Below are 57,671 nucleotides of genomic sequence, written 5' to 3'. Positions count from 1 at the left end.
CCGATGACCAGGCTGAACACGGCCGCATCCCGGCGGGGGAGTGTGCCCAGCGATGCCAGTCCGTTGATCAGCAGCGCCGCTCCCGAGAGAAGGAGGCAGATGCGCAGGACGAACTCGACGGCGATGCCGCTGCCCGGCTTGTCCGGAACGGGCTGCTCGCCGTCGGCGAGGGCGCCAACATGCCGTCTACCCGTGCGGCGGTGGCTGTGTTCCAGGATGCCGGCGTGCTGTTCGCGCCGGGCAAGGCCGCCAACGCAGGCGGCGTCAGGCGCTGCGCCGCCAGTCGCTGGGGGATTCTCCGAATGCTTCGCGGAAGGTGCGGCTGAAATGGGCGGCGTCCAGGAATCCCCAGCGCGCCGCGACGGCTCCCACCGAGGTGCCCGAGTGCAGGGGGTCCCGCAGGTCGCGGCGGATATGCTCCAGCCGTTTGCTCCTGATCCAGCTGGCCACGGTGGAGCCTGATTCGTGGAACACGTTGTGCAGGTGCCGGGTGGAGATGAAGTGCGCAGCCGCAATGCTGGCCGGCGACAGGTCCGGATCCGCCAGGTTGGCCTCGATGTACTCGCGGATCGACGTTGCCAGCACAGCCTGGGGTTTCATCCGGTCCGGTGCCATGGCCAGTTCCGAGTGCAGCATGGTGGAGACGAGATCGAGGGCGTTCGTGGCCAGCCGCGAGCCGCTGGGGCCGCTGAGGACCTCCAGGTTCTCGGCGAGCTGGGCAATGAACGGCCCCACAATGCCCGTCAGGCCGTGGCCGCCGGCCAGGCGGACCGCGGAAAGCTGCCCCACGTAGTCGGGCGGCAGCGACAGCGCGTCGTGCGGGAACATGACCACCATCATCCGTGCCTGTTCCTCAAAGGCGAGCGTGTACGGCCGGTTGGTGTCGTAGATGGCCAGATCGCCGGGGCGAAGTACGGCCTCGCGGTTGTCCTGGATGAGGAGGCCGGTGCCCTCCAGCTGGAGATTGAGCTTGAAATAGCGCTGGTCCGACTGCGCCAGGAGGGCGCGTGTGCGGTGGACGCTGTGCCCCGACGCCGAAACCTCCACAATGCACATGCGGTCGAGCACCCTGGACCGCATCCGGCCGCGGAAGGAGTCGGGGCGGTCCGTCTCCGCGGCCAGCGGCACAAAGGACTGGGCTACCAGGTGCCTCCAGTGGTCAAACGAGGCGGCCACGCTGGAGGTGAGGTCCTGGCGCGCGGGACGGGCTGTTGGTGCAGGCATGGATGTTCCTGACGACGGATGGCCATCTGAAGTGGGTCCCCAATACTGTGTCCTGGAACACAGTCATTTCAGGTTAGCGCCGAAGTTCCGCAGTGTCATCTTTTTTCAACACATGTCGAAAAAAGATTTCCGGCCGGCTTCCTGATCATTTGTTCTTACCCCTGGCAGCCACGGCCCACCTGTCCACGAGCTCGCCGCGGCTGGTGACTGCGACGTCGTCAACCAGGTTAATAGTGAGGCACACGTGGTTGGGGATGACGCGCAGCCGCTGCCCGATGGCCGGCATGGTCCCGCGCTCGGGCCACTCGACGGTGGCATGGTGCTCCGACAGCGCGGTGATCCGGGCGTCGGGCTGGTCGAGCAGGCGTCCGAAGCCGCTTGCCCACGCCGGCCGATCGCTGCCGAGAACCTTGCTGCCGGCGTCGATGATGAAACGTGCGGGACCGTCCGCCGGGGTTTCATGCTGGCTGACCACCGTGGCCGCCACCGTCAGTGCGATGTCTTCGATGGCGCACCGCCCCAGTTCCAGCTGCTGGGCGTCGCCAAAGACATACACGCCCGGACGCACCTCGGTGGCAACCGAATTCTCGGTCAGCATTGCCGTCGGGGTGGACCCGCCGCTTCGGCGCGTGATGTCGAACCCTGCCGCGGCCAGGACTTCGGACGCCTGCTGCAGGGCGTGCTGCTCCTGGCGGGCCGCCTCGACCGGCATGCCCGGCGCATAGCTGTGGCCCGGGAAGGTGAAGACTCCCGCCACCGTCAGCCCGGCGCGCGCCGCTGCTTCGGCCACCGGCACCACTGCCTCCGGACTGACGCCGCTCCGGTGATGGCCGCTGTCGACCTCCACGAGAACACTCACGTTCCCTGCCGCCGTCCCGAGCCCGGTTCCCAGCATGGCCGCCCCTTCCGCGGAATCCACTCCGACGGCGATGCGTGCGCTTTCCGACAGGCGCCGAAGCCGGCCGGCCTTTTGAGGAGAAACCCAGAGCGGATAGGCGATGAACAGGTCATCGACACCCGCAGCGGCGAACACTTCCGCTTCGCCGATGGTTGCCACGGTCAGGCCCGAGGCTCCCGCCGCCATCTGGCGGGCGGCGATCTCTGTGATCTTGTGCGTTTTGGCGTGGGGGCGCAGGCTGAGGCCTTTCGCCCGGACGGCCGAGGCCATGCGGTCGATGTTCCGCTCGAGAATGTCGAGGTCAACCATGACTTCCGGCGTGTCGATTTCCTGGGGGATGGTCACAGCCGGCGTCTCCTGGTTGGTTATCCCGGCAATCGCGGTCCGGGGGGGTGGGATCTTGAGGTCTCAAGGCTAGCGGGTCAGCAGCGCCAGGAAGCCCTCCAGTTGCTCACTCAGCCCGAGGTCGTCCTGGCCCTCCGGTGCCAGAGCGGCGGATATCTGGGCGCCGAGCAGCATGTTCAGCAAGTGGCCCGCGAGGGCGGCGTCGTCGACGCCGGTGGTGACGTCGCCGCTTTCCCGCGCCTCCGCGAGGTGTCCCAGCAGCGCCGCATGCCACTGGTCCATGGATTCCCTGTGGATGGCGGCTTTTTCGGGGTCGTTGACGGCCTTCTGCCAAAAGGGGATCACTATCCGGGCTTCGTTGATGCGCTCCTCGTCCAGTGGCAGCACCTCCACGCAGAACGCCCGCAGTGCGGCGATCCCTGACAAGCCGTCGGTTACCGCCTCGATCCGCTCGTTGGTCCGGTTGAAGACGTGGCCGAAGGCGAACGTCAGCAGGGTGTCCTTGGTGGGGAAATACGGCTTCAGGGCGCCGTTCGCAAAGCCGGCCTCGAGGGCGATCTCCCGCATGGTGGCGCCTTCGATGCCCAGCCGGGCGATGATCCGCCAGGTCGCATCCACCAGCTCCAGGCGCCGCTCGTCATGGTCAACAATCTTTGGCACGCTGCCGCTCCCCGGGAAATATTTGGCGTCTGGCTATTGTGAGCCATCTTACGGACGGTTATTCTCTACAACTATAGAAAATAAAAATCCCGACCGGACACGGTCCCGGACAAAGGTCGCCCATGACACTCGCACCAGCTGACGCAGCCACCCAGTACCGCCTGGCAACGGGCGCTGAAATCACCGGCGTGCAGGCCATCCTGCGCGCCGGGGGACTTCTCGGCCCGGAGAAGCGGATCGCGTACCTCGGCCTGCTCGATCCGGCCCGGGACGCCGCTCCGGACTCCGAGGACCGGCGTTTCCGCGTGTTTATCCACGATGTGTCCGGCGGGCGGCCCCTTGATGTCACCGTGTCCGCCACGGGCGGCACGGTGACCTCCGCCGTCGAACTCGACACCGCCGTGACGGGTGAACTCCCTGTTCTCGAGGAGGAGTTCGAGGTGGTTGAGGAGCTGCTGGCCTCCGACGAACGGTGGCTCAAGGCCCTCGCCGACCGGAACCTGGACGTCAGCAAGGTCCGCGTTGCCCCGTTGTCCGCCGGCGTCTTCGAATACCCGGAGGAGAGGGGCCGCCGCATCCTCCGCGGGCTGGCCTTCGTGCAGGACTTTCCCGAGGACAGCGCCTGGGCGCATCCTGTGGACGGCCTGGTGGCCTACGTCGACGTCGTCGGGAAGGAAGTCACCCAGGTGCTGGACGCCGGCGCCTTCGCGGTTCCCGGCGAGCACGGCAACTACACCGATCCGGAGCTCACCGGCCCGCTCCGCACCACGCAGAAGCCCATCAGCATCACCCAGCCCGAAGGGCCCAGCTTCACGGTCACCGGCGGCAACCACGTTGAGTGGGAAAAGTGGAGCCTGGACGTTGGCTTCGATGTCCGCGAGGGCGTGGTGCTGCACAACATCGCCTTCCATGACGGCGGGCGGAAGCGCCCCATCATCAACCGCGCCTCCATCGCCGAAATGGTGGTTCCGTACGGCGACCCGTCACCCGTCAGGTCCTGGCAGAACTACTTCGACACGGGGGAGTACCTCGTGGGCCAGTACGCCAACTCGCTCGAACTGGGCTGCGACTGCCTCGGCGAGATCACCTACCTCAGCCCGGTGATCAGCGACGCGTTCGGCAACCCGCGCCAAATCCGCAACGGCATCTGCATGCACGAGGAGGACTGGGGCATCCTGGCCAAACACAGCGATCTCTGGTCCGGCGTCACGTACACGCGCCGGAACCGCCGGCTGGTGATCTCCTTCTTCACGACCATCGGCAACTACGACTACGGCTTCTACTGGTACCTGTACCTCGACGGCACCATCGAGTTCGAGGCCAAGGCTACCGGCGTCGTGTTCACCAGCGCCTACCCCGAGGACGGCTCGGACAATATTTCGCAGCTGGCCCCCGGGCTGGGGGCGCCCTTCCACCAGCACCTGTTCAGTGCGCGGCTGGACATGGCCATCGACGGCTTCACCAACCGCGTCGAGGAAGAGGACGTCGTCCGGCAGCCGATGGGCGCGGGCAACGAACGCGGCAACGCCTTCTCGCGGCGGCGCACCCTGCTGGCCCGGGAATCCGACGGCGTCTGTGAGGCCGACGCACGCAACGGCCGCACCTGGGTCATCTCCAACCCGGACTCGCGCAACCGCCTCGGCGCACCCGTGGGCTACAAGCTCCACGCCCAGGGCCAGCCCACGCTCCTCGCCGACCCGGATTCCTCCATCGCCCGCCGCGCGGCGTTCGCCACGAAGGACCTCTGGGTCACCCGTTTCGCGGAAGGCGAGCGCTACCCCACCGGGGACTTCGTGAACCAGCACGCGGGGGGAGCGGGCCTGCCGGCCTACGTCGCCCAGGACCGGGACATCGACGGGCAGGACATTGTCGTCTGGCACACCTTCGGCCTCACCCACTTCCCTCGGACCGAAGACTGGCCAATCATGCCGGTGGACACCGTCGGCTTCAAGCTACGTCCCGAGGGATTCTTTGACCGCAGCCCCGTGCTGGACGTGCCGGCGGGATCGCAGCCGGCCACCGGCGGACACTGCCACGGCTAGGCCCGCGCCGTGACAGCCCTGCGGGGATGGGACCGCGCCGCCGGCCCCATCCTCCGCCCTCGCGTCGTTGTCCACTACCGCGTTGTCGCGGCTGCGACGGCGGCATCCTGCCTGGTGCACCTCTGGCTCGTTGCGAGCAACCACCATGGGCTGTGGCTGAACCTGCTGATCCTCGCCATGGTGGGAGTCTGCCTGCCCTGCGCTGTCCACATTTGGCGCGACGGCAGGGTGGACGCCCTTCGCCAGGTGATGGCATGCGGGCTGGCGATGACCGTGCTGCACGCCGCCTTGCTCTTGGGTGGTACTGCCGCCGGCAGCGGGGCGTCCGGCCACATCCACGGGACTGCTGCCCTGCGGGCAGCAGGAGTAGCCGGATCCGCGGCCGATGGACTGCTGGCCATCGTCGCCCTGGAAATTACGACGGCGTTGCTCGCCGCCACGCTGCTGGCCCGGCTCCGGCGCCCGTGATGCTGCGGTGGTTGAGCGAGGCCGGCCACCGGTGCGTCAGCGGACCGGGTTGCCCAGTTCGCGCAGCGGCGTCTTGTGGGTTTCGCGGGCCCAGAGTGCGCCGGCGACCGCCAGCACTGAGGACGCGGCCCACTGAGGACGCGGCCACGATCCAGGCTGCCGGACCCCAGTTGGCCTTGGTGGCACCCACCAGGGCCGTTCCCAGCAGCGGGGTGAAGCCGGCGCACAGGATGCCGACCTGCAGCCCGATGGCCATGCCGGAGTAGCGCACCTTGACGTTGAACAGCTCGGAGAACCACGCCGGGTCCTCCTGGAACAGCTGGGCGGCGTGGACACCGTGCTTGGGGCCGTGGGCGGCGGGGGCCTGATGGCCGGGATCGCGGCCGCCGTCGAAGGCCTGGCCAATGTGGTTGGCGTGGAGCCCGCCAGCGCTCCCACGCTGCACGCTGCCCTCGAGGCGGGCGCCCCGGCGGACGTGGCCGTCTCGGGGATTGCCGCGGATCCACTCGGGGCGCGGCGGATCGGACAGATCGGCTCTAAGGTGGCGGTTCGAACCGGCGTGAAGAGCGTGCTGGTGTCCGACGACGAGATCATCGCCGCGCGCTCGCTGCTGTGGCCCGAGTACCGCTTGGTGGTGGAGCACGGTGCCGCGGCCGCCTATGCCGCGCTGACCTCGGGGGCGTACGTTCCGGCGGACGGCGAACGCGTAGCCGTTATCCTGTGCGGCGCCAATACGGACCCCTCCACGGTTTGACTGTCCCACCGGTTCATCCGCGATAGGAGCTAGCTGAGCTCAAGGAGAAGGTACGTCAACCAGCCGGCGGCGACACCACCGGCCGGTAAGGAGGTCCGGTCCCACGCGGTATCCAATGCTGTACGTGCAATGCCGGTGGCCCTTACCGCAGGCCTGGCCATGACCAAGATAGTGCCGGGACCGGCGCATGGCGCCGTGGGTGCAGTGATTCGAACTGATACTCAATGTGATCCCCCCTGAGAATCGTGCGGGCAACCTGTGATTCTTTCCTTCTCACGGATGCCGGGTTCCCGCCTGGATGGTTATGCCTCAAGGATGAACCGACAAAATCAGGGACTCCGTTACGTTGGCGCAATTTTGGCTCAAGTTCCGGGGGTCTTCTCCGGCGGGTCTACGGGGCCAGCCGGCGGAACTCGGAACCGAAGTGCAGCAACGGGTCCTGGGCCTCTGACGGCGCAGCGTCGCTGCCCATCGCCACCACCTCTCCGACGACGAGCAGATGCGTGGCGGCCGGATGAACCGATACCGTCCGCAGCTCAAAGTATGCGAGCGACCCGTCGATGATCGCCGCTCCGGTGGCCGGGCCGCGCCGGAACGGAACCTGCGCAAGCATCCCGTGCAGCGGGATGCCGGGGCTGGCCAGCCAGTTCGCGGTGCCCTGGTGCTTGGCAGGAAGCAGGCTCAGCGCCCACGTGCCTGCCTCTGCGACCGCCTCCCCGATGCGCGATTCCGCATAGAGGCTGACCAGCAGCGTCGGCGGGTCATAGGAAACTGAGAGGAATGCGCTGACGGTCGCGGCGTAATCCCGGTTGCGCAGCACCGTGGAAACCACGGCCACTCCGGCGGCGATGTCGCTGCTGAGCCTGCGGTACAGATCGATGTCAGCGTCCGACGGCGGCCCCTCGCCAAGGCGGTGCGCGTCAAGCTTCCCCGGTGTCTCCATGCAGCCCATCGTGTCACGCGCCGCCGGAACCGCGCCCACTACGACTGTGACGTAGCTAACGCAATGGTGACCCTGCAGGTGTAAGCAAATGTCCCGCCGTCGTTAACCTTTCGTTCACCTTGGACCCCAACACTCGTTACCTGCGGCCCATACCTTCATTGAAGGTACAAAAAGTACGCATCCCCCTGTCCGGACGTCTCCGGTTCGGATCGCATCAGAAAACCCTGGAAGGGGTACACCCAGTGAAGGCACTCCGCTTCGGCCGCCACGCGGCTATCGCTGTCATCGCCGTTGGCGCGCTCGCGCTCACCGCGTGCGGTTCAGACAACGCCACGAACTCTCCCGCAGGCACCCAGTCCGCTGCCGGCACCAAGGTCACCGGAACCCTGACCGGCATCGGCTCCTCTGCGCAGGGCGCAGCCATGGACGTCTGGAAGACCAACTTCGCCGCCGCAAACCAGGGCGCCACCGTGCAGTACTCCCCGGACGGTTCCGGCGCAGGCCGCAAGGCCATCATCGACGGCTCGGCACAGTTCGCCGGATCCGACGCCTACCTGAAGGACGAGGAACTCGCGGCCTCCAAGGCCAAGTGCGGTCCCGAAGGCGCCATCGACATCCCGGTCTACATCTCCCCGATCGCTATCGCGTTCAACGTTCCGGATGTCATGGACCTCAAGCTGGACGCCACCACGGCCGCCAAGCTCTTCCGCGGCGAGATCGCCAAGTGGAACGACCCCGCCATTGTCGCCCTGAACCCGGATGCCAAGCTTCCGGACCTCAAGGTCACCCCGGTCAGCCGCTCTGACGACTCCGGCACCACCAAGAACTTCACCGAATACCTGTCCGCCGCAGCGCCTGACGTCTGGAAGGACAAGGCCGACGGCATCTGGCCCGCTTCGCTGAAGGGCGAAAACGCCAAGGGCACGTCCGGCGTCGTCAAGACCGTCACCGACACCCCGGGTGCCGTGACCTACGCCGATGATTCCGCCGTCGGCGGCAAGCTGGGCACCGCCCAGATCAAGGTCGGCTCCGAGTTCGTCAAGATCTCCCCCGAGGCCGCCTCCAAGGCTGTTGACGCCGGCAAGGCCGTCGAAGGCCGCGCCACCAGCGACGGTGCCATCAAGCTGGACCGCACCACCACCGAATCCGGCGCCTACCCCGTCGTCCTGGTTTCCTACCACCTGGTCTGCACCACCTACCCCAAGCAGGAAACCGTTGACCTGGTCAAGGCCTTCGAGAAGTACGTAGTCTCCGAGGAAGGCCAGAAGGCTGCCGCTGAGTCCGCCAAGTCGGCTCCGCTGTCCGCAGCCCTGGCTGAGAAGGCTGCCAAGGCCATCGAGTCCATCAAGGTCAAGTCGTAAGGTTTGAACTGAACGCTGAAGTTCCCCGCCCAGCCGCAAGGCAGGGCGGGGAACTTAGGCGTGTCAGGCGCGGTTTCACCATGTTCAACACCTCCGCAACACCAACACCGAAGGGCCAGGTATGACCACCACCTCCCTGACAAGTTCCCGAGGCGCAGGCCGCGCCGGGGATAAAGTCTTCTCCGGAGCCACCCTGGCAGCAGGGTGCCTGATACTTGCCGTGCTGTTCGGCGTTGCGCTCTTCCTCGTCATCCAGGCAATTCCTGCCTTCACGGCCCCGGCCGCCGACATCCAGGGCGGCAAGGGCTTCTTCGCCTACATCTGGCCGATCGTCGTAGGCACGCTAATCGCCGCCGTCATCGCGCTGGTCATCGCCACCCCGGTCGCCATCGGAGTCGCACTCTTCATCTCGCACTACGCGCCGCGCAAGCTGGCCTCCGGCCTCGGCTACGTTGTCGATCTGCTGGCCGCCATCCCGTCCGTCATCTACGGCGCCTGGGGCGCAGCGTTCCTGGCCAAGGAAATCGCGCCGGCCTACGACTGGCTCGCAGCCAACTTGGGCTGGCTGCCCATCTTCCACGGTCCTGCGTCGGCCACGGGCAAGACCATCCTGACCGCAGGCATCGTGCTGTCCGTCATGGTGCTCCCGATCATCACGTCGCTCTCCCGCGAGATCTTCCTTCAGACCCCCAAGCTGCACGAGGAAGCCGCCCTGGCCCTCGGCGCCACGCGCTGGGAAATGATCAAGATGGCCGTCCTGCCCTTCGCCCGCCCGGGCATCGTCAGCGCCGTCATGCTGGGCCTCGGCCGCGCGCTCGGCGAGACCATGGCCGTTGCACTGGTACTTTCCTCCGGCGCCCTCACCGCCAGCCTGATCCAGTCGGGCAACCAGACCATCGCCGCCGAGATCGCCCTGAACTTCCCTGAGGCGAGCGGCCTGAAGGTCAGCACACTGATCGCCGCCGGCCTGATCCTGTTCGTGATCACCCTGGCCGTGAACATGGTTGCACGCTGGATCATCAGCCGGCACAAAGAATTCTCGGGAGCCAACTAAATGACCTCCACCCTTACCCCGGCCCGCAAGAGGTCGGCACTGACCAAGGGCCAGCTGCCCAAGTTCGCCCCGTACGCGGTCCTCGCCGTAGCGCTGGTCCTCGGCGCGGCCATCCTCGCGCTGATCGGCTTCAATGCCTTCGGCTGGGGAATCGTCTCCGCCATCCTCTTCGCCGCCGGACTGGTGGGCTGGAGCGCCGCCGTCGAAGGAGCACGCAAGGCCAAGGACAAGCTGGCCACCTGCCTGGTGGTGGGATCCTTCCTCATCGCGCTCCTGCCGCTCATCTCCGTCATCTGGACCGTCCTGGTCAACGGCATCCCGGGCATCATCACGCCGGGGTTCCTGGGCACGTCCATGAACGGCGTCACCGGCGTCTTTGACAACAGGGCCGCCGAAGGAGGCGGACCGGTCCTCGGCGGCATTTACCACGCGCTCCTCGGCACGGTCCAGATCACCCTCCTGGCTACGGTCATCTCCGTGCCGGTCGGCCTGCTCACCGCGATCTACCTCGTCGAATACGGCAACGACCGCCCGCTGGCCCGCGCCATCACGTTCTTCGTGGACGTCATGACCGGCATCCCGTCCATCGTGGCCGGCCTCTTTGCCGCCGCCTTCTTCTTCGCGGTGGTGGGGCCCGGCACCAAAACCGGCGCCGTCGCCGCCGTCGCGCTTTCCGTGCTGATGATCCCGGTGGTGGTCCGCTCCAGCGAGGAAATGCTGAAGATCGTCCCCAACGAACTCCGCGAGGCGGCCTACGCCCTGGGCGTCCGCAAATGGCGGACCATCCTCAAGGTGGTCATTCCGACGGCGATCTCCGGCATCGCGTCCGGTGTCACCCTGGCGATCGCCCGCGTGATCGGCGAAACCGCACCCATCCTGGTGACCGCCGGGTTCGCCACCAGCATCAACAACAACGTGTTCGGCGGCTGGATGGCCTCCCTGCCCACGTTCATTTACACCCAGATTCTGAACCCGACCTCGCCGTCCAACCCGGACCCGTCCTCGCAGCGGGCCTGGGGCGCCGCCCTGGTCCTCATCATCCTGGTGATGCTCCTGAACCTCGGGGCCCGCCTGATCGCCAGGATTTTCGCCCCCAAGACCGGGCGCTAGGCAGGTCACCGGCCGTTCCGGAACGAACAGCCGGGATCTAGACTCAATCCATACCAGCAAGTTAAAGGAACCTCATGTCCAAGCGCATCGACGTCAAAGACCTGAACGTGTACTACGGCAGCTTCCTGGCTGTCGAAGACGTCAGCATCAACATCGAAGCCAAGTCCGTCACGGCGTTCATCGGCCCCTCCGGCTGCGGCAAGTCCACCTTCCTGCGGACGCTCAACCGCATGCACGAGGTCCTTCCGGGCGCCCGCGTCGAGGGCGAAGTGCTTCTCGACGGCGACAACCTATACGGCCCCGGCGTTGACCCCGTCACGGTCCGCTCCCAGATCGGCATGGTCTTCCAGCGGCCCAACCCGTTCCCCACCATGTCCATCCGGGACAACGTGCTGGCCGGTGTGAAGCTGAACAACCAGAAGATGTCCAAGGGCGAGGCCGATGCCCTCGTGGAGCGGTCCCTCCAGGGCGCCAACCTGTGGAACGAGGTCAAGGACCGCCTCGAGAAGCCGGGCTCCGGCCTCTCCGGTGGCCAGCAGCAGCGACTCTGCATCGCCCGCGCCATCGCCGTGGAACCGCAGGTAATCCTCATGGACGAGCCGTGTTCGGCACTGGACCCGATCTCCACCCTGGCCGTTGAGGACCTCATCAACGAGCTCAAGGACCAGTACACGGTGGTGATCGTGACCCACAACATGCAGCAGGCCGCCCGCGTTTCGGACAAGACGGCATTCTTCAACATCGCCGGCACCGGCAAGCCGGGCAAGCTGATCGAATTTGCCGAGACCAGCACCATCTTCAACAACCCGAGCCAGAAGGCCACGGAAGACTACGTCTCCGGCCGCTTCGGATAGTCCCCGCCGCCGCCCTAGCCTCGCAAGCTCGAGGCGATGAGTCAGGTCGTGATCAGCGGCGACAGCGCGAGCTCAAGGACGAAGGCGCCGGCCGCCGTAGCGGCCGGCGTAAGAACCCAGAGGCACAGGATCCGGGTCACGAGTTTCCGGTGCGTCGTGGCGAAACTCTGGTTTTCCCCCGCGCCGAGCACAGCCGACGTCACGGTGTGCGTTGTGGAAATGGGCCAGTGCAGGCCGATGGCGCCGAGGAACAGCAGTATGGCGCTGAATCCCTGCGCCACCACGCCGCGCAGCGGGTCAATCCGGGTGAGCCGGTAGCCGACAGTGTGCGAAATCCGCCAGCCGCCAAAGAGCGTGCCCACGGCGATCATGACGGCTGACAGCATGGCCACCCAGACCGGGATCGAGCCTCCGCCGCTGTACCCGGCCGCCAAAAGGGCCAGGAGGAGGACGGCGCTGATGCGCTGGCCGTCCTGGAGCCCGTGGCCGAAGGCGACGGCCCCGGCGGCTATCGACTGTGCTGTCCTGAACCGCTTGTTGATGACGCTGGGCTGCGCATACCGTGCGGCCCAGGTGACCGGGAAGACCAGCAGGTACGCGCCGATGAAGGCGATGACCGGCGAGAAGACCAAGGGCAGCACCACCTGGAACAGCAGTGACTGGTCCACGCCGCCCACGGAGTTGCCGCCCACCACCACGCTGGCGGTGCCGGCACCGGCCAGGCCGCCCACCAGGGCATGCGTGGACGACGACGGGATGCCGCGCCACCACAGCAACAGGCCCCAGACGCAGGCGCTGGCCAGTCCGGCCGCCAGGATGGTCAGGCCGCTGTCGCCGCGGGGGAGGGTCACCCAGGTCTGGCTGATAGCCACGGCCAGGCCGGCGCTGAGCAGGGCGCCGATGAAGTTGAAGGCGGCCGCGAGCAGGACGGCCACCGTGGGCGTCAGCGCCCGGGTGCGGACGGCAAGGGCCACCGAGGTGGACACGTCCCTGAAGCCGTTGATGAACGCAAAAGCGGCGGCCAGGGCCACCACCAGGGCGAAGATGAACAGCGTCACGTCAGGATTCCTTGACGATGATGCTGCCTACCTGGGTGGCGATGCGCCGCATGTCCTTGGTGACGTCAACGAGCTGGTTGGCGATGTCCCTGTTCCGGGCGTACTGCGTGGATTTCATGTCCTTGAGCATGTCCGCCACCCAGATCCGGTGCGTCCGCTCGGCACGCTTGGCCAGGCGGAGGACCTCGATCCAGTAGTCCTCAAGGTCATCGAGGTTGTTGAGCCGCCGCATGGCATCAGCGGTGAGCTCGGCCTGGCGGCTGATGATTTCCAGCTGGTCGGCGGCCCGTTTCGGAAGCCGGTCCAGCTTGTAGAGCGCCACGAGTTCGGCTGCGGCGTCCAGCTTCTCGATTGCTTCGTTGAGGCACAGGGAGAGGCTGTACATGTCCTCGCGGGGCAGCGGGTTCACGAAGCTGGTGCGCATGTGGGTCAGGAGGGCGAAGTGCAGCTCGGCGGACTTGGCCTCGTGGTTGTGCATGTCCTCGACCAGCCGGTGATGCTCAGTGGCCGGTGCTCCCAAGATCTCCGCCATGGTGGCGCTGGCCAGGACGATCTGCCGTGCCAGCTGTGAGAGAAGGTTCAGCCCGGCGGGCTCCTGCGGAAAAAGGCGCAGCTTCATTAGTACCGGTCTCCGGAGGATCGTCAGGGCTGGGCACTGCGGATCGTGTGACTTGACGTCGCGCCCCCGCAGCTAGTCAGTACTTTACCGGCACCGGCAACCGGGCATGAAAATGGTGCCGAACCGGATACGCCTCTCGGCGGTAGGCCGCTCTAGGCGGCTAAATTTTGAAGCCCGGGGGTTTCGCGGTTCGGCACCAGTTTCAGTGTTCTACTTTGATCCTGCCAAGTCAACATTGACAGATCGGCCCCAATGGGTCAGTCAAGCTCGCCCAGCCGCCAGGCGTTGGCGGCATGTTCGAGGTCCTCGGCGGTCTTCACCAGGAGGTGGGAGTTGCGCGTCAGCTTGCGGGCGTGGACCTCGTTGCTGTGGTCGGCGCCGTCCGCGAGCGTGGCCTGTCCCAGCGCAACCACGCGGCAGAACGCGGCCGAACGCTCCAGCGCGACGTCGAAGTCGCCGTCGAACGCGCCGGACAGAATCGCATCAGCCATGGTCTTCATTTCGTCGGCGCCGGGCGGTTCGGCCGCGCCGGCAACCACGTTGGACACCTGTGCCGTGTCCTTGCCCGCCTTGAAGTACACGGAGATGCGCTCCGGGTCCTGGACTGTCGCCGCGCGGAGTGCATACAGCCGCCACAGCGCACCTGGAAGTGAACGGGCAGGGCTCTCGGCCCACATCTCTGCGATGGCTTCCAGACCCTGTTCGTCGGCGAGCTTCACCAGGCGTTTGGTGATGACGGGATCGTCGCTGTCCCGCCCGTGGCGCACCAGCGCCTGGGCAGCGAGGTGTGCCGCTTCGGACACGCGCGCCGGATCCGCACCGCCTGCGAATGGCTCGAAATCAATGGGCGCAAAAGGCTTTGGTTTGTGGTGCCGCTCCGCCCCGCCCGGGCCGCTGGTTCCTGCTTTCTCGCTCATGCTCCCACGCTACTCCTGGTCCGTGCGGTAATCGAGCGCGCTTCCGGAGCCTTTGTTCCGCGGAGTCGCGCGGTTTCCGCCGTCGCCGGTCCGTGAAGTGACCCGGACGACGGCGGCGGAAGGCCCCGTGCGAAAAGTCACCCCCGGACTGGGGTACAGTATTAACGTCCAGAAATGGACTGGAGCTGACACCCGCTGTGCAGGCCGTTGCGGCAGGCATTTCGACAGTCAGTTTGGGCCTTTAGCTCAGTTGGTAGAGCATCGGACTTTTAATCCGTGGGTCGTGGGTTCGATCCCCACAGGGCCCACTCTTTTAGCGAAGAGTGGAAAGTCCCCGGTTCCTGGCGACAGGAGCCGGGGACTTTTTTGCGTCCCTGCGCTTGGCGGGCGTGCGGCATTCGTGTTGCGGCGCGGCGTCGCGCAGAATAGCCCCATGACTAAAAGCAACGCGCGGCTGCCGCGGCTTGAGGACGTGGCGGAGCGCGCCGGCGTCTCGCACCAGACCGTGTCCAGGGTGATCAACAACCACCCCAATGTCAGCAAAGCGACGCGCGAGCGGGTGGAGGCGGCCGTTGCCGAGCTGGGTTACCGGCGCAACACCGCGGCCCGGAGCCTGGTCACGCGCCGGTCCCAGACCATCGGTGTCCTGGCCAGCGAACTCTCCCAGTTCGGCCCGGCCAACACGCTGCTGGGGGTTGAACAGGCGGCCCGGAACGCCGGCTACTTTGTCAGCATCGCGGCACTGAAGTCCGTCAGCCGCGAGGCGATCTTCGATGCCGTCAGGCACTTCATGGACCAGTCCGTCGACGGCATCGTGGTGAGCGTGCCGCATTCCGACACGCTGCTCGCCCTCGCGGAACTGCAAGTCGGCGTGCCGGTGGTGGCGGTGGGGTCGCTGGGAAACGACGCCGTGAGCGGCGCCATGGTGGACCAGACCCGGGGGGCCGAACTCGCCGTCGGGCATCTGATTGAACTGGGCCACCGGCGGATCGGTCACGTCGCCGGACCGCAGGACTGGATCGACGGCGTGGCGAGGGCCGAGGCCTGGAGCGCCGCCCTGCGGGCCGCGGGCCTTGAGGACGACCTCCTGATGACCGGCGACTGGAGTGCCGGCAGCGGTTACGAGATTGGCAGGAAGCTGGCCGCCGAACGCACGGCCACGGCCATTTTCGTGGGCAACGACCAGATGGCGCTGGGCCTGCTGCGCGCGTTCAATGAGGCAGGCGTCCGCGTGCCCGACGACGTCTCCGTCGTCGGGTTCGATGACCAACCGGAATCGGGCTACTTCACCCCGCCGCTCACCACCGTCCGCCAGGACTTCGAGGAACTGGGCCGGCGCTGCATTGACCTCATGCTCACCGCCATCGAGGACGGCGACAGCGTCAGCAGCACCGTGGTGGCTGCCGAACTGGTGGTGCGGCGGAGCACCTCCGCCCCTGGCTGAGCCCCCGAATATTCCCGCAGCCTGATCTTTGCCTTGGCTGGTAAGCTGATTGTTAGCGCTAACTAAGGAGGGGGAATGTCGGTAGGATCAGAGATCAGGCGTCCTCCCGTGATGGAGGACGTGGCCAAACTGGCCGGCGTCTCGCACCAGACCGTCTCGCGGGTCCTCAATGCGCATCCCAACGTCAGCGCCCAGACCCGTGAACGCGTCGAGCAGGCCATCCTGGACCTGGGCTACCGCCGGAACACCGCAGCGCGCAGCCTGGTCACCCGGCGGTCCCAGACCATCGGCGTCCTGGGCAGCGACATGTCCCATTACGGGCCCGCCAATACGCTGCTCGGAGTGCAGCAGGCAGCCCGGGACAAGGGCTACTTCGTGAGCGTGGCCAGCCTCAGTGAAGTCACGCCCGTGGCGATCAAGGACGCCCTCGAATACTTCATGATGCAGTCAGTGGACGGCATCGTGGTGATTGTTCCGCACGAGGCCATGTTCGAATCGCTCAGCACCATCAGCATGGCCGTCCCGCTGGTCGCAGTGGGTTTCGGCGTCGATGAGCGGCTGAGCGTCGCCGCGGTGAACCAGCGGATGGGCGCCACCCTAGCCGTGCAGCACCTTGTGGACCTGGGCCACACAGCCATCGCGCACGTCTCCGGGCCGCCGGACTGGATTGACGCCGCCGCCCGCATTGACGGCTGGCGCCGCACCCTCGCGCAGGCGGAACTGGACGACTCCGTACTGATCCGCGGCGACTGGAGCGCCGAGAGCGGCTACCGCGCCGGGCTTGAACTTGCGGCCGCAGGAAACGTCACCGCGCTGTTCGCCGCCAACGACCAGATGGCACTCGGAGCCCTGCGCGCCTTCAGCGAAGCCGGGCTGCGCGTCCCGCAGGACATCAGCCTTGTTGGCTACGACGACCAGCCCGAGGCCGCCTACCTTGTGCCGCCCCTGACCACCGTCAACCAGGGTTTCAAGGAACTCGGGGCCCGCTGCATGCAAATGCTCCTTTTCGATATGGCCAACGGTCATTCGGGTGCATCGTCGGTGGTCAACCCCAGGCTTGTGGTTCGCTCCACCACTGCGCCGCCACACGCCGCGCACTGAGCCCAGGGGAGCGGTGGCTGGCGCGGCCGCACTTCTTTGGCGGCACACTTCTTTGAGTTGGTACACGCAGGGCCCGGCAGCTGGGAAGCCTGCCGGGCCCTGCGGGGATGCTGACCGCAACCGTGCCGTGCGGCTACGTGCTCTGGAAGAAGGTGGCCGCGGTCCTGTCGTTCTTGCCGGCTTTCGCCAGGGTGAGGACGCCCTGCCGGAGCAGGAGATAGGAGCCGGGGACATCGACTGACTCAAAGGAGACTCCGGCCCGACCCGAAAGTCCGCCCCGCTGGATGAACGCCGACGACGATCCGTCGGTGGACGCGATTGCGACACTTGAGCCCTGGACCCGAAGGTAACGTCCCTTGGTCAGGACAGGTTCGATGACCACAGAGTTCTTCTTGGCATAGCCGGGCGCAATGCGGAACTGGGACGCTCCCAGTGCCGGCGCTGACGAGGCCGTGACGGTTGTCCCGTCGTGAACGAGGTAGGCGCCCGGGGCAGCGGCGGACTCCAGCCGGACGGGGAGTTCGCCGTCGCCCACGGGAACGCCGAAATCGGGTGTTCCGTCTGCCTTCCAGTGCAGCCGCTGAACGCGGGCATGCCTGTTGGGGTCAAAGAGGGGGTTGCCGATCGGGTCGCGGTAGGACCTGGCGTGGTACACGAGAACGTCATTGCCCGCTTCGTCCACTGTGAAGGAGTTATGCCCGGGTCCGTACTGCTTTGACCCCTCAGATGTGCCGAATACCGGCGTCGGGGTCTTCGTCCACGACGCCGCATTGAGCAGGTCCGCGTTTTCGTCCGCAGTGAGGAGGCCCATGCAGTAGTTGGAGTCGGTCGCGCTGGCGGAGAAGGTTGCAAAGATCCGGCCGTTCCGCTTGATCACGGCAGGCCCTTCGTTGACTTTGTACCCCTTGGTTTCCCAGGCCAGCGTGGGGACGGCGATGCGCACCGGTGCGCTGGACAGGGTGGAGGGAGATGACATGGAGGCGATGAACAGGCTCGAATTCACGCCGGTATCGCTCTGCGCCCACAGCAGGTACCGCGTGCCCGCGTGCTCGAACGTGGTGGCATCCAGGGAGAACGTGTCTGCATGCGTGTACACCCGGACCGGTGGTTCCCACGCAGCGGTGGTCGGGTCCGCGGCGGCCGTGGATATCACGTAGATCCGCACCCGGAAAACATCATCGCTGTCGCCGGCGGCGAAGTAGATGTGCCACTTCCCGTCAAAGTGGTGCAGCTCCGGAGCCCAGATGTAGCCGCCCATCGTCCCGGTTGCAGGCCGGGTCCACACCACAGCCTCAGCGGAGCCGCCCAGCCCGGAAATGGTGGATGAAGAGCGGAGGATGATCCGGTCGTATTCCGGCACGGATCCGGTGAAGTAGTACCTGCCGTCGGTGTGCTTCATGAGCCACGGGTCCGCCCGCTGCGAAACGACGGGGTTGATTACCGGCGTCGATGGTGCGGGGGCTGCGGCCGAGGCAGGGGCCGTCATCAGCGTGCCGGCACCGGCGCCGGCCAGTATTACGGTGGCGGCCGCGGCGGTTCCGGAGCCGAGGAACGAGCGGCGCGAAAACTGCCGGTTGAGGGGATCATTCATGGTGAAAGCGTCCTTCCTGGATTTCCTTCCCCGGGCAGGCGCGGGCGCGCCTCATCGGAGGCGGGAGGCCGCGCGCGCGGAGAGAGGACTCATTGATGAATCGGTGGTTAAGGGGAGTGCGGAACTGGCGGCACCTGGCCTGTTAGGCCGTCTTCCTGGCGAAGAGCCGCTGCAGCAGGATGAAGACGAGGAGCAGGCCGCCGATGACGATCTTGGTCCACCAGGAACTCAGTGTTCCGTCGTAGGCGATGAATGTCTGGACGATTCCCAGCACGAGGACTCCCACGACGGATCCAAGGACGTAGCCCGTTCCGCCCGTCAGCAGGGTGCCGCCGATGACGACGGCGGCGATGGCATCAAGCTCCATTCCCTGTGCTGCGAGGCTGTAGCCGGAGAGGCTGTAGAAGGAGAACAGAACTCCGGCGACGGCGGAGCAGAGGCCGCTGAGTGCGTAGACCAGGATTTTTGTCCTCGTGACCGGCAGCCCCATGAGCATTGCCGAGTGCTCGTTGCCGCCGATGGCGTAGACGGTCCGGCCAAAGCGCGTGTGGTGGAGGACGAAGAAGGCTGCGGCGACGATGGCTAGGGCAAGAACTACACCGGGCGAGACGAAGAGGTCGCCGGGAAGCGGGATCTGGGCCTGGGCAACGCTGGTGAAGAATCCCTCGGTGACGGGGATCGAGTCGAGGCTGATGACGTAGCAGAGGCCGCGGGCGAGGAACATGCCGGCGAGGGTGACGATGAAGGGCTGAATGTCAAAGTACTGGATGATCAGTCCCATGAGGAGGCCCAGGCCGCCACCGATCACCAGGACCAGGAGGATGACGGCGGACGGATTCCAACCCTGCTGGAGAAGTGTGGCGCTGACCATCATGGACAGTGCGACGACGGCGCCGACTGACAGGTCGATGCCGCCTGTCAGGATCACGAACGTCATGCCGACGGCGAGCACGATCAGGAACGTGTTGTCGATGAAGAGGTTCAGGAACACCTGGCCGGAGAGGAAGCTCGGGTACATTCCGGCACCCACGGCGAACATGGCGATGAAGAGCCCCAGGGTCGCGAGGGTCGGCGCGTAGCGGGCGCCTCCGCGCATGCGGCTGCGGAGCGGCGACGGTTCCTTGACGGTCAGTGGCGTGAGGGTGGACAGGGAAGACATCAGATTGCGACCTTTTCCTTGGTGCCGGGGTTGGGTGCGGCTTTGAGGCTCCTCAACAGGTTCCGGGCCTTGGGTGCCTGCAGGAGACAAACGGTAATGACGACGAGGGCTTTGAACACCAAAGTCACTTCCGGCGGGATTCCGAGAGTGTAGACGGTGGTGGTCAGGGTCTGGATGATGAAGGCCCCGATCACCGTCCCTGCCAGGGTGTATCGCCCGCCGGCGAGTGACGTGCCGCCGATGACGACGGCGAGGATCGCGTCCATTTCGATGTAAAGCCCGGCATTGTTGGCATCGGCCGCGGTGACGTTGGAGCTGATCATCAGGCCGGCGATTGCGGCGCACACTGCGCTGAAGACGTAAACGATCCAGATGATGTTCCGCGAGCGGAGCCCGGCGAGGCGGCTGGCCACCGGGTTGATGCCCACGGCTTCGATCAGGGTTCCCAGCGCCGTGCGCCGGGTGAGGACGGCCGCCACGAGGAAGACTGCCGCGGTGATCAGGATGGAGATGGGAAGCGTGAACAGGTACCCGGCGCCGATTGACTTGTAGGAGTCATTCGAGACTGAGACGATCTGGCCGCCGGTGATGAGCTGGGCTATGCCCCTTCCGGCGGTCATCAGCACCAGGGTCGCAATGATCGGCTGCACACCGACCGTCGAGACCAGGAACCCGTTCCATGCACCCAGGAGAAGCCCCGCAGACACCGCGATGAGAACTGCCATGGCTGCCGTAACCGGCGAGGCAGGCTCCGGGGAAGCGGCGATGTAGGCGCACGATGCCGCTCCGGCGATGGCCACGACCGCGCCGACAGAGAGGTCTATGCCCCGGGTGGCGATGACGAGGGTCATTCCCAGCGCGATGAGGATGGTGGGGGCGCCGTTGCGCATGATGTCGATGATGCTGCCGTAGAGGTGTCCGTCCTGCATCCTCAGGCTCAGGAAGTCAGGCCGGAAAACCTGGTTCAGCAGCACGAGCGCTGCCAGCGCGATTACCGGCCAGGCAAGGCGGTTCTGCATAAGGGATTTCACTGCGTACCTCCGGCGATGACCGTCATGACGTCTTCCACTGAGACGCCGTCGTTCTGAATTTCAGCGACCATTTCCCTGTCCTTGATGACGGCGACGCGGTCGCTCAGGCGCAGGACTTCTTCGAGCTCCGAGGAGATGAAGAGGATGGACATCCCTTCGGTCGCGAGTTTGTTGACGAGTTTTTGGATCTGGGTCTTCGCCCCGATGTCGATTCCCCTGGTCGGCTCGTCGAGGATCAGCAGCTCAGGGGATGTGATCAGCCAGCGGGCGAGCAGTACCTTCTGCTGGTTCCCGCCGCTGAGGTTGCGGATCAGCGCGTCGGGGTTCGCCGGCCGGATGTCGAGGGTTGCGATGTATTCGGCGACGAGCTCGTCCTGGACACGGCGCGGAATGCGGCGTGCCCAGCCTTTGCTGGCCTGCATGGCCAGCATGAGATTGTCGCGGACGGACAGGTCTCCGATGAGGCCTTCTTCTTTGCGGTCCTCGGAGCAAAACCCGATGCGCTTATCGATGGCGGTCCGCGGGGAGCGGATCTTTTGGCTGACGCCCTTAACCTTTATGGAGCCTTCATCGGCCTTGTCGGCGCCGAAAAGGAGCCGGGCGATCTCGGTCCGGCCTGCTCCCAGCAGGCCTGCGAGGCCCACGACCTCCCCGGGGTAGATGGAGAGGTCCACATTCGAAACCGATCCCTTCCGCCCGAGTCCGCGGGCCTCAACGAACGGCGTCACCCCGGAGCCTGTCCTGGCACGTGTCCGGGCCGGTGCCTGGTCCAGCTCGGCGAGAGCCTCCATTTCCTTACCAATCATCTTGGAAATGAGGCCCATGCGGGAGAGGTCGCGGGTCAGGTATTCGCCCACGAGCTTGCCGTTGCGGAGCACCGTCATGCGGTCGGAGATCTCGTAGACCTGCTCGAGGAAGTGGGAGACAAAGAGAATGGCTACTCCGCGGTCCCGGAGGTCCCGGATCACGCGGAAGAGCTGCTTGACTTCGTCGGCGTCCAGGCTCGACGTTGGTTCATCCAGGATGAGGACCTTGGCGTTGATCTCCACCGACCTGGCAATGGCGATGAGTTGCTGGACCGCGATGGAGTGCGAGGAGAGCAGGGATCCGGGATCAACATGGTTCAGGTGCAGTTCTGCGAGGACCTCACGGGTCCTGGACCGTACGCCCTTCCAGTCAATGGAACCGCGGCGGCGCGGCTCGCGTCCCAGCAGCACGTTTTCTTCAACGGTCAGGTTGGGGCAGAGGTTGACCTCCTGGTAGACGGTGCTGATGCCCGCTGCCTGTGATGCGGCGGGCGTCGAGAACTGCTGGTGCTCGCCGAGTACGGTTATCGTGCCGGAATCAATGGCGTACACGCCTGTCAGGGCCTTGATCAGGGTGGACTTGCCAGCGCCGTTCTCTCCCATGAGGGCGTGAACTTCACCTTGGAAGAGGCGGAAGTTGACTCCGTCGAGCGCCTTAACTCCTGGAAATCCAATAGCTATGTCGGTCATCTCGACGACCGGAACGATTTCGTTCATCCTCGTGTCTTTTCTGTGATTGGTGGGCCGGGCGGCGGCGGTCATCCGCCGCCGCACGGACGTTCAGGGGCGCCGTGGTTCAGTACGGGCGGCTGGCAAGAACCTGCTTGGCCTGCTCCTGCGTGAAGGCCGTCTCCTCGGTGACGACGCGTTCCGGAACGCTCTCGCCGGCAATGACCTTCTTCGCAAGGTCCATGAGCTGGTCGCCGAGCATCGGGCTGCATTCAACGATGTAGTTGATCTTGCCGTTGCTCAGCGCGGTCATGCCGTCCTTCACCGCGTCAATGGTGACGATCTTGATTTCCTTGCCGGGAACTTTGCCGGCCGCTTCGATGGCCTCGATGGCACCCAGCCCCTCGTCGTCATTGTGGGCGAAGACAACGTCGATGTCCGGGTTGTTCTTGAGGAAAGCCTCCATGACCTGCTTGCCGCCGCTCCGGGTGAAGTCCCCGCTCTGCGACGCGATGATCTTCAGCTTCGGATTGGCCTTGATGGCCTCCTCGAATCCTTCCTTCCGGTCGTTCGCCGGCGCGGATCCGGTGGTGCCCTGAATTTCGACGATGTTGACCGTGTCGGAGGCTGCTTTGGAGTCCTCCACGACCCAGGCTCCTGCCTTCTTGCCCTCTTCAACGAAGTCGGAACCGAGGAACGTCTTGTACAGGGTCTTGTCCGACGAGTCCACCGCCCGGTCGGTGAGGATGACGGGAATCTTCGCCGTCTTGGCTTCCTTCAGCACCGTGTCCCAGCCGGACTCCACCACAGGGGAGAACGCAATGACATCGACCTTCTGCTGGATGTAGGAGCGGATCGCCTTGATCTGGTTCTCCTGCTTCTGCTGGGCATCCGAGAACTTCAGGTCGACCCCGGCCTTCTTGGCCGATTCCTGTACGGACTTGGTGTTGGCGGTGCGCCACCCGCTTTCGGCGCCGACCTGGGCAAAGCCCATGGTGATCTTGTCACTGCCTGCGGCGTTGCCGGCAGCACTGCCGGTTCCCCCGCAGGCAGTCAGGGTGAGCATCGATGCGGCGGCAACCGCAATTAGGGACTTCTTAAACACAACATCCTCCCGGAAGCGTAGTTACATGCAGGCGGGAGACCTCGAACACCGCCATTGCTGCAAGTGAGCTGATGCGCTCTGCGACCCATTGTGAACGCTAACAAAACACGCCGTCAAGTAGTGCCGGTCATAAATTGGTGGCTTGCGCATCAGGAGCGTCGAATCCCCACACGGCTATTGTCAAGGCTCTTTACAACGCCGCAAAGATGTCCAATACTTTTCCCGACGCGCATTTTGTTAGCGTTAACAGCTTTTGTCACCCGTTCACCGGCGGCCACGCCCGAGGACGGAATTGCATCCCGCGAAACTGTCGGCGGCCGCCCTGCCTGAGCTGCGCCGGCGAGCCGGCGGACCGTTCAATGGAGAAAGGCCATCTCTTCCATGCCATCAAAATCCCCGAGTCCCGCAAAGCGGGCCTGCACCATGGCGTTTGCCGGATCATTGGCAGCAGCGGTGCTGTCGCTGACCCCGGCGCTGGGCGCCAATGCAGAGCCGGCAACGAACCGAACCATCAACATCAACGCCGCCGAGGCGGGACCTTCGATCGATCCGACCATGTACGGGGCCTTCTACGAGGACATCAACCAGGGCGCCGACGGCGGCATCTACGCCGAACTTGTTCAGAACCGGTCGTTTGAATTCAACTCGGGGGACAACCGCACCTACACGCCCATGACCGCTTGGGAAACCCTGCGGCGGGGCAGCGACGGAACAGTCGCCGTCGTCAATGACGGCAATCGCCTGAACGAGAACAACCGGAACTACCTGCAGGTCGACGCCGCCAGTGCAGGCGCCGGCGGCGCCGCGGGGGTCGGCGTCCGCAACAGCGGCTGGAACGCCGGGCAGAAGCTCGAGGCACACAAGAAATACAGCTACTCAGTCTGGGCGCGGACTTCCAACCCTGCCGGCAGCAGCCTTGCTGTCACGCTGGAGACACCGGAAGGCACCCGCCTGGACATCGCCACGGTGAAAATCAAGGGCGACAAGTGGGCCAAGTACGATGTGACGCTGTCGCCCAAGTCGTCCACCGGGGCGGGCAGGCTGGCGACAGTCGTTCAGGGAACCGGAACGGTCCGGCTCGACATGATTTCGCTGTTTCCGCAGGACACGTGGAACGGCCGGGCAAACGGCCTTCGTAAGGACCTCGCCGAAAAGATCGCGGCCCTGAACCCCGGCTTCCTGCGCTTCCCGGGTGGCTGCATCGTCAACACCGGAAGCTACGACACCTACTCAGCCCCCAATTACACGCGCGCCCGCACCTACCAGTGGAAAGACACCATCGGCCCGGTGGAGCAGCGGCCGGCGAACCGGAACTTCTGGGGCTACAACCAGACCTACGGCCTCGGCTACATGGAGTACTTTCAGTGGGCAGAGGATATGGGCGCAGTCCCTGTGCCGGTAGTTCCCGTTGGCGTTACGGGATGCGGCGACAACAAGTCCGCTCCCGATCAGGCCACCCTTGACCGCTATATCCAGGACACGCTCGACCTCATCGAATTCGCGAACGGCGATGCCAGCACTGAATGGGGTGCAAAACGCATCGCATACGGCCATCCGGCACCGTACAAACTTGAGCGGATCAGCCTGGGCAACGAGGAATACAAGCCCGAATTCAAGGCATACTTCACCCAGTTCTACAACGCCGTCAGGGCGGCCCACCCCGAGATCAAGATCATCGGAAACACGGGTCCGTTCAGCCAGGGACCGGAATTCGACGACCTCTCGCAATTCAATGCCCAGACCGGCGTGAACTTCGTCGACGAGCACTACTACAACACCCCGCAGTGGTTCCTGAACAACAACCACCGGTACGACTCCTACAGCCGCAACAGCTATAAGGTCTTCCTGGGCGAGTACGCCTCCCAGGGCAACAAGCCCGTCAACGCCCTCGCGGAAGCCTCCTACATGACAGGTCTCGAACGGAACGCAGACGTCGTCAAGATGGCGTCCTACGCCCCGCTGATCGCAAATGAGGCCAACACGCAGTGGAGCCCGGACATGATGTTCTTCAACGGAACCTCGATCCGGACCACCCCCAACTACGAGGTCCAGAAGCTGTTCATGAACAACGTCGGCACGCATGTGGTGCCGAGCACGCAGGAGAACCCGGCCTCGACCGTGGCGCCCATTGCCGGCAAGATCGGCCTGTCCACCTGGGCCACCTCCGCCCGTTACGACAACGTCAAGGTGACAGGCCACGACGGCGCCACCCTGTTCAGCGATGACTTCTCGGGAACGGCTGCGGCTTGGACCGGCAACGGCACCGGCTCCTGGTCCATTCGGGACGGTGCCTACGTGCAGTCAAGCACCACCGCCCAGAACACCATGGTCACCGCCGGAAGCCCGGAATGGAGCAACTACACGCTGAGCACCAAGGCCACCAAGCTGGCCGGCTCCGAAGGCTTCCTGGTCTCCTTCGGCGTCAAGGACACCGGAAACTACTTCTGGTGGAACCTGGGCGGCTGGAACAACTCGAAGTCTGTCGTCGAGAAGGCCGTCAACGGCGCCAAGACAAACGTCCTGGAAAAGAACACGGTCATCGAAACCGGACATGAATACGACATCCGCATCGAGGTCGCCGGGCGCACCGCGAAGCTGTACCTGGACAACGTCCTGTGGGGCACCGTGGACGATACTCCGGCTGATCCCATCTACTCCGTGGTCACCAAGGACGCACAGTCGGGCGACACCATCGTCAAGGTGGTCAACACCTCGACGGAGCGGACGCCCGTAGACCTCAACGTCACCGGCGCGGCCAACATCGCGGCCAGCGCTGCCGTAACGACGCTCACCGAGACTGCGGACGGGCAGAACCTCGCCTCCGCGGCGAGCGTTTTCAACGGCGCAGGGCCGAAGTTCACCTACACCTTCGAGCCCAGCTCTGTGACCTTCATCCGGCTGGCCGACGCCGGCTCACGCAAATAGGCCAGCTCACGCACTGTCTCTTATACACATCTAGATGTGTATAAGAGACAGGGAGTGGCCCGGCCGGCGAACCGGCCGGGCCACTCCCGCATTACATCCGCGGCAGCCCTCGACAACGTATCGGAGATCCAATGACGAATCCTGTATCCAGGCGCAATATCCTTCGGCTCGGAGCCACCGCAGCGGCGCTCCCGTGGCTCCCCTCGCTGGCGACCGCAGCTACGGCAGCCGCCGCCCAGGAGCCCCTGTCAACCACCGGCAGTGTTGCCGCCGCGCTTACCCTTCGCCCCTTCAAACTTTCGGACGTCACGCTGGGTCCCGGAGTGTTCGCCCGGAAACGGGACTTGATCCTCAACTTCGCCCGCGGCTACGACGAACGCCGCTACATCAATGTCTTTCGGGCCAACGCCGGCCTCCGGACGATAGCGGGCGTAACGCCCCTGCCGGCCGGCGGATGGGAAGGCCTCGACGGCGAAGCAAACGGTAACCTCAGGGGCCATTTCACCGGGCACCACATGTCCATGCTGGCCCAGGCCTATGCCAGCACAGGGGAGGAGGTGTTCGGGAGGAAGCTGCAGAACCTGGTGTCCTCGCTCCACGAATGCCGGCAGGCGCTGGCCCAGGAACCCGCGGTCCAAACTACTGCCGGGCACTTCGCCGGGGCCGTCGTCGACCTGGCCCGGGGGTCCTACATGTATGGGCAGCTTCCCGCCGGTTCGGCCGACGGGCTGGCCAGCATGACATTCGCCGCGTGGGTCCGTCCTACAGCTGCCGCCAACTGGACCCGCATTTTCGACTTCGGAAATGACACCAGGACATATGCGTTCCTGGCACAGCGCGACGGCAGCGGGCTTCCCCGGTTCGCCATTACGCGAAACTTCGCCGGCGGCGAGCAGACGATCGTGGGATCGGCCCCTTTGCCGGTCAACGAATGGAGCCATGTCGCGGTGACGCTCGGCGGTGGAACCGGAACCCTGTACGTCAATGGTCAGCGGGCCGGCCAAAACACGGCCATGACGCTGACCCCTGCCTCGCTGGGGAGCCTGGCGAACGCATGGCTTGGCCGGTCCCAATACAACGACCCCCTGTATGCCGGCTCCTACCAGGACGTGAACATCTGGTCGGCTGCGCTGACCGCAGCACAGATCGGAGAGCTGGCCGCGGCACGGGCGACAGCCACCTCGGCAGGCGGCGGGGACGTCGTCTCCATCGACTGCAGTGAGGCGAGCGGAGCCACGCTGGTGGACACGTCAGGCAAGAGCCGGCACGCCACCCTGCGGCGCACCTGGGGCCTGCCCAGCCACCCCGGTTTCCTCGCGGCCTACCCGGAAACGCAGTTCATCGAGCTGGAGACCCGAACCTCGCCCGACTACACCCGGGTCTGGGCCCCCTACTACACGGCCCACAAGATCCTCAAAGGCCTGCTGGATGCGTACACGGCCACGAAGGAGCCCAAAGCCCTCGACCTGGCGGTCGGCCTCTGTGACTGGATGCATTCGCGGCTCAGCAAGCTCACTCCGGCCGTTCGCCAGCGCATGTGGGGCATCTTCTCCAGCGGCGAATTCGGCGGCATCGTAGAAGCCATCCTGGAAACCCACGGGCACTCCGGCAAGCCGGAGCACCTTGAACTCGCCAAATACTTCGACCTCGACTCCCTCATCGACGCGTGCGCCGCCAACAAGGACGTCCTCACAGGCCTCCATGCCAACCAGCACATCCCGATTTTCACCGGGCTGATGCTCATGTACAACAAGACCGCTGAGGAAAGATACCTCAAGTCCGCCCGCAACTTCTGGGGCATGGTCGCAGGTCCGCGCACCTACAGCATCGGCGGGACAAGCCAGACAGAATTCTGGAAGGCGCCCGGCCAGATTGCCAGCACGCTGCATGACACCGACGCCGAAACCTGCTGCGCCTACAACATGCTCAAGCTCTCCCGCGAACTGTTCTTCAAGGAGCAGAACCCCGCATACATGGACTATTACGAGCGTGCGCTCCTGAACCAGGTGCTGGGCTCGAAGCAGGACCAGGACAACGCCGAGCTGCCGCTGGCGACCTACTTCATTGGCCTTCAGCCTGGCGCCGTCCGCGACTTCACCCCGAAGAACGGGACCACATGCTGCGAAGGCACCGGCATGGAGTCCGCCACGAAGTACCAGGATTCCGTCTACTTCACCGCGGACGACAACAGCGCCCTGTATGTGAACCTCTACATGCCTTCCACCCTCAACTGGGAGGGCAGGAACCTGACAGTCACGCAGGAGACGTCGTATCCGCTCGAGCAGCGGTCAAAACTGACCATCGCCGGCAACGGCCAGTTCGAACTCCGCCTGAGGGTCCCGGCTTGGGCTGCGGCGGGCTTCACTGTCCGCGTCAACGGAACTCCGGTTGGCGGACAGGCAGCCCCTGGCACCTACCTCAACATCCCCAGGGCGTGGACGAGCGGCGACTCGGTGGAGATCGACATGCCCTTCACCCTCCGTGCCGAAAGGGCCCTGGACGACCCGACAGTTCAGACGCTGATGTACGGTCCTGTGCATTTGGTCACCCGGGACAGCCGCACAACGCTCCTGCCGTTCAGCCTCTACGGGACTGCCAAGCTCAACGGAGACCTGGCCCCCGCCATGCAGCCGGTTCCAGGCAAGCCGCTGCACTTCACCCTGTCCGGCGTTGAACTAGCGCCCTTCCTCGAAGGAACGGCAGACGCATTCCACTCATACTTCCGGCGCCAGGAGCCGGTGGTCGTCTTAGGCGGCGTGGATTCGGGGGTGCCCAACCCTTCGCGGGCCAACAAGACCACCCTGCTCGACGACCTCTGGGACGCTGCTTCCTTCCTGAACAAGCCTGAACTGCTGAAGCGCGTGGCCCAGGTGAACAGCATGTGGATCACGGAGGGAGCGCTTACCCAGGCAGACGCCGACCGCATCTCCCGATGTGCCCAGCGCGCCGCCTTCGCGCCGCCGGCCGGCGAGATCGATGACCTCCAGGGGGTCGCGGATGCAGCCCGCACCGCCGGCACCATGACGGCCGATGCGCACGCGATGCTCGGCTCCCGGCTGGACTCGGCCCGGAAAGCACTGACCGAGAAAACCACGGCGAAAGCTGTGCACTGCCTGAACCAGTACGTCGACTTTGCCGGGCGCAGCGTCGACAACCAGGCCCTTCGGGACGGCCTGGTGAGCGGCGCCCAGGCCCTCATCGTCAGGCTGACCTCCTGATTTTCCTGGCCCCCTGCTCCGGACCGCGCAGCTGCAGTTCCCCGGACCCGCACCAAGACCCGTCCGTCAACCGCGGCATCTTGCCGCCCGAACGAAAGCATCACTCATGCCCTTAATGACCCTCAGAGCCCGCACAGGACCGGCCGTCCTCACAGCGGCCGCCCTCGTGCTGGGCGGCCTCTCCGCGGGTGTCCCCGCCCAGGCTGCCATTGACGACGGCCTCGTCCTCAAATACAACCTGACCGAACCGACCGGCTCCGTTGCCGAAGACTCCTCCGGAAATGGCCGCAACGGCGTCATCAGCGGCGACGCCAGCCGCCTCGGCGATGAGGGCCTGCAGCTTGGCGGCACCAACGCCCACGTCCGCCTTCCCAACGACGTCATGCGGGGCCTCGACTCCATCACTGTTTCGACCGACGTGAAGCTCGCCACGGATCAGGCCGCCCCCTATTTCATCTGGGGACTGGGCAATACCAGCAACGGCACCGGCAACGGCTATCTGTTCACCACCGGCAACTCGTACCGCACCTCGATCGCGAGCGGTAACTGGTCAACGGAGCAGACAGCCAATGCCGGGCGGGACCTGGCACGCGGGGCCTGGAAGACCATCACCTACACCCTCAGTGGCGGCACCGCCGTCCTGTACGAGGACGGCGTCGAAGTTGCCCGCAAGGGCGGCGTGACCATCACCCCGGGCAGCATAGGCGGCGGAAGTACGGCAGCCAACTACCTGGGACGATCGGTCTACAGCGGAGACAAGTACCTGAAGGGGCAGGTCCGCGACTTCCGCATCTACAACCGCGCACTCTCGGCGGCCGAAGTACGCGAGCTCGGCTACGTCTCCCCGGAAGAGCGGGTGGCCCTCGATCTCCAGAATCTGTCGCTCGGAGACACCAGCGCCGTCACCGCCGGCCTGAACCTGCCCCGCACCGGACCCAACGGCTCGGCCTACACCTGGACGTCCTCGAACGAGGGCATCGTCTCGTCCACGGGCGCCGTGACGCGCCCGGCCTACGGAACAGGAAATACGGCCGTGACTTTGACGGCCAGTGCCACGTCCGGGGCGGCCACAGCTTCCAAGGCGTTCACCGTGACGGTCCTCGAAGACATCAGCGGCGAGCAGAAAGTCAGCGAGGCCGCAGCCGCCCTGGAGGTGTGGGACGCCGAGGGAATCCGCGGCAACATCACCCTGCCCGCAAGGGCCTACACGGGACCGACGTGGTGTGGAAATCGAGCGACGAATCCGCCATCACCGCCACCGGCGAGGTCACCCGGCCTGCCTACGGCGGCAAGCCGGTCAAGCTCAACCTCCACGCGTTCGTCAGCTACGGCAAGACCAAGACGAAGAGGACTTTCCGCGCCACCGTCCTTCCGTTGCCCAAGACCGAGGCCAAAGAGGGCTACGCCTTCGCGTACTTCACCGGCAACGACATCGCCGGGGAAAACATTTTCATGGCCGCCAGCCGGGGCAATGACGCGCTCAAATGGGACGAACTCAACGGCGGAAAGGCAGTGGTGAAATCCAGCCTTGGCACCAAGGGCCTGCGCGATCCCTTTGTCATCCGCTCTCCCGAAGGCGACAAGTTCTACATGATCGCCACCGACCTCTCCATTGGCAGCGGGACCTCGTGGGACGCCTCCCAGCGCCAAGGCAGCCAGTACCTGGAGGTCTGGGAGTCAACGGACCTTGTGAACTGGTCCGGGCAGCGGCACGTGAAAGTCTCTCCGGACACGGCAGGGAACACGTGGGCGCCGGAAGCACACTACGACGAGAAAATCGGGGCGTACGTCGTCTACTGGGCGTCCAAGATCTACGCCGACAACGACCCGAACCACTCCGGCGGCACGCACAACAAGATGATGTACTCCACCACGCGCGACTTCCGGACCTTCAGCGAAGCCAAGGTCTGGAACGACCCGGGTGATTCGGTCATCGACTCCACAGTTATCAAGGAGGGCGACACCTACTACCGCTTCACCAAGGACGAAGCCCGCGTCTCCGGCTGCCTCGACATCATGCAGGAAAAGTCCACGGACCTGCTGGCTGTCGACCTGCCGGCCACGAACCCGCGCAATTGGTCCCTGATGGCCAACTGCATCGGCAAGAACGCCGGGACCGGCGGCGTAGAGGGGCCGACCGTCTTCAAATCAAACACCGAGGAGAAGTATTACCTCTTCGTGGATGAGTTCGGCGGGCGCGGCTACATCCCGCTGGAAAGCACCAGTCTCGAAGACCCCGACTGGAAGCTCGCGAGCAACTACGAACTGCCTCGCGCACCGCGCCACGGCACCGTCCTGCCCGTCACCAAGACGGAGCTGGAGCGCCTCCACAGCCAGCTCGGCTAAGGCGCCGCAGCGAAATACCGCCCGTCAAACTTGCTCTGACGCCTGGAAGGCAGGGGCTCCGCCAGATTGGCGGGGCCCCTGCCCTATGGCGGAGCGTGCCGAGGGAGGCGGCAGCGTCCCCTGGGACGCCCCAAATTGGTCGCTGCCGATGCTTGACGCGCAGATATGTTAGCGTTCACAATCTAAGAGAATCTTTTACGTTTTCGATACCGGGCACAGGGGCCAGCACCTCCCGGATGGAGGTTTTAGCATGCAATCTAGTGATGACACCGGGTTCAACCCCGGCGGCGAAAACTATGTCATCGGGGTGGACTACGGCACCCTGTCGGGCCGGGCCGTGGTGGTCCGGGTAAGGGACGGCAAGGAACTCGGCAGCGGGGTGTTCGACTACCCCCACGCGGTGGTCACCGAGGCGCTTCCGGCGGATGTGGCGGACGACGGCGTCACACGCCTTCCCGGCGAATGGGCACTTCAGGTGCCGAACGACTACCGGGAGGTGCTCCGGCACGCTGTGCCGGCGGCGATCGCGGACGCGGGCATCGACCCCTCCGCAGTGGTCGGCATCGCCACGGACTTCACCGCATGCACCATGGTGCCGGTGAAGTCTGACGGCACCCCGCTGAATGAACTGCCGGGCTTCGCCAGCCGGCCGCACGCGTACGTCAAGCTCTGGCGCCATCACGCCGCGCAGGGGCAGGCGGACCGGATCAACGCCCTGGCCGCCGAGCTGGGCGAGACCTGGCTGCCGCGCTACGGCGGGTTGATCTCCTCCGAGTGGGAGTTCGCCAAGGGGCTGCAGCTGCTGGAGGAGGATCCGGAAGCGTACGCGGAGATGGACCACTGGGTGGAGGCCGCGGACTGGATTGTCTGGCAGCTGTGCGGCAATTATGTCCGCAACGCCTGCACGGCCGGGTACAAGGGCATCTACCAGGACGGGAAGTATCCGTCCGAGGATTTCCTGGCCGCGCTGAACCCGCAGTTCAAGGACTTTGTTAGCGCTAAACTGGAGCACACCATCGGCCGGCTCGGCGACGCTGCGGGGTTCCTGACCGCCGAGGCCGCTGCCTGGACCGGACTGCCGGAGGGCATCGCCGTGGCCGTCGGCAACGTCGATGCCCACGTCACCGCCCCGGCGGCCAAGGCCGTGGAGCCGGGCCAGCTGGTGGCCATCATGGGCACCTCGACCTGCCACGTCATGAACGGTGCGGAACTGCGCGAGGTGCCAGGCATGTGCGGGGTGGTCGACGGCGGCATCGTCGACGGACTCTGGGGCTACGAGGCAGGCCAGTCCGGCGTGGGGGACATCTTCGGCTGGTTCACCAAATACGGTGTTCCGCCGGAGTACCACGAGGCCGCGGCCGCTGCCGGCCTGGGCATCCACGAGTACCTCACCGGGCTGGCTTCCGGGCAGGCGATCGGCGAGCACGGCCTGATCGCCCTGGACTGGCACTCGGGCAACCGCTCGGTCCTGGTGGACCACGAACTGACCGGCGTGGTGATGGGCCAGACGCTGGCCACCCGGCCAGAGGACACCTACCGCGCGCTCCTGGAGGCCACGGCCTTCGGCACCCGCACCATCGTGGACGCCTTCCGCGACTCGGGGGTGCCGGTGAAGGAGTTCATCGTGGCCGGCGGGCTGCTGAAGAACAAACTCCTGATGCAGATCTACGCGGACGTCACCGGGCTGCAGCTCTCCACCATCGGCTCCACCCAGGGGCCGGCGCTGGGCTCGGCGATCCACGCCGCCGTCGCCGCCGGCAGGTACGCGGACATCCGGGCGGCCGCGGCGGCCATGGGCTCAGCCCCCGGAGCCGTATACACCCCGATCCCGGAAAACGTCGCCGCGTACGAGGAACTCTTCCGCGAATACCGCACCCTGCACGACTACTTCGGCCGCGGAACCAACGACGTCATGCACCGGCTCAAGGCCATCCAGCGTCACGCGGCAAAGTCCCTGCTCGCAGAAGGGGTCTCCGCATGAGCGCCCTCCTGGACACCATTGCCCGGATCCGGGCCGAGGTCTGCGCCCTGCACGCCGAGCTGACCCGCTACGAACTGGTGGTCTGGACCTCCGGGAACGTCTCCGCCCGTGTCCCGGGCCACGATCTGATGGTGATCAAGCCGTCCGGAGTCTCGTACGCGGACCTCACGCCGGAGACCATGGTGGTCACCGACCTCCACGGCGTCCCCGCGGACGGCGAGTGGGGCAACCCGGCCCTGACGCCGTCGTCGGACACCGCAGCGCACGCCTACGTCTACCGGCACATGCCCGACGTCGGCGGAGTGGTCCACACCCACTCCACTTACGCGACGGCGTGGGCCGCGCGGGGGGAGGCCATCCCGTGCGTGCTGACCATGATGGGCGACGAGTTCGGCGGCACCATCCCGGTGGGCCCGTTCGCGCTGATCGGTGACGACTCGATCGGCCGCGGGATCGTCGAAACCCTGCAGGCCTCCCACTCGCCGGCGGTCCTGATGCAGAACCACGGACCGTTCACCATCGGCAAGGATGCCCGCTCCGCGGTCAAGGCCGCCGTGATGTGCGAGGAAGTGGCCCGCACCGTCCACATCGCCCGGCAGCTGGGCGAGCCGCTGCCGATCGACCCGGGCCAGATCGAGTCCCTCTACGACCGCTACCAGAACGTCTACGGCCGCTAAACCCCTCCCGGCCGCCAAACCCAATAACCCGGCGGCCGGGTCCCGCAGCATTCCCTTTCACCTCAGTCCTTTCCAGGAGAACCACCATGCCCCACGCCAACAACACCTCCCTTGAGCACTACGAGGTCTGGTTCCTCACCGGCAGCCAGCACCTTTACGGCGAGGATGTCCTGAAGCAGGTCGCCGCGCAGTCCCAGGAGATCGCCGCCGCCCTCAACGCCTCCTCCGACGTTCCCGTCAAGCTCGTCTGGAAGCCCGTGCTGACCGACTCGGACGCCATCCGCCGCACGGCGCTCGAGGCGAACTCGGACGATGCCGTGATCGGCGTGACCGCCTGGATGCACACCTTCTCCCCGGCGAAGATGTGGATCCAGGGCCTGGACCTGCTCCGGAAGCCGCTGCTGCACCTGCACACCCAGGCCAACGTCGAGCTGCCCTGGGCGGACATCGACTTCGACTTCATGAACCTGAACCAGGCCGCCCACGGCGACCGCGAATTCGGCTACATCCAGTCCCGCCTCGGCATCCCGCGCAAGACCGTGGTGGGGCACGCCTCCAACCCCGAGGTCGCCCGCCAGGTCGGCGCCTGGCAGCGCGCCTCCGCAGGCTGGGCCGCCGTCCGGACCCTGAAGCTGACCCGCTTCGGGGACAACATGCGCAACGTCGCCGTCACCGAAGGCGACAAGACCGAGGCCGAGCTCCGTTTCGGCGTCTCGGTGAACACCTGGTCCGTGAACGAGCTCGCCGACGCCGTGCACGTCGCCGCAGAGTCCGACGTCGACGCCCTCGTCGCGGAGTACGAGCGCCTCTACGAGGTGGTCCCGGAGCTGAAGGCCGGCGGCGCCCGGCGCGAGTCGCTGCGCTACAGCGCGCGGATCGAACTCGGCCTGCGCAGCTTCCTCGAGGCCAACGGCTCCGCCGCGTTCACCACGTCCTTCGAGGACCTGGGCGAACTGCGGCAGCTGCCCGGCATGGCGGTCCAGCGGCTCATGGCCGACGGCTACGGCTTCGGCGCCGAGGGCGACTGGAAGACCGCCATCCTGGTCCGTGCCGCGAAGGTCATGGGCGCCGGCCTGCCCGGCGGCGCCTCCCTCATGGAGGACTACACGTACCACCTCACGCCCGGCCAGGAAAAGATCCTCGGCGCCCATATGCTCGAGGTCTGCCCCTCCCTGACCGCCACGAAGCCGCGGGTCGAGATCCACCCGCTCGGCATCGGCGGCAAGGAAGATCCCGTCCGGATGGTCTTTGACACCGACGCCGGCCCCGGTGTCGTCGTGGCTCTGTCCGACATGCGGGACCGGTTCCGGCTCGTGGCCAACGCCGTGGACGTCGTGGACCTGGACGAACCGCTGCCCAACCTGCCCGTCGCCCGCGCCCTCTGGTCCCCGAAGCCGGACTTCGCCACCTCCGCGGCGGCGTGGCTCACCGCCGGTGCCGCCCACCACACCGTCCTCTCCACGCAGGTGGGCATGGAGGTGTTCGAGGACTTCGCTGAAATCGCCCAGACCGAGCTGCTCACCATCGACGACGGCACCACCATCAAGCAGTTCAAGAAGGAACTGAACTGGAACGCCGCCTATTACAAGCTGGCCGGCGGCCTGTAGCGGCATTGGGTTCCGGGGCGGCCCGGTTCGCGCTCACCCCGTCTGGGAAGCGCGCGAAACGAGCTGGACCTTCGCTTCGTGGGTTTCCGTTCCCCGGCGGAATTCGACGGTCACGGTCTGTCCCGGGCTCCTGCTCCGCAAGGCGGCGAGCAGGTCCTCGGGCGCGGCCAGCTCTTCGCCGTCGAGCTTCACGAGGACATCGCCGGACCGGATGCCGGCCTTCGCGGCCGGTCCACCGTCCGGGACCGCGAGGGCCAGGGCGCCGCGCGTGTCCGGCAGGCCCAGGCGCTCGGCGATCTGCGGGGTGATATCACCCAGCGTCGGGCCTATGAAGGCGTGATCCGCGGTGACGTCCTCGCGGAGCTGATCCGCCACTTTGACGGCGGTGGCGGCGGGGATGGCAAACCCAAGCGCTACAGCTCCGGACTGCGGCGGGATGTAGGCCTCACTGATTCCAACCACCTCGCCCCTGCCGTTCACCAGCGCGCCGCCGGAGTTTCCGGGGCTGATTGCGGCGTCGGTCTGGATCAGGTCCACCAGGGACTGGCTGCTGGCGGCGGACCCGGGGATTTCGCGGTGGAGGCCGGAGATGATGCCCGCCGTCGCCGTGTTTTCGAATCCCAGCGGGGAACCGATCACGACGGCGAGTTCGCCGATCCGGGCAGTTCGGACTGGAATTTGGCCACCGGAAGGCCGGTGCGCTTCGCCTACACGAGGGCGAGGTCGGAAACGGCATCGGTGGCCCGCACGATGCCGGCCACGCGGCGGCCGTCGGCGAAGGCCACTTCAACGTCCGTGCGTCCCCGCACCACGTGTTCGTTGGTCAGGATCAGCCCCTCCGCCGAATAGACCACGCCGCTCCGAGAATGCGGAGCGCGCGGCACACGAGATGAGGGGTCGCTGGCCGGGGGGTTCATTGGACTTCCTCTCATTGCCGGGCGAGCGGGGGGAGCTGTCCTGGAAGCTGATTAAAAATTAACCCCGGATGGACTCGGGTGGCCAGAGGCCTTGACGGACGCGGCCGTCAGCGGTCAGACTGGTTTCTATAACGTTGTAGAAAAGGGAAAGAGGACACACCGATGAGCACTCCAGCCGCCAATTCCGCGAAAATCACCATTGATCCCGCCTTCACCGTGGGGCCGGTGAGGCGCAGGACGTTCGGCGCCTTCGTCGAGCACCTGGGCCGCTGCGTCTACACGGGCATCTTCGAGCCTGAGCACCCGATGGCGGACGCGGACGGCTTCCGGGCTGACGTCCTGGAACTGACGCGGGAACTGGGCGTCTCCACTGTCCGCTACCCGGGCGGGAACTTCGTGTCAGGCTACCGCTGGGAGGACGGCGTCGGCCCTGCGGAAGAGCGCCCCGCGCGGCTCGATCTCGCCTGGCACTCCACGGACCCCAACCTCGTGGGCGTGGACGAGTTCGCCAAATGGTCGGTCAAGGCCGGGGTGGAGCCCATGATGGCCGTGAACCTTGGCACGCGAGGCACGCAGGAAGCCGTGGACCTGCTGGAATACTGCAACATCGACGGCGGCACGGCGTTCTCGGACCGGCGCAGGGCCAACGGCGCCGAGCAGGGGTATGGCATCAGGATGTGGTGCCTGGGCAACGAGATGGACGGGCCCTGGCAGATCGGCCACAAGAACGCCCTGGAGTACGGCCGCGTGGCTGCGGACGCGGCGCGGGCCATGCGCATGGTTGACCCGGACCTCGAACTCGTGGCCTGCGGAAGCTCCGCGCCCGGCATGGACACCTTCGGTGAATGGGAGCGGGTGGTGCTGACCGAAACGTACGAGCTCGTGGACCTGGTCTCCGCGCACCAGTACTTCGAAGACCTCGGCGATCTTCAGGAACACCTCTCGGCCGGGCACCGGATGGACTCCTTCATCCGCGACATCATTTCCCACATCGACCATGTGAAGTCGGTGAAGAAGACCGCGAAGCAGGTCAACATCTCCTTTGACGAGTGGAACGTCTGGCACGCCGGCCGCGACGAATCCAAAGTTCCTTCAGGCAAGGACTGGCCCGTCGCCCCCGCCTTGCTCGAGGACCGCTATTCGGTGGCGGACGCCGTCGTCGTCGGCGACCTGCTGGTCACCCTGCTGCGCCACACCGACCGTGTCCACTCGGCGAGCCTTGCCCAGCTGGTCAACGTCATCGCCCCGATCATGACGGAACCGGGCGGGCGCGCCTGGAAGCAGACCATCTTCCACCCGTTCGCCCTGACCTCCCGGTACGCGGCCGGCACCGTCCTGCAGCTTGCAGTGGAGTCCCCCTGGCTGAGCGGCGGCAAAACCGAGGATTTTGCCGCGCTCTCCGCCGTGGCGACGTTCGATGCCGAGGCCGGGGAGGCCGTGGTTTTCGCGGTCAACCGATCAGCCGCTGAGGCGTTGTCGCTCGACGCCGCCGTGGCCGGGCTCGGCAACAACGTGCGGCTGATCGAGGCCGTCACCTTCGCCAACAAGGACCCGTACTGGCACGCGACGGCCGATGACTCCACGTCAGTGCTGCCCGCGGAGAACGTGAGTGTGAAGCTCGACGGCGGCCGCCTCACCGCCGTTCTCCCGGCCGTTTCGTGGACGATGATCCGCCTGGCCGTGGAGTCCTGACCTCCGCCGGCTGGTTGGGACCCGGGCGTTTGGGACCTGCGGCTGGCTGTGCAGCTAGCTCGCCGGGTCGTACCCGAACTCGCGGAGCTCTTGCGAGCAACGGCACGCCACCGCGATCTTCCTCGCCCACTCGACCGCGTCCTCGCGCGTCGGCAGTTCCAGCACGGTGAACCCGCCCTTGAGTTCGGAGCCCGGATAGATCTCGGGGCTGACCGACCCGTCGGCGGAGACCATCACGGGGTCGACGTCCTCCTCGATCCCGCCGCCGAATACGTAGACGCCGGCAGCTTTCGCCTCCTGGATCACAGCGTGGGATTCGGCGAAGACGATCGGGAACTCCTCGTCGGTGAGCACCATGGCTTCGCTCGGGAACGAGATGAGGTATTTGGTCATGTCACGATGATGCCCCGCGGGCGGGCCGGACAGCAACGGTTGTGGACAGTTGAGGGCAACGTCCTGGCGGGGTACAGCTAGCTCGCGGCGGGAAGGGTGAGGAACGGCTCCTCACGGCCCTCACCCTGTCCGGGACAGATGCTTCCAGCACCGTCCCGGGTGGCGGCCGGCGCGTCAACGTCTCCTGGGCCTGCATACTGCAGGACCCCCGCTTCCACGTTCAGCCCGTAGAGGGCCTCGAGCGCCGCGGTGTAGTCGTCCTGCCGCCCGGCCGCGGCGAGCTCCCGCGCCCGGGCGGTGGGAACATGAAGGAGCTGCCGCACGACGCGCCGGAGTGCGAACTCGACTGCTTCCGCCGTGGCAGTACAGCCGTGCTCGTTCTTCACCCGTGCAATTTCCCCGGCGAGGACCTGCTGCATGTGGCCGCGCAGGGCCACAATGGCAGGGTCCATGAGGCGGGCCTGCTGGTCCTCCTCGAACTTCACCGCCGCCTGCCGGATCAGCTCTTTGGCCTGCCGGACTACGTCCGTGTGTTCGGGCGGCGAGGCGAGCCGCACGTCCTCAAGCGAGATCAGTTCAACGCCCGGCAGCTCGCCGGCCCCCGGTTCAAAGTCCCGGCTGAGCGCGAGGTCGACGACGACGAGATCGGCCGTTGCGCCCTGCCTGAAGGCGCGGAAGTCGTCAGCGCCAAGCCGCGGTCCGCGGCCGCTGCATCCGATCACCACATCCGCGTTGAGAATCGCCGCCTGCAGATTGTCCCGGGTCAGGGCTGCGGCGCCGCGGGACGCGGCAAATGCCTCTGCCCGTCCGGACCAGGAGAACACGGAGACCCGGGTGCATTGTCCGGCGGCCAGCAGTGCCATGGTGGAACCCGCGTAGGCGCCCGTGCCGATGACCACGACCGACAGGCCGGCTAAGCCGCGGCCGGCCTGGTTCCGGCGGCCCTGATCCCCAGCAGCCTGATCCCCACCAGTCTGATCCAGGTCCGGCCGCGGCCCGATGCCGAGTCTTGCGGTTGCCAGGTCCAGGGCCACCGAGACCATGGACCGGCCGGCGTCGCCCAGCGTGGTCAGCGCGCCCACATCCCGTGCCGCGCGGGAAGCGCCCTGGAACAGCCGGACAAGCGCTCCGCTGGCGGTGCCGGATTCCTGCGCAGAAGCGAGGGACCGCCGCAGCTGCCCCGCGATCTCCCGCTCGCCTATCACCGCCGAGTCAAGGCCCGCCCCCACCGAGAACAGGTGCTCGGTCATGGCGGGACCTGTCAGTGCGTCAAAGGACTGGCTGAGTTCGTGCCGGGGAACGGCGGAACACATACTGATGACGGACAGCACGTTCTCCCGGGCTGTTTCAGGGCGGGCGCCGGGGGCGGTTTCGCAGTAGACCTCGAAGCGGTTGCAGGTTGACAGTACAACGGCGCCGGCGATGCCGGGCAGGTCCGCGATGACCGCCGACGTGATCCGCAGGGGCCCCGAGCCCAGCTGTGCCAGGAACTCCATGCCCGTTGCGCGTTCACCTGCGGCGGCCCGCACCGGCTCCGGAAACCCGGCAGCCCGGGCACCGCGATGCGAGGCGACCAGGGCAAACAGCCCCCGGTCTGTGGCGGCCCCCTCCGCGACTGCCCATGCCGCGATGGGCACCTCAGGATTCTGCGCCAATGCCTGCCCCACCTTCCGCATGATTCCCCCAGACTTTTCCCCATGGTTCCCTCAAGGTCTTGCCCCCCAGGCGGTCCCCTAGAAACTCCCCCCGGCATTCCCTAGGGGATCCGACCTGTGGGTCTCCCCCCGATATCCCCGGGGCCAGGCGCCGTTGCCCGGCCCCGGAGCGTAGAGACCTTGGAGAAAGGGTGTGGCAGGCACCTTGGGAAATTCTTGCGGGCGGGGCGGTCCGCTTTCTGCAACGATGTACCCAGACGTACCGCCGCGAGAAGGAGCCTTGGATGGCCGTGACCATGAACGATGTTGCCCGTGCCGCGGGAGTTTCCCTCAAGACGGTGTCCAACGTGCTCAACGACTACGAGTTCATCAGGCCGGCCACCAAGCAGAAGGTGCTGGATGCGATCGCCGAGCTGGGCTACGAGGCCAACCTGACGGCGCGGAGCCTCCGGTCCGGAAAGTCCCGGATGCTGGGCCTGGTCCTGTCGGACCTCTCCGTGCCGTACTACGCCGAGCTCGCTTCCCGGCTCATGACGGTTGCCTCAGCCCGGGGCTACCGGGTGCTCGTGGAGCAGTCTGCGGCAGGGGAGGCGAACGAACTCAGCGCACTGCAGGGTACATTCCGCCAGCTCACGGACGGGCTACTTTTCACCCCCCTGGCGCTGGGGGCGGACGCTGTGGCCAACCGGCGCGGAAGCAAGCCGCTCGTAATGCTTGGGGAGCACATCGAAGATCCCCGGTTCGACCTCGTCACCATGAAGAATGTCGGAGCGGCGCGGGCTCTCACGGCCCACCTCCTGGCGGGCGGCCGCCGCCGGATAGCAGTGATCGGGGCGTCGGCGGAGGATTCCGCCGGCAGCCCGGGCCTGCGCCTGACCGGTTATCGGGAGGCGCTCGCCGCCGCGGGAGTGGATTTTGACCCGGCGCTTATTGTGCCGGCCGAGTGGCGCCGCGACGGCGGCGCCGCCGCCGTGGGGGAGCTGCTGGGGAGCGGAGCGGATTTTGATGCCGTCTTCGGACTCAACGACGCCTTGGCGCTCGGGGCCATGCACGAACTGCAGATCCGCGGCGTCAACGTGCCGGCGGACGTCGCCGTGGCCGGCTTTGACGACATCGACGAGGCAAGGTTCGCCTCGCCGTCGCTCACCACTGTTGCCCCGGGCATGGACGACATTGCCGAACGGTCCGTCGCGTTGCTGATCGATCGGATCGAAGGCACCCAGAAGGCGGAGCAAGGAGTGCACGTCGAAGTGGAGTTTGAGCTGAGGATCCGAGCCTCGGCGCCCTGAGCTGCTCGGCCCCCCGAAGGGTCTGAAATCTCGCGGAAACGTCCGCCGCTTAGGCTGGTGGCACACCGCAGCCGCTGCATGCCGCCCGCGGTGCCCGCCGTAGAAGGGATTCCTCGAATGCATCTGCTGCCCCGCGAGCAGGAAAAGCTCATGATCGTGGTCGCCGCCGACCTCGCCCGCCGCCGCCAGGCGCGGGGGCTCAGGCTGAATTTTCCGGAGGCCGTTGCCATCATCAGCTACGAACTAATTGAGGGTGCGCGGGACGGGCGGACCGTGGCCGACCTGATGAGCTACGGCACCACCCTGCTCAGCCGCGACGACGTCATGGAAGGCGTGCCGGAAATGATCCACGACGTCCAGGTCGAGGCCACCTTCCCTGACGGCACCAAGCTCGTCACCGTCCACGATCCCATCCGCTAAGGGGCGCCATGATTCCGGGAGAGTACGTTCTGCAGGGTGAGCCTGTGGTGATCAACGCGGGCCGCGAGGCGATCGACGTCGTCGTAGTCAACACCGGTGACCGCCCCGTGCAGGTGGGTTCGCACTACCACTTCGCCGAAGCCAACCGGGCGCTCGAGTTCGACCGCCGGGCCGCTTACGGGCGCCGGCTCGACATCCCCGCCGGCACGGCCGCGCGCTTCGAACCCGGTGACAGCAAGACCGTGCGGCTGATCGCACTGGCCGGCAGCCGGGAGGTCTTCGGGCTGAGCAACGCGGTGAACGGCAGCCTTGGCGCGGCACAGTCCGCACCGGAAAACGCGGGGGGAGCACAGTGAGTTTCGAATTGTCCCGCAAGCAGTACGCGGACCTGTACGGCCCGACGACGGGTGACGCCATCCGCCTGGCGGACACCGACCTGTTCCTGGAGATCGAAAAGGACCTCACCGTTTACGGCGAGGAAGTGGTGTTCGGCGGCGGCAAGGTCATCCGCGACGGCATGGGCCAGAACGGGCAGGTGACCCGCGACGGCGAGCTGCCGAGCGGAGGCGCTGAAAGGCTGGACGTCCCGGACACCGTGATCACCAATGTGGTGGTGCTGGACTACACGGGGATCTACAAGGCAGACGTCGCCCTGAAAGACGGCCACATTTTCAAGATCGGGAAGGCTGGCAACCCGCAGATCGCCGACGGCGTGGACATTGTGATCGGCGCCAGCACCGAAATCATCGCGGGGGAGCGCAAGATCCTCACCGCCGGCGGCGTGGACACCCACATCCATTTCATCTCCGCAGACCAGGTGCCCGCGGCGCTGTGCAGCGGCGTGACCACCATGGTGGGCGGAGGGACCGGCCCGGCGGAAGGCACCAAGGCCACCACCGTGACTCCCGGAAAGTGGCACATCCAGCGCATGCTGCAGGCCGCCGAAGGGCTCCCCATCAACATCGGCCTGCTGGGCAAGGGCCACGCCTCCGCCGTCGAGCCGCTGGCCGAACAGATCCGGGCCGGGGCGGTGGGCCTGAAGGTCCACGAGGACTGGGGATCCACGACGTCCTCGATCGACACCTCCCTGAAGGTCGCCGACGAATACGACGTCCAGGTGGCCATCCACACGGACACCCTGAACGAATGCGGCTTCGTGGAGGACACCATCCGGGCCATCGGCGGCCGCGTGATCCACACCTTCCACACCGAGGGAGCCGGCGGCGGCCACGCGCCGGACATCATCAAGATCGCCGGGCTGCCCAACGTCCTTCCGGCGTCCACGAACCCCACGCTGCCGTACACGCGCAACACCATCGAAGAGCACTTGGACATGCTCATGGTGTGCCATCACCTGAACCCGGACATCCCGGAGGACGTGGCGTTCGCCGACTCCCGCATCCGCGCCGAAACCATTGCCGCCGAGGACGTCCTGCAGGACCTGGGCATCTTCGCCATCACCTCCTCCGACTCGCAGGCCATGGGCCGGGTGGGCGAGGTGATCATCCGCACGTGGCAGGTGGCGGACAAGATGAAGAAGCAGCGCGGCGTGTTGAAGGATCCTGCCGGCGGTGCACACGGTTCGGCTGCCGGCCAGGGAGCGGACAGCGACAACTTCCGGCTCAAGCGGTACGTGGCGAAGTACACGATCAACCCGGCCATCGCCCAGGGCATGGCCGACTCCGTCGGCTCGGTCGAGGAGGGCAAGTTCGCGGACCTGGTGCTGTGGGACCCGGCGTTCTTCGGCGTGAAGCCGGAGCTCGTGCTCAAGGGCGGCCAGATCGCCTACGCACTGATGGGCGACGCCAACGCCTCCATCCCCACGCCGCAGCCGCGGACCATGCGCCCCATGTTCGCCACGTTCGGCAAGGCCCTGCAGCAGTCCTCCATCACCTTCCTGTCCCAGGCCGCGATTGACGCGGGCGTACCGGAAGAACTGGGGCTGGAGAAGGTCATCCGGCCGGTCGCCGGGATCCGGTCGCTGTCCAAGGCCGACCTGAAATACAACGACGCCACCCCGGACATCCAGGTAGATCCGGAAACATACAAGGTGACGGTGGACGGCGAGGACGTCACGTGCGAACCTTCGGACGTGCTGCCCATGGCACAGCGCTACTTCCTCTTCTAGGGCATCCCAGCCACCGCCCTGAAAACACCACTCAAAGACCACGGAGAAAGCACATGATCATCGAGAAGATCCTGGGCAACCTGCACGATCAGGCCGCCGGCCAGGACCCCTACTTCGGGCTCCACAAGGAGAAGGTGGTGCTGCCGAGCGCCCAGCTGGTCAAACGGATCCAGCGCGTCACCACCGACCACGGCCAGGAACTCGGCATCCGGCTGCCCGCCGGTTCCGCTGACCTTCGCGAGGGCGACGTCCTCCACGTCGCCGAAACCAACGTGATCGTGGTGTCCGTGCTGCCCACCGACGTCCTGGTGATCGCACCGCGGACCATCCATGAGATGGGAGTCGCGGCCCACTCGCTGGGCAACCGGCACCTGCAGGCCCAGTTCTTCGACGCGTCCTCCGAGTACGGAGCCGAGGTCATGGTCTGCCAGTACGACCACACCGTGGAGGACTATCTCAAGCACGTCGGAGTGCCGTACGACCGCCAGGAACGCGTCATGCCAGTCCCCTTCCGCCATGCCGAACACTCGCACTGAGGCCGAGCCCGGTGGCCGAGCTTGTCGGGACCAGATTTCGGCGGGCTCAATCAGCGGGGGCTACCGGTTCGCCCTGCAGCAGCTGACCGACTCGGCGCTTCCCACCGGGGCGTTTGCGCACTCGCTGGGGTTTGAGACCTACATTGAGCGCGGGTTGGTTCATGATGAGGGCTCGTTCGGGGTGTGGCTGTCCGCGTTCATCCGGCAGCAGCTGACCTACTCGGACGGGCTGGCCATCCGGTTCCTCTACGAGGGCGCCGGGGTCGAGGAGCTGGATTCGATGCTGACTGCGCAGCTTTTGCCGCGGCAGCTGCGGGAGGCCAGCATCAAGATGGGCACGCGGCTGCTGGAAATCGGTGCTGAGGTCTTCCCGTCGCCCGAGCTCGCAGCGTACACGGAGCTGGTGACCACCGGCCGTTCCGCCGGCCATCAGCCGCTGGCGTTCGCCGTCGTCGCCCGTTCACTGGGAGTGCCTTTACCGGAGTCGCTCGCCGCGTACCTTTTCGCCGCGGTCACCTCGCTGACCCAGAACGCGGTCCGTGCCATTCCGCTGGGGCAGAACGCCGGCCAGCGGTTGCTGCGGAAGGCGTCCGACGGCGTTGCTGCCGCCGTCGAGGAGGTCGGTCACCTCACGCCGGACGACTTCGGCGCCGTGAGCCCCGGCCTGGAAATTTCGCAAATGCGGCATGAGCGTCAACGTGCCCGCATGTTCATGAGTTAGCAGGAGGAAAGAATGACTGAACCCATCAAGATCGGCATCGGTGGGCCGGTTGGCGCCGGAAAGACCCAGCTCGTGGAGCGGCTCACCCGCCACATGAGCCGTGAGATTTCCATGGCCGCCATCACCAACGACATCTACACCATCGAGGACGCCAAGATCCTGGCCGCCAACGGGATCCTGCCTGAGGACAGGATCATCGGCGTCGAGACCGGAGGCTGCCCCCATACGGCGATCCGCGAGGACACCTCGATGAACACGGCGGCCATCGAGGAGCTCAAGAAGCGGCACCCGGACCTGCAGGTGATCTTCGTGGAGTCCGGCGGCGACAACCTCTCCGCCACGTTCAGCCCGGAACTGGTGGACTTCTCGATCTACATCATCGACGTCGCCCAGGGTGAGAAGATCCCGCGGAAGGCCGGGCAGGGCATGATCAAGTCCGATCTCTTCATCATCAACAAAACCGACCTCGCGCCGCACGTGGGAGCAGACCTCGCCGTCATGGAACGGGACTCCCGCGAGTTCAGGGGCGCCAAGCCGTTCTGCTTCACCAACCTGAAAACTGACGAAGGCCTGGACGCCGTCATCGAATGGGTGCGGCGCGACGTCCTGATGCTCGACCTGGCGCGATGAGGACGACGGCGGCCGAGCCGGCTCAAGCAGTCAGCTCACCCGCGTCCGCTGATCGGCCCGAGAGGGGCCGTCTTGAACTCCTCATCACTGAACGCCGCGGGAAATCGATTGCCTCGAGGCAGTTCCATCAAGGCGCCTTGAGAGTCCTTCGGCCGCACTACCTGGATGACAGCGGGCAGGTCTGCTATGTCGTCGTGAATCCGGGCGGGGCTTACCTTGGCGCTGATCTTTACGTCGTCGATGTGGAGGTGGGGGACGGGGCCAGGCTGCTGCTGACCACGCAGTCGGCGACGAAGATCTACCGGACCCCGGGGTCGTTCGCCGAGCAGCGGATGACCCTGCGGCTTGGAGACGGGGCGCAGCTCGAACTCGCGCCGGACCAGCTCATCGCGTACCGGGAGGCAAGCTACCGGCAGAACACGCACATCACGGTGCGGCCGTCGTCGAGCCTGATGATGTCCGAGGTGATCACGCCGGGGTGGTCGCCGGACGGCGCCTCCTTCCGGTACAAGGAACTCCGGCTCCGCAACGAGATCCGCGTGGAGACTGGCTCCGGCACCGAACTCCTGGCACTCGACAACCTGCTGGTCCGTCCGCCCCTCAACGACGTCACCGGGATGGCCTTCATGGAGGGCTTCAGCCACCTGGGATCGCTCATTGTCGTGGACCCGCGCGTGGACCAGGCGCTCGCCGACGAACTCCACGTGGCGACGCAGGCCCACGACGCCTACACCGGAATTTCCCTGACCGGCTCCGTGGCCGGCACCACCGGCCTCATAGTGCGTTCGCTGGCCAACAGCACGGAGGAGCTCGCCCGATTGCTGGGTGCGTGCACAGCACTGTTGCGTCACAATTGGAATGGTCAGGATCCCCTGAACTTGAGGAAGCACTGATGACAACGCTGACAGACCTGGCCGTCCTCTACCGCTCTCGCGAACACCTGTCAGTGCGCACCAGGCTGCTGTGGACGTTCGGTGCTGTTATCGCCTTGCACGTTGCCGCCGTCGTTCTTCTCGCACTCGGCACGGCAAGCGCCGGCCAGCCGCTGGCGCTGGGGCTGGTCCTGACTGCCTATGTGGCAGGAATTAGGCACAGCTACGACTGGGACCACATCGCAGCGATCGACAACTCCACGCGGAAGTTCGTCGCGCAGCGGCGGGACCCTGTCAGCGTCGGTTTCGCATTCAGCCTGGGCCACAGCTCAGTGGTGGTGCTGGCAGGCGTTTTCGTGGTTTCCGGCGCCTCCGCCGTCGGGCGCCTCATGGAGGAGGGCAGCACCGGGAACCTCGCACTGGGGCTCATTGGAAGCGGAGTCTCCGGGCTGTTCCTGCTGCTGATGGGCATCTTCAACGGCTCCGCGTTCGTGCGGACGGCACAGCTGTACCGCAGCTCCAGGACGGGTGCGAGCATCTCCATGGATGACCTCGAGACGAAGGGCTTCATGGCGCGCCTGTTGGCCAGACCGCTGTCCCGGGTCCAGCACCCGCGCAACATCTATGCAATCGGCTTCCTGTTCGGGCTGGGGTTCGACACGGCCACCACCATCGGCCTGCTTGTCATGACAACAGCGGCGTCACTCGCCGGGGTGTCGCCGCTGGCCTTGATGGCGTTGCCGTTCGCCTTCGCGGCGTCAATGACATTCTGCGATTCATTGAACGGCGTGGCCATGATGCGGATGTACAAGTCAGCCATTCATGACCCCAGCCGAAAGCTTGGTTTCAACGCCCTGGTGACGGGAATTTCGGCCGTGTCGGCACTGTTCGTCTCCGTCATCACCCTCGGGGGCCTTTTTGATGCGGCGTTCGGCCTGGGAGATCCCGTGACGGCGTGGCTGGCGTCCATCGATCTGGGCGACGCCGGGCTGCTGCTCGTGGCTGCTTTCCTGACGGTGTGGGGAGCCGCGACCGTGCATGGCCGGATGAAGGGCAACGCCTGACGCGGACCCGGAGCAGATGGAAGGATAGGACGCATGGAACTGCACATCACGGGGGACCCCGCCGCCGACAAGTTACTCAGCGATGACTCGTTTGCGCTGCTCACCGGCATGCTGCTTGACCAGCAGGTGACCATGGAGTCGGCGTTTGCCGGTCCCGAAAAGATCCGGACGCGTATCGGATCCATGGATCCCGCGGCGATCGCCGGTTACGACCCCCAGGGCTTCGTGGAGGTGTTCAAGGAGCGGCCGGCCGTGCACCGGTTCCCGGGATCCATGGCGGGACGTGTCCAGGCCCTCGCTGATGCGGTGCACCGCGAGTGGAACGGCGACGCCGAAACCATCTGGACGCAGGGAGACCCCGACGGCCAGGAGGTGCTGCGCCGGCTCAAGTCATTACCGGGATTCGGCGAGCAGAAGGCAAAGATCTTCCTGGCGCTCCTTGGCAAGCAGTGCGGCCTCCAGGCAGAGGGCTGGCGCGAGGCCGCGGGCCACTACGGCCAGGAGGATGCGTACCTGTCTGTTGCCGACATTGTGGATCCGGAGTCGCTGAGCAAGGTGCGCGCCAGCAAGCAGGCGGCCAAGGCCGCCGCCAAGGCCGCGAAGGACGCCGGGCACTGAACCGGCGGCGCCGCAACCCAGGCGCCGTAACAGCGCCCCCGCATTCAAGAAGCAGGTGCCTGGATCACGCGACGACGGCGGCAGGAACGGCCGCGCCGTCCGGCAGGTCCGCGAGCAGCTCGTCGGCCGTGGGCGGGTTCGCGCCGGGCCGGCGCACAGTAATGGCCGCGGCCTTGGACGCGGTGCGCCCGAGGGTCTCCAGCACTGCCGGAGCCAATCCGTCGGTCCCGCGTGCGAGCAGGCCGTAGATCAGTGCCGCCATGTAGGAGTCGCCGGCGCCAATGGTGTCGGCCACTACCGACCTTATGGCCGGGATGTGCAGCTGCGTGGCCGGGGTGGCCAGCAGCGATCCCTCGGAGCCGCAGGTCACCACGGCCAGCCCGGCGCCCAGGCCCAGGATCCTCGCGGCGGCCTCCTCAAGCTGCAACCCCGGGTACAGCCACCCGGCGTCTTCATCGCTGAGCTTGACCACGTCGGTCAGCGGAACCAGCTCCTCGAAGATGGCCCGGGCCTCTGCCTGGCTGCCCAGCAGGGCAGGACGGATGTTGGGATCGTAGGTGACCATGCATTCACGGTGCGCCTGTTCCAGGACCGCCTTGACCGCGGCGGCGCCGGGTGCCAGGAATGTGGCGATGGAGCCGGTGTGGAGCACCTTGGGGAGGAACGCCGGTGCCACAGGCGGGAGTTCCCAGCTGATGTCGAAGTCGTACCTGGCGGAGCCGTCGGCTGCCAGGGTGGCGGTGGCGGACGCAGTCCGGCCCGGCGTCTTGGAACCGGGGAGGAGCACGACGCCGGCGCTGCCCAGGTGCGCCTCGATCGCTGCGCCGCGGTCGTCGTCGCCGATTGATGTCAGAAGGGCAGCGCGGATGCCGAGGCGTCCAAGCCCGTAGGCGACGTTCGCCGGCGATCCGCCGGGGTGTTCAACGTTGCCTTCCGGAGAGGTGACGACGTCAACCAGCGCTTCGCCGATGACGATGACGTCAGGGGTTGACGGGGGAGCTGTGCTGGAAGGGGGCTTAAGCATGGGAGGGCCTTTCATGGAGCCGTCCGCGGACCTGTCAAAGGCCCGCGGACGGAGTTGGGGAAGGTAGAACGGTGCTGCAGAAAAACGCTGGTGCTGTAATCCGGTGGCCGTCAGGCGGTGGCGGCACCCGTCATGATCGCCACCGCATCGGTCATGCTGTGCGACTGCGGCGTGATGGTGGCCGCGCACTTGCCGAGGCGCTGGATGTGGATCCGGTCGGCCACGTCAAACACGTGGGGCATGTTGTGGCTGATCAGGATGACCGGCAGGCCCCTGTCCCGGAGGTCCCGGACCAGCTGCAGGACCTGATTTGATTCCCGCACGCCGAGGGCCGCCGTCGGCTCGTCGAGCACAACCACTTTGGAGCCGAACGCTGCGGCGCGGGCCACGGCGACAGCCTGGCGCTGGCCACCGGACAGGTTTTCCACCGGCACCGTCACGTCCTGGAGCGTGGAGATGCCGAGCCGGGTCAGCTCTTCCTTGGCCTTGCGGCGCATTCCCTTGGTGTCGAGGACGCGGAAGATCTTTCCCAGCGGGCCGGGAACCCGCTCTTCCCGCCCCAGGAACAGGTTGGAGGCGACGTCGAGTGCAGGTGACACGGCAAGGTTCTGGTAGACCGTTTCGATGCCGTGGACGCGGGCGTCCTGCGGGCGCTTGAAGTGGACTTGCTGGCCGGAAACGAACAACTCGCCCGAGTCCGGGACCTCGGCCCCGGTGAGGCACTTGATGAGCGTGGATTTTCCGGCACCATTGTCGCCGATGATCGCCAGGACTTCGCCCGGGTACAGGTCGAGGCTGACGCCGTCCAGGCCCACAACCCGGCCGAAGGTCTTGACGAGGTTCTTGGCCTGCAGGATCGGCTGGCGGACCTCGGCCTTGGCCGGCTGGATTTCTGTGGCGGTCATGATTTCACCTTTCGGATCCACTGGTCGATCGACACAGCGAGGATGATGAGGACGCCCACGGCGAGGGTCTGGTAGAGCACATCGAGGCCGGCCAGCGACAGGCCGTTGCGGAATACCCCGACGATGAGCGCTCCGAGGAGGGATCCCCAGATTGAGCCGCGTCCGCCAAAGAGGCTGGTTCCGCCAATCACGACGGCGGTGATGGAGTCGAGGTTCAGGTCCACGCCGGCGTTGGGGCTGGCTGCGTTCGTGCGGCCGATCTGGATCCACGCGCCGACGGCCAACACGGCCCCCGCTGCGAGGTAAACGCTCATCAGGACACGGTTCACCGGGATGCCGGCCAGGCGGGCGGCTTCCTTGTCATCGCCCACCGCGTAGACGTGTCGGCCCCAGGCGGTCTTGCCGAGGATGAAGGCGACCGCGATGTAGAGCAAGAGCATCATGACCACGCCGGTGGAGATCCGCACGGGGCCAACCGGGAACGTGCTGCCCATCCATGTCAGCAGTCCGGGCATGCTGGAGCCGCGGACTGTGGAGCCGCCGGAGTAGAGAAGCGTCACGGCGATGAAGATGTTCAGCGTTCCGAGCGTGACGATGAACGGGGGGAGCCGGAACCTGGTGACCAGGAAACCGTTCAGCGCCCCCGCTGCCAGACCCACGACGAGGCCAAGGAGGAGAGCGAGCGGAGCGGGCGCGCCGCTGCCGACGGCCAGCTGTGCCACCACCATGGAGGCAAGGATCATGACGGCGCCCACCGAGAGATCGATGCCGGCGGTGAGGATGATGAGGGTCTGGGCGATGGCGAGGGTTCCCACCACCGAAACCTGCTGGGTGATCAAGGACAGGTTCTCGACCCGGAGGAACCTCTCATTGAGGAGCCCGAAGACCACCACCGCAACCAGCAGGACAATGGCCGGGCTTAGTGCGGGATAGCGGTGGAGGATGTTGCGGATTCGGCTGAGCGGGGTCTGGCGGTCGAGGAATTCCTCGGCCGGGTCTGCATGCCCTGCGGCGGGCGGGCCGGCGGTCTGTTGCTGGGTCACTGTTGCTCCTGAACTTCAAGGTCCTGCTGGGGCTGGTTCGGCTGGTGCTGGTGCGGCGGCTGCTGCTTCTGCAGTCAATTCTCGCGCTGTGAACCGCGGGAAGGTACTGCAACTTCAGCACCTTCCCGCGGTGCGAGGTCCACGCTGGCTACTTGCCCCAGCAGATCTTGGAGGCCTCGGACGTGGTGATGCTCTTGACGCCGTCTACGGCCTTGTCCGTGACGAGCTCGACGCCGGTGTTGTAGAAGTCCAGTCCTTCTGAGTTGGCTGGCTTCTGTCCGGTCTTGGCCAGCTCAACGATGGCCTTGACACCCAATTCCGCCATCTTCACCGGGTACTGCTGGGCAGTGGCGCCGATGACGCCGGCCTTGACGTTGTTGACGCCCGAGCAGCCGCCATCCACGGACACCACCAAGACGTCCTTTTCCTTGCCGGCGGACTTCAGCGCCTCGAAGGCACCGGCCGCAGCCGGCTCGTTGATCGTGTAGACCACGTTGATGTTCGGGTTCTTGGCGAGGAGGGTTTCCATGGCGGTCCGGCCGCCGTCCTCAGCACCCTGGCTTGCCTGGCTGCCCACGATCTCGTAGTCGCCGCCCTTGCCGCCGGTGTACTTGCCGGTCTTGGCCTCGTCACCGTTCTTCTTCTTGTCCGCGGTGTCGATGCCGAGGCCGGTCAGGAAGCCCTGGTCCCGGTTGTAGTCCACGGAGACGACCTTGTCGTCGAACAGGTCCAGCAGCGCGATGGTGGCCTTCTTTCCGCCAAGCTGCGCGGCCGTCCACTTGCCGATCAGTTCACCAGCGGCGAAGTTGTCGGTGGCGAAAGTGATGTCGGCGGCGTCAGCGGGGTCCGGCGGCGTGTCCAGGGCGATGACGAACAGGCCGGCGTCCTTGGCTTTCTTCAGCGCATCCACGACGGAAGGGCCGTTGGGCGTGATGAGGATGCCTTTGTCGCCTTTGGAGATTGCGTTTTCGATGGCCTGGATCTGGGTCTCTTCGTCACCGTCGGCCTTGCCGGCTGCGAGCTTGAGGTCCACGCCGTCGGTTTCGGCGGCCTTCTTTGCGCCGTCCTGCATGGAAACGAAGAACGGGTTCGAGGTGGTCTTCACAATCAGGGACACGCCGACCTTCTCGGCCGAAGAGCTTCCGGTTGACGAGGTGCTTGGGGAACTCCCGCCGCAAGCGGTCAGGCTGAGCGTGCCGAGGGTCAGAACTGCACCGATGGCAAGCAGGCGGTGGGTGACTGTCCGCGGGGCTTTGGAACTCAACATTGAATCTCCTGGTTTCGTGGCACTTCTGGTGCCTGACAACGATGTCATGCATCATGTAATCAAGATCACAAGGTACAGTCAAGTGAAATTCCATGATGAAGGACCCTACTAATGACAACGATGTCTAATCGTTACCAGCCTGAGCCGACAAAGAACCGGCCCACGATGCGCCACGTCGCGGCACTGGCCGGCGTCGGAATCAAGACCGTCTCCCGGGTGATGAACGATGAGCCGGGCGTGTCCGAGGCAACCCGCCAGCGCGTCCTCGGCGCCTCCCAGCAGCTCAATTACCAGCTGGACATGGCGGCGGGAAGCCTTCGCCGGGCGGGCCGCCAGACCCTTTCCATCGGTCTCCTGCTGCCAAGCGTGTCCAACCCCTTCAGCGGCGAGATTCACCGCGCCATGGAGGACGCCCTGACCGCTCGAGGCATTGCGGTCTTTGCCGCCAGCCTCGACGACGACCCGGAACGGGAGAAAGCCCTGGTTGCCGCCTTCCTGGGCCGGCGTGTGGACGGCCTGGTCCTGACGCCCATCGCGAAAAGCCAGTCCTACGTCATCCCGGAGCACTCACGCGACCTGCCCATGGTCTTCATCGACCGCGAACCCGTGGGCATCGAGGCGGACGCCGTGGTGACGGATAACGCCGTTGGATCAGCCATGGCCGCCGGCCACCTGATCGCACACGGCCACTCCAAGCTCGCCTACCTGGGTGACCGTACAGACATCCAAACAGCCCGCGAACGCAGACGGGGTTTCATCGAGGAACTCGGCCGGGCTGGCATCGCGACCTCCTCGGTTCCAGTGCTCGAGGGCCTGCATAACGAGGAGGCAGCCCGCCAGGCGGCCCTTGAGCTGCTGAGGTCCGACGATCCGCCCACCGCCATCTTCTCCAGCCAGAACCTCGTCACCTTCGGGGTCATGCGGGCTCTGAAGGAGCTCGGTGCCAGCAAGCGGGTGGCCCTGGTGGGGTTCGACGACTTCACCCTGGCGGACATGATGGACCCCGGCATCACCGTCATCGCGCAGCATCCGGAGCGGATCGGGAAGCTCGCCGCGGAGCGGCTCCTGGCCAGGATCGACGGCGACCAGCGCGCCCCGCAGACGTATGTCGTCCCGTCGGAACTCGTTCAGCGGGGATCCGGGGAGATCCGGCCGCCGCACTGAGCCGCACCCGGCCGCCTGCCTAGTTTCAACCGGCCCATATTGATCCCAAACCACATCAATCCACCAGAGGGGAATCCCATGACCAAAACGCTGTACGCCGAATTCACCGTGAAGCCCGGCAGCGAAGCCCGCGTCGCGGAAATGATGCGCGAACTGACAGAAAAGGTCCGCAGCGAGCCTGGCAACCAGCTGTTCCTCCCGTACACCCGGGAAAACAATCCCCGGGAGTACTTCGTATTCGAGGTCTACGAGGACGACGCGGCATTCCAAGAGCACATCAGCGCGGATTACGGGGCAACGTTCAACGGCGAACTGGCGGATCACATCGAGGAGGACGGCTCGGTGCTGACCTGGCTCCAGCCGGTTCACTGATTCGCGCTGCAGGCTGTGCCTGGCAACGATGAGGGCCGGTGCCCGCATAATTCATGCGGGCACCGGCCCTTTCGCTGCTGTCTCAGTGAGCTGATGGGACCAGCCCGGGACGCTAGCCCCGGTTCTTACTGGGCTTGTCCGCCGCGCCGGACATGGAGTTGGCCAGCGGCGTGACAGTGATCGACTTCAGCTGGGCGGTGCCGCCTTCGGCGAAGAGTGCCACCTGGTTTGCACCCTGATCGGGGAAGACCTGGTCCGTGATGGTCCGCAGCCCGTTCTGGGCGAAGACCTCCACCGATGACCGGTCGACGTAGATGCGCAGGGTCACGTTGCCGCTGGCATCCACCGTGACAGGCGCCGACTCCACCGAGGCGAAAAGCGGGTGGAAGGCAGTGTTTCCGGAGTTGCTCCGGTCCACGTACAGATCCCCGGCTGCCTTGTCATAGCCAATGACGGTTGACGTGCCGCCGTTCCCGAGCACCGTGATTCCCGACTTCGACGCAGTCCCGGGCGCCAGCGTCACGTCGATCCGTTGCACCTGCCCAAAGGCAGCCGCCGGTAGCGGATGGGTGCCCGGGGCGATGTTGCGCGCATGCTTTTCCGCATAGCTCACCCCGGTGCCGAGGCCATCCACCTGCTGGGCGGGCTTCTGCGTCAGCCGCGGCCCGCTTGAGGTCTGGGTCAGCGCAACCTGGCGGGGCAGGGACATGGCGCTGCGCCAGGGCGTCGTCGGAATGCTGTTGGCGTAGTCCCAGTTGTTCATCCAGCCGAGCATGATGCGCTTGTCCTGGGGCATGTTGCCGAAGGAAACGGACGCGTAGTAGTCGCGGCCGTAATCCAGCCAGTCGTAGGACTGCAGCCTGGGCGTTGCCGGCCGGGGTGATGCCACGAACTCATCGGCAAGGATGTGGCCCCAGCCGAACCGGTTGTTGTCCACCACCCTGATGGTGGCCCGCTGCCCCTTGAATTCCGCGACGTTCCAGGATGTCCAGTCCAGGACTTCGCTGTTCGCGCCGGTGGCCGTCCGGACCACCTGGCCGCCGACCACGAGGTTCACGGTGGTCTCGTCGGAGCGCGGAACGGCCGCCTGGTCGGTGAGCATGACGTGGTCAAGGGTGAGGTGCCCCCAGCCTCCCGTGGCCTGGTCCACGATTCGCAGTTGTGCGGGCTGTCCGGCGAATTCCGACACATCCCAGCCCTTCCAGTTCAGGGCCCCGGCGTCGTCGCCTGCCAGGCGCCGCACCACGTTGCCGTTCACCAGCAGCTGGGCCTCGAGAACCTGGCCCGAGTCCGCCGTGCGGTGCCCGCCGCCCACCAGCATGCTCATGAAGTTCCGGGACAGGATGAACGACGGCGACGTCATGGTTCCTTGCCTGTCGTCACCGGGAGCTCCGCCCGCTTCGAACGTGTTGATGCGCTTTGCGCCGATGAAGAAGTCACCGCCCGCCGTGGCGGGCTGGAACGCCGGGGCGAGATCGCCGGTCCCGGTCCAGCCGGCGTCGGCCAGGGTGGAACCGTCGGCGACTTCGAAACCGTTGAACAGCAGGTCGCCGGGCGGCGGTGTGTTGTCGAGCTTGTCCGAGACGCGCGGATGCTGGCCCCCGCCCACCAGGAAGTTGAGGTAGTCACTGTCCACCGTGAATTCCGGGGAGTTCACGGAGCCGAGTGGCCAGTCGCCGTCGTTAAAGGAGTTGACCAGTCCGGTGCCCGCGAAACCGGTGACGGCGTTCTGCCCTGGCAGGGTTCCGGCCGCGGGGGCATCCCCGAACGGCCCGTTCTTCCGGTTGCCGGGTTCGTTGGCCACCGTCCAGCCGTTGTACGTGCCGTCGTTGAAGCCTGCAAGGGGTGTGCCGGCGGGCAATGAGTCGCTGGCCTTCGTGCTCTCGGAAGTGAAGGTGGTGCCGTCGAACTTGCCCACGAAATACTGGCCGGCCGATCCTCCTGCCACACCGCCGGGATTGATGTTGACCACCATGACCCACTTGACGTTCGCCGGATCGCCGTCGACCGCGAGCGGGAAGAGGTCGGGGCATTCCCACAGCCCGCCCGTGGCGTTGGCCGGACCGAACTCGCTGAGCGGCGTCCAGTCCTTGAGGTTGCTGGACTTGTAGAGCAGCACCTTGTGTTCCGTTGCCTCGACCGCAGCCATCACCCAGTAGCCGCCCCCTCCGGGCGAGCTGTACCAGAACACCTTGGGGTCGCGGAAGTTCGCCGAATTGCGGTTGAGCACCGGGTTGGCGGCGTACTTTGTCCAGGTCTGGCCGTCATCGAGGCTGTAGGCCAGCGACTGTGCCTGCAGCCCCCGGTATGGTGAGGCGTCCTTGTAGGCGCTGGTGAAGATTGCCACCATGGGTGGTTTCCCGGCGGTTCCGAACCCGGACGAGTTGTTCGTGTCCACCACCACGCTGCCGGAGAAGATGTCCTGCTGGTCGTCTGTGGGGATGGCCAGCGGCTGCTCCTTCCAGTGCACCAGGTCTGTGGACGTGGCGTGGCCCCAGGACATGTTTCCCCACGTGTTTCCCGACGGGTTGTGCTGGTAGTAGAGGTGGTAGATGCCCTTGTAGTAGACCATCCCGTTGGGATCGTTCATCCAGTTCTGCTTCGGTGTGAAATGGATGGCCGGGCGGTACTGCTCGTCTCCTGCCGTTCCCGCCGCGCCTGCGGTTCCGGCTGCCGGTGCTGGTCCTGCTCCGGCCAGTGCCGCGGCCAGGCTGAGACCCGCCGTGATCAGCGCAGTGCATGCCTGCATTCTTCGTGATTTTCTGGTGTACATCTTGCTAAGATCGCCCTTCATCGCGCGTGTCCTCCCGCAGACAACGTTGTCAGTGTCTGGAACGCTAGGTGATGTCCACGAGACAAGTCAACGGTCGAATCTGGCGGCTAACCCTGCCAACCGCAAGTCGCCGTTGACTGTTATTGGGGCCCACCTGCGGCAAGCAAAGGCCCGCAGCAACGCCGACACCGTTGTCAGGCGGAACGCTAGGCGGCGCTGGC

General features: G+C 66.0%; 49 protein-coding genes, 1 tRNA gene and 4 pseudogenes (1 of these 54 only partly in view). 32 read left to right on the top strand and 22 right to left on the bottom strand.

Annotation, left to right across the window (positions count from 1 at the left end; all coding sequences use genetic code 11):
- Positions 1 to 50 carry the start of an AmiS/UreI family transporter gene (locus B1A87_RS24145; RefSeq protein ID WP_260681066.1) on the bottom strand. 253 nt of this gene lie to the left of the window's left edge, so the window shows 50 of its 303 coding nt (coding positions 1-50); it begins with the start codon at positions 48 to 50; its stop codon lies beyond the left edge, outside the window.
- 54 nt (positions 51 to 104) lie between these two features.
- Here B1A87_RS24145 and B1A87_RS16935 point away from each other — a divergent pair.
- Positions 105 to 278: pseudogene (locus tag B1A87_RS16935) on the top strand (glutamate dehydrogenase); the annotation flags it as partial.
- Here B1A87_RS16935 and B1A87_RS16930 read toward each other — a convergent pair.
- The 3 genes from B1A87_RS16930 to B1A87_RS16920 form a co-directional block, all read right to left on the bottom strand.
- On the bottom strand, positions 265 to 1,224 hold the full coding sequence (locus B1A87_RS16930) for a helix-turn-helix domain-containing protein (protein WP_078027385.1): 960 nt from the start codon (positions 1,222 to 1,224) through the stop codon (positions 265 to 267). The pseudogene B1A87_RS16935 and the gene B1A87_RS16930 overlap by 14 nt on opposite strands.
- A 145-nt stretch (positions 1,225 to 1,369) precedes the next feature.
- Positions 1,370 to 2,431 carry a D-TA family PLP-dependent enzyme gene (locus tag B1A87_RS16925; RefSeq protein ID WP_078027514.1) on the bottom strand — a complete coding sequence of 354 codons (1,062 nt, stop codon included), beginning with the start codon at positions 2,429 to 2,431 and terminating at the stop codon, positions 1,370 to 1,372.
- Between the two features lie 105 nt (positions 2,432 to 2,536).
- Positions 2,537 to 3,127: a TetR/AcrR family transcriptional regulator gene (locus B1A87_RS16920; protein WP_078027384.1), complete on the bottom strand. Its 591-nt coding sequence runs from the start codon at positions 3,125 to 3,127 to the stop codon at positions 2,537 to 2,539.
- 122 nt (positions 3,128 to 3,249) lie between these two features.
- Between B1A87_RS16920 and B1A87_RS16915 the strand changes: the two genes are divergently transcribed.
- The 3 genes and pseudogenes from B1A87_RS16915 to B1A87_RS16900 all read left to right on the top strand — a co-directional run.
- Positions 3,250 to 5,169: a primary-amine oxidase gene (locus tag B1A87_RS16915; RefSeq protein WP_078027383.1), complete on the top strand. Its 1,920-nt coding sequence runs from the start codon at positions 3,250 to 3,252 to the stop codon at positions 5,167 to 5,169.
- A 9-nt stretch (positions 5,170 to 5,178) separates the two neighbouring features.
- The gene (locus B1A87_RS16910; protein ID WP_078027382.1) at positions 5,179 to 5,637 is read left to right on the top strand and encodes a hypothetical protein; all 459 of its coding nucleotides are present in this window, start codon (positions 5,179 to 5,181) and stop codon (positions 5,635 to 5,637) included.
- Between the two features lie 241 nt (positions 5,638 to 5,878).
- Positions 5,879 to 6,391 (top strand): annotated as a pseudogene (locus tag B1A87_RS16900) (pyridoxal-phosphate dependent enzyme); the annotation flags it as partial.
- 391 nt (positions 6,392 to 6,782) lie between these two features.
- On the opposite strand, the gene B1A87_RS16895 reads toward B1A87_RS16900, so the two are convergent.
- A complete protein-coding gene (locus B1A87_RS16895) occupies positions 6,783 to 7,334 on the bottom strand; it encodes a flavin reductase family protein (RefSeq protein ID WP_078027513.1) in 552 nt (183 codons plus the stop codon).
- Positions 7,335 to 7,576: 242 nt separating this feature from the next.
- On the opposite strand from B1A87_RS16895, the gene pstS reads away from it, so the two are divergent.
- The 4 genes from pstS to pstB all read left to right on the top strand — a co-directional run bounded on the left by pstS (position 7,577) and on the right by pstB (position 11,713).
- Entirely contained in the window at positions 7,577 to 8,695 is a 1,119-nt protein-coding gene (gene pstS / locus B1A87_RS16890; RefSeq protein WP_078027381.1) for a phosphate ABC transporter substrate-binding protein PstS, read from the top strand.
- Positions 8,696 to 8,816: 121 nt separating this feature from the next.
- Positions 8,817 to 9,749: a phosphate ABC transporter permease subunit PstC gene (gene pstC, locus B1A87_RS16885; protein ID WP_078027380.1), complete on the top strand. Its 933-nt coding sequence runs from the start codon at positions 8,817 to 8,819 to the stop codon at positions 9,747 to 9,749.
- Complete coding sequence (gene pstA, locus B1A87_RS16880; protein ID WP_078027379.1) at positions 9,750 to 10,859, top strand: phosphate ABC transporter permease PstA; 1,110 nt, start codon at positions 9,750 to 9,752, stop codon at positions 10,857 to 10,859. It begins immediately after the preceding gene.
- Positions 10,860 to 10,933: 74 nt separating this feature from the next.
- Positions 10,934 to 11,713: a phosphate ABC transporter ATP-binding protein PstB gene (gene pstB, locus B1A87_RS16875; RefSeq protein WP_078027378.1), complete on the top strand. Its 780-nt coding sequence runs from the start codon at positions 10,934 to 10,936 to the stop codon at positions 11,711 to 11,713.
- A gap of 41 nt (positions 11,714 to 11,754) precedes the next feature.
- Here pstB and B1A87_RS16870 read toward each other — a convergent pair whose 3' ends face one another.
- The 3 genes from B1A87_RS16870 to B1A87_RS16860 form a co-directional block, all read right to left on the bottom strand.
- Positions 11,755 to 12,771 (bottom strand): inorganic phosphate transporter, encoded by a 1,017-nt coding sequence (locus B1A87_RS16870; RefSeq protein WP_078027377.1) that lies wholly within the window; start codon positions 12,769 to 12,771, stop codon positions 11,755 to 11,757.
- 1 nt (position 12,772) lies between these two features.
- Positions 12,773 to 13,390: a DUF47 domain-containing protein gene (locus B1A87_RS16865; RefSeq protein ID WP_078027376.1), complete on the bottom strand. Its 618-nt coding sequence runs from the start codon at positions 13,388 to 13,390 to the stop codon at positions 12,773 to 12,775.
- A 257-nt stretch (positions 13,391 to 13,647) separates the two neighbouring features.
- Positions 13,648 to 14,307 carry a hypothetical protein gene (locus B1A87_RS16860; RefSeq protein WP_056631802.1) on the bottom strand — a complete coding sequence of 220 codons (660 nt, stop codon included), beginning with the start codon at positions 14,305 to 14,307 and terminating at the stop codon, positions 13,648 to 13,650.
- A gap of 235 nt (positions 14,308 to 14,542) precedes the next feature.
- On the opposite strand from B1A87_RS16860, the gene B1A87_RS16855 reads away from it, so the two are divergent.
- From B1A87_RS16855 to B1A87_RS16845, 3 genes are all read left to right on the top strand, one after another.
- Positions 14,543 to 14,615 (top strand) — tRNA-Lys (locus B1A87_RS16855).
- 125 nt (positions 14,616 to 14,740) lie between these two features.
- The gene (locus B1A87_RS16850; protein WP_078027375.1) at positions 14,741 to 15,751 is read left to right on the top strand and encodes a LacI family DNA-binding transcriptional regulator; all 1,011 of its coding nucleotides are present in this window, start codon (positions 14,741 to 14,743) and stop codon (positions 15,749 to 15,751) included.
- A gap of 75 nt (positions 15,752 to 15,826) precedes the next feature.
- Positions 15,827 to 16,852: a LacI family DNA-binding transcriptional regulator gene (locus tag B1A87_RS16845; RefSeq protein WP_260680908.1), complete on the top strand. Its 1,026-nt coding sequence runs from the start codon at positions 15,827 to 15,829 to the stop codon at positions 16,850 to 16,852.
- 133 nt (positions 16,853 to 16,985) lie between these two features.
- On the opposite strand, the gene B1A87_RS16840 is transcribed toward B1A87_RS16845, so the two are convergent.
- The 5 genes from B1A87_RS16840 to B1A87_RS16820 all read right to left on the bottom strand — a co-directional run bounded on the left by B1A87_RS16840 (position 16,986) and on the right by B1A87_RS16820 (position 23,213).
- Positions 16,986 to 18,443, bottom strand: coding sequence for a family 43 glycosylhydrolase (locus B1A87_RS16840; protein ID WP_078027373.1), 1,458 nt, complete (start codon positions 18,441 to 18,443; stop codon positions 16,986 to 16,988).
- Between the two features lie 142 nt (positions 18,444 to 18,585).
- Positions 18,586 to 19,602: a galactofuranose ABC transporter, permease protein YjfF gene (gene yjfF, locus B1A87_RS16835; protein ID WP_185982351.1), complete on the bottom strand. Its 1,017-nt coding sequence runs from the start codon at positions 19,600 to 19,602 to the stop codon at positions 18,586 to 18,588.
- Complete coding sequence (locus B1A87_RS16830) at positions 19,602 to 20,633, bottom strand: ABC transporter permease (RefSeq protein ID WP_139362720.1); 1,032 nt, start codon at positions 20,631 to 20,633, stop codon at positions 19,602 to 19,604. The genes yjfF and B1A87_RS16830 overlap by 1 nt, the downstream gene beginning before the upstream one ends.
- Complete coding sequence (locus tag B1A87_RS16825) at positions 20,630 to 22,156, bottom strand: sugar ABC transporter ATP-binding protein (protein ID WP_078027371.1); 1,527 nt, start codon at positions 22,154 to 22,156, stop codon at positions 20,630 to 20,632. The genes B1A87_RS16830 and B1A87_RS16825 overlap by 4 nt, the downstream gene beginning before the upstream one ends.
- Before the next feature lie 79 nt (positions 22,157 to 22,235).
- On the bottom strand, positions 22,236 to 23,213 hold the full coding sequence (locus B1A87_RS16820) for an ABC transporter substrate-binding protein (RefSeq protein ID WP_139362719.1): 978 nt from the start codon (positions 23,211 to 23,213) through the stop codon (positions 22,236 to 22,238).
- Between the two features lie 381 nt (positions 23,214 to 23,594).
- Here B1A87_RS16820 and B1A87_RS16815 point away from each other — a divergent pair, with 381 nt between their 5' ends.
- The 8 genes and pseudogenes from B1A87_RS16815 (at position 23,595) to araA (ending at position 35,967) form a co-directional block, all read left to right on the top strand.
- Positions 23,595 to 26,138, top strand: coding sequence for an alpha-L-arabinofuranosidase C-terminal domain-containing protein (locus B1A87_RS16815; RefSeq protein ID WP_078027369.1), 2,544 nt, complete (start codon positions 23,595 to 23,597; stop codon positions 26,136 to 26,138).
- Positions 26,139 to 26,269: 131 nt separating this feature from the next.
- Entirely contained in the window at positions 26,270 to 29,356 is a 3,087-nt protein-coding gene (locus tag B1A87_RS16810; protein ID WP_144275853.1) for a beta-L-arabinofuranosidase domain-containing protein, read from the top strand.
- 106 nt (positions 29,357 to 29,462) lie between these two features.
- Positions 29,463 to 30,401 (top strand): annotated as a pseudogene (locus B1A87_RS24140) (LamG-like jellyroll fold domain-containing protein); the annotation flags it as partial.
- 110 nt (positions 30,402 to 30,511) lie between these two features.
- Positions 30,512 to 30,667, top strand: a pseudogene (locus B1A87_RS24735) (immunoglobulin-like domain-containing protein); the annotation flags it as partial.
- A 63-nt stretch (positions 30,668 to 30,730) separates the two neighbouring features.
- On the top strand, positions 30,731 to 31,702 hold the full coding sequence (locus B1A87_RS24135; RefSeq protein WP_313902509.1) for a glycoside hydrolase family 43 protein: 972 nt from the start codon (positions 30,731 to 30,733) through the stop codon (positions 31,700 to 31,702).
- A 250-nt stretch (positions 31,703 to 31,952) separates the two neighbouring features.
- Complete coding sequence (araB, locus tag B1A87_RS16800; protein WP_078027368.1) at positions 31,953 to 33,683, top strand: ribulokinase; 1,731 nt, start codon at positions 31,953 to 31,955, stop codon at positions 33,681 to 33,683.
- Positions 33,680 to 34,360, top strand: coding sequence for an L-ribulose-5-phosphate 4-epimerase (locus B1A87_RS16795; RefSeq protein ID WP_078027367.1), 681 nt, complete (start codon positions 33,680 to 33,682; stop codon positions 34,358 to 34,360). Before araB ends, B1A87_RS16795 begins: the two co-directional genes overlap by 4 nt.
- A gap of 86 nt (positions 34,361 to 34,446) precedes the next feature.
- Positions 34,447 to 35,967, top strand: coding sequence for an L-arabinose isomerase (gene araA / locus B1A87_RS16790; protein WP_078027366.1), 1,521 nt, complete (start codon positions 34,447 to 34,449; stop codon positions 35,965 to 35,967).
- Between the two features lie 33 nt (positions 35,968 to 36,000).
- On the opposite strand, the gene B1A87_RS16785 is transcribed toward araA, so the two are convergent.
- The gene (locus B1A87_RS16785) at positions 36,001 to 36,606 is read right to left on the bottom strand and encodes a S1C family serine protease (RefSeq protein WP_260680906.1); all 606 of its coding nucleotides are present in this window, start codon (positions 36,604 to 36,606) and stop codon (positions 36,001 to 36,003) included.
- Positions 36,607 to 36,674: 68 nt separating this feature from the next.
- Positions 36,675 to 36,821 (bottom strand): S1C family serine protease, encoded by a 147-nt coding sequence (locus tag B1A87_RS24130; protein WP_260680905.1) that lies wholly within the window; start codon positions 36,819 to 36,821, stop codon positions 36,675 to 36,677.
- Positions 36,822 to 37,046: 225 nt separating this feature from the next.
- On the opposite strand from B1A87_RS24130, the gene B1A87_RS16780 reads away from it, so the two are divergent.
- The gene (locus B1A87_RS16780) at positions 37,047 to 38,576 is read left to right on the top strand and encodes an alpha-N-arabinofuranosidase (RefSeq protein WP_078027365.1); all 1,530 of its coding nucleotides are present in this window, start codon (positions 37,047 to 37,049) and stop codon (positions 38,574 to 38,576) included.
- Positions 38,577 to 38,630: 54 nt separating this feature from the next.
- Here B1A87_RS16780 and B1A87_RS16775 read toward each other — a convergent pair whose 3' ends face one another.
- Positions 38,631 to 38,969, bottom strand: coding sequence for a YciI family protein (locus B1A87_RS16775; RefSeq protein ID WP_078027364.1), 339 nt, complete (start codon positions 38,967 to 38,969; stop codon positions 38,631 to 38,633).
- 77 nt (positions 38,970 to 39,046) lie between these two features.
- Positions 39,047 to 40,624 (bottom strand): glutamyl-tRNA reductase, encoded by a 1,578-nt coding sequence (locus tag B1A87_RS16770; protein ID WP_260680903.1) that lies wholly within the window; start codon positions 40,622 to 40,624, stop codon positions 39,047 to 39,049.
- Positions 40,625 to 40,908: 284 nt separating this feature from the next.
- Here B1A87_RS16770 and B1A87_RS16765 point away from each other — a divergent pair, with 284 nt between their 5' ends.
- From B1A87_RS16765 to B1A87_RS16720, 10 genes are all read left to right on the top strand, one after another.
- A complete protein-coding gene (locus B1A87_RS16765) occupies positions 40,909 to 41,913 on the top strand; it encodes a LacI family DNA-binding transcriptional regulator (protein ID WP_078027362.1) in 1,005 nt (334 codons plus the stop codon).
- A gap of 117 nt (positions 41,914 to 42,030) precedes the next feature.
- Entirely contained in the window at positions 42,031 to 42,333 is a 303-nt protein-coding gene (locus B1A87_RS16760) for an urease subunit gamma (protein WP_078027361.1), read from the top strand.
- An 8-nt stretch (positions 42,334 to 42,341) separates the two neighbouring features.
- The gene (locus tag B1A87_RS16755) at positions 42,342 to 42,689 is read left to right on the top strand and encodes an urease subunit beta (RefSeq protein ID WP_078027360.1); all 348 of its coding nucleotides are present in this window, start codon (positions 42,342 to 42,344) and stop codon (positions 42,687 to 42,689) included.
- Positions 42,686 to 44,461, top strand: coding sequence for an urease subunit alpha (ureC, locus tag B1A87_RS16750; RefSeq protein WP_078027359.1), 1,776 nt, complete (start codon positions 42,686 to 42,688; stop codon positions 44,459 to 44,461). The genes B1A87_RS16755 and ureC overlap by 4 nt, the downstream gene beginning before the upstream one ends.
- Positions 44,462 to 44,514: 53 nt before the next feature.
- Positions 44,515 to 44,997, top strand: coding sequence for an urease accessory protein UreE (ureE, locus tag B1A87_RS16745; protein WP_078027358.1), 483 nt, complete (start codon positions 44,515 to 44,517; stop codon positions 44,995 to 44,997).
- On the top strand, positions 44,978 to 45,718 hold the full coding sequence (locus tag B1A87_RS16740) for an urease accessory protein UreF (protein WP_078027357.1): 741 nt from the start codon (positions 44,978 to 44,980) through the stop codon (positions 45,716 to 45,718). The genes ureE and B1A87_RS16740 overlap by 20 nt, the downstream gene beginning before the upstream one ends.
- 12 nt (positions 45,719 to 45,730) lie before the next feature.
- A complete protein-coding gene (ureG, locus tag B1A87_RS16735; RefSeq protein ID WP_078027356.1) occupies positions 45,731 to 46,348 on the top strand; it encodes an urease accessory protein UreG in 618 nt (205 codons plus the stop codon).
- A 107-nt stretch (positions 46,349 to 46,455) separates the two neighbouring features.
- Positions 46,456 to 47,241, top strand: a complete 786-nt coding sequence (locus B1A87_RS16730; protein WP_260681064.1) for an urease accessory protein UreD — start codon at positions 46,456 to 46,458, stop codon at positions 47,239 to 47,241.
- The gene (locus tag B1A87_RS16725) at positions 47,241 to 48,284 is read left to right on the top strand and encodes a HoxN/HupN/NixA family nickel/cobalt transporter (RefSeq protein WP_078027354.1); all 1,044 of its coding nucleotides are present in this window, start codon (positions 47,241 to 47,243) and stop codon (positions 48,282 to 48,284) included. Before B1A87_RS16730 ends, B1A87_RS16725 begins: the two co-directional genes overlap by 1 nt.
- 33 nt (positions 48,285 to 48,317) lie before the next feature.
- Positions 48,318 to 48,902, top strand: coding sequence for an HhH-GPD-type base excision DNA repair protein (locus B1A87_RS16720; RefSeq protein WP_078027353.1), 585 nt, complete (start codon positions 48,318 to 48,320; stop codon positions 48,900 to 48,902).
- Between the two features lie 64 nt (positions 48,903 to 48,966).
- Here B1A87_RS16720 and B1A87_RS16715 read toward each other — a convergent pair whose 3' ends face one another.
- The 4 genes from B1A87_RS16715 to B1A87_RS16700 form a co-directional block, all read right to left on the bottom strand.
- Entirely contained in the window at positions 48,967 to 49,926 is a 960-nt protein-coding gene (locus tag B1A87_RS16715) for a carbohydrate kinase (RefSeq protein WP_078027352.1), read from the bottom strand.
- A gap of 110 nt (positions 49,927 to 50,036) precedes the next feature.
- Positions 50,037 to 50,831, bottom strand: coding sequence for an ATP-binding cassette domain-containing protein (locus tag B1A87_RS16710; RefSeq protein ID WP_078027351.1), 795 nt, complete (start codon positions 50,829 to 50,831; stop codon positions 50,037 to 50,039).
- Positions 50,828 to 51,874, bottom strand: a complete 1,047-nt coding sequence (locus B1A87_RS16705) for an ABC transporter permease (RefSeq protein ID WP_056631709.1) — start codon at positions 51,872 to 51,874, stop codon at positions 50,828 to 50,830. Before B1A87_RS16705 ends, B1A87_RS16710 begins: the two co-directional genes overlap by 4 nt.
- A gap of 148 nt (positions 51,875 to 52,022) precedes the next feature.
- Positions 52,023 to 53,141, bottom strand: a complete 1,119-nt coding sequence (locus tag B1A87_RS16700; protein WP_078027350.1) for a substrate-binding domain-containing protein — start codon at positions 53,139 to 53,141, stop codon at positions 52,023 to 52,025.
- A 165-nt stretch (positions 53,142 to 53,306) separates the two neighbouring features.
- Here B1A87_RS16700 and B1A87_RS16695 point away from each other — a divergent pair, with 165 nt between their 5' ends.
- Positions 53,307 to 54,305 carry a LacI family DNA-binding transcriptional regulator gene (locus B1A87_RS16695; RefSeq protein ID WP_078027349.1) on the top strand — a complete coding sequence of 333 codons (999 nt, stop codon included), beginning with the start codon at positions 53,307 to 53,309 and terminating at the stop codon, positions 54,303 to 54,305.
- Between the two features lie 78 nt (positions 54,306 to 54,383).
- Complete coding sequence (locus B1A87_RS16690) at positions 54,384 to 54,677, top strand: putative quinol monooxygenase (protein ID WP_078027348.1); 294 nt, start codon at positions 54,384 to 54,386, stop codon at positions 54,675 to 54,677.
- A 112-nt stretch (positions 54,678 to 54,789) separates the two neighbouring features.
- Here B1A87_RS16690 and B1A87_RS16685 read toward each other — a convergent pair whose 3' ends face one another.
- Positions 54,790 to 57,426 (bottom strand): GH32 C-terminal domain-containing protein, encoded by a 2,637-nt coding sequence (locus B1A87_RS16685; protein WP_078027347.1) that lies wholly within the window; start codon positions 57,424 to 57,426, stop codon positions 54,790 to 54,792.
- Positions 57,427 to 57,671 lie beyond the last annotated feature (245 nt).

Source organism: Arthrobacter sp. KBS0703, from assembly GCF_002008315.2.
Taxonomy (GTDB): Bacteria; Actinomycetota; Actinomycetes; order Actinomycetales; family Micrococcaceae; genus Arthrobacter.
The sequence above is the reverse complement of the archived record's forward strand: the minus strand, read 5'-3'. Positions and strand labels throughout refer to the sequence as shown.

Coding starts and splice junctions, on each gene's coding strand:
- B1A87_RS16690 (WP_078027348.1), top strand. CDS start 54,384: ATGACCAAAACGCTGTACGCCGAATTCACCGTGAAGCCCGGCAGCGAA.
- B1A87_RS16895 (WP_078027513.1), bottom strand. CDS start 7,334: ATGGAGACACCGGGGAAGCTTGACGCGCACCGCCTTGGCGAGGGGCCG.
- araB (WP_078027368.1), top strand. CDS start 31,953: ATGCAATCTAGTGATGACACCGGGTTCAACCCCGGCGGCGAAAACTAT.
- B1A87_RS16815 (WP_078027369.1), top strand. CDS start 23,595: ATGCCATCAAAATCCCCGAGTCCCGCAAAGCGGGCCTGCACCATGGCG.
- B1A87_RS16720 (WP_078027353.1), top strand. CDS start 48,318: ATGGAACTGCACATCACGGGGGACCCCGCCGCCGACAAGTTACTCAGC.
- B1A87_RS16715 (WP_078027352.1), bottom strand. CDS start 49,926: ATGCTTAAGCCCCCTTCCAGCACAGCTCCCCCGTCAACCCCTGACGTC.
- pstC (WP_078027380.1), top strand. CDS start 8,817: ATGACCACCACCTCCCTGACAAGTTCCCGAGGCGCAGGCCGCGCCGGG.
- B1A87_RS16685 (WP_078027347.1), bottom strand. CDS start 57,426: ATGCAGGCATGCACTGCGCTGATCACGGCGGGTCTCAGCCTGGCCGCG.
- B1A87_RS16810 (WP_144275853.1), top strand. CDS start 26,270: ATGACGAATCCTGTATCCAGGCGCAATATCCTTCGGCTCGGAGCCACC.
- B1A87_RS16865 (WP_078027376.1), bottom strand. CDS start 13,390: ATGAAGCTGCGCCTTTTTCCGCAGGAGCCCGCCGGGCTGAACCTTCTC.
- yjfF (WP_185982351.1), bottom strand. CDS start 19,602: ATGTCTTCCCTGTCCACCCTCACGCCACTGACCGTCAAGGAACCGTCG.
- B1A87_RS16925 (WP_078027514.1), bottom strand. CDS start 2,431: ATGGTTGACCTCGACATTCTCGAGCGGAACATCGACCGCATGGCCTCG.
- B1A87_RS16740 (WP_078027357.1), top strand. CDS start 44,978: ATGCCGAACACTCGCACTGAGGCCGAGCCCGGTGGCCGAGCTTGTCGG.
- pstA (WP_078027379.1), top strand. CDS start 9,750: ATGACCTCCACCCTTACCCCGGCCCGCAAGAGGTCGGCACTGACCAAG.
- B1A87_RS16725 (WP_078027354.1), top strand. CDS start 47,241: ATGACAACGCTGACAGACCTGGCCGTCCTCTACCGCTCTCGCGAACAC.
- araA (WP_078027366.1), top strand. CDS start 34,447: ATGCCCCACGCCAACAACACCTCCCTTGAGCACTACGAGGTCTGGTTC.
- B1A87_RS16765 (WP_078027362.1), top strand. CDS start 40,909: ATGGCCGTGACCATGAACGATGTTGCCCGTGCCGCGGGAGTTTCCCTC.
- B1A87_RS16860 (WP_056631802.1), bottom strand. CDS start 14,307: ATGAGCGAGAAAGCAGGAACCAGCGGCCCGGGCGGGGCGGAGCGGCAC.
- B1A87_RS16850 (WP_078027375.1), top strand. CDS start 14,741: ATGACTAAAAGCAACGCGCGGCTGCCGCGGCTTGAGGACGTGGCGGAG.
- B1A87_RS16825 (WP_078027371.1), bottom strand. CDS start 22,156: ATGAACGAAATCGTTCCGGTCGTCGAGATGACCGACATAGCTATTGGA.
- pstB (WP_078027378.1), top strand. CDS start 10,934: ATGTCCAAGCGCATCGACGTCAAAGACCTGAACGTGTACTACGGCAGC.
- B1A87_RS16755 (WP_078027360.1), top strand. CDS start 42,342: ATGATTCCGGGAGAGTACGTTCTGCAGGGTGAGCCTGTGGTGATCAAC.
- ureG (WP_078027356.1), top strand. CDS start 45,731: ATGACTGAACCCATCAAGATCGGCATCGGTGGGCCGGTTGGCGCCGGA.
- B1A87_RS16930 (WP_078027385.1), bottom strand. CDS start 1,224: ATGCCTGCACCAACAGCCCGTCCCGCGCGCCAGGACCTCACCTCCAGC.
- ureE (WP_078027358.1), top strand. CDS start 44,515: ATGATCATCGAGAAGATCCTGGGCAACCTGCACGATCAGGCCGCCGGC.
- B1A87_RS16845 (WP_260680908.1), top strand. CDS start 15,827: ATGTCGGTAGGATCAGAGATCAGGCGTCCTCCCGTGATGGAGGACGTG.
- B1A87_RS16700 (WP_078027350.1), bottom strand. CDS start 53,141: ATGTTGAGTTCCAAAGCCCCGCGGACAGTCACCCACCGCCTGCTTGCC.
- B1A87_RS16760 (WP_078027361.1), top strand. CDS start 42,031: ATGCATCTGCTGCCCCGCGAGCAGGAAAAGCTCATGATCGTGGTCGCC.
- B1A87_RS16840 (WP_078027373.1), bottom strand. CDS start 18,443: ATGAATGATCCCCTCAACCGGCAGTTTTCGCGCCGCTCGTTCCTCGGC.
- B1A87_RS16695 (WP_078027349.1), top strand. CDS start 53,307: ATGCGCCACGTCGCGGCACTGGCCGGCGTCGGAATCAAGACCGTCTCC.
- B1A87_RS16780 (WP_078027365.1), top strand. CDS start 37,047: ATGAGCACTCCAGCCGCCAATTCCGCGAAAATCACCATTGATCCCGCC.
- B1A87_RS16775 (WP_078027364.1), bottom strand. CDS start 38,969: ATGACCAAATACCTCATCTCGTTCCCGAGCGAAGCCATGGTGCTCACC.
- B1A87_RS16710 (WP_078027351.1), bottom strand. CDS start 50,831: ATGACCGCCACAGAAATCCAGCCGGCCAAGGCCGAGGTCCGCCAGCCG.
- B1A87_RS16795 (WP_078027367.1), top strand. CDS start 33,680: ATGAGCGCCCTCCTGGACACCATTGCCCGGATCCGGGCCGAGGTCTGC.
- B1A87_RS16915 (WP_078027383.1), top strand. CDS start 3,250: ATGACACTCGCACCAGCTGACGCAGCCACCCAGTACCGCCTGGCAACG.